The sequence below is a fragment of the Chryseobacterium rhizosphaerae genome, from assembly GCF_003385455.1.
Lineage (GTDB): Bacteria > Bacteroidota > Bacteroidia > Flavobacteriales > Weeksellaceae > Chryseobacterium > Chryseobacterium rhizosphaerae.
In genome coordinates this window covers 1-57,671 of the sequence record NZ_QNUF01000016.1, presented here as the reverse complement: position 1 = coordinate 57,671, position 57,671 = coordinate 1, and the positions used below count along the sequence as shown (strand labels likewise).

At 36.1% G+C, this 57,671-nt stretch carries 44 protein-coding genes (1 of these 44 running past the window's edge); 11 read left to right on the top strand and 33 right to left on the bottom strand.

Annotated elements, in window-relative coordinates:
• From DRF57_RS14180 to DRF57_RS14125, 12 genes are all read right to left on the bottom strand, one after another.
• A protein-coding gene (locus tag DRF57_RS14180) for a hypothetical protein (RefSeq protein ID WP_115919202.1) crosses the window boundary here: on the bottom strand, positions 1-510 show its 5' end (the start). Its footprint begins 6,378 nt before the window's first position; the window shows 510 of its 6,888 coding nt (coding positions 1-510); the start codon lies at positions 508-510; its stop codon lies beyond the left edge, outside the window.
• Positions 511-890: 380 nt separating this feature from the next.
• On the bottom strand, positions 891-1,268 hold the full coding sequence (locus DRF57_RS14175) for a hypothetical protein (RefSeq protein WP_115919200.1): 378 nt from the start codon (positions 1,266-1,268) through the stop codon (positions 891-893).
• Between the two features lie 21 nt (positions 1,269-1,289).
• On the bottom strand, positions 1,290-4,325 hold the full coding sequence (locus DRF57_RS14170) for an EndoU domain-containing protein (protein WP_115919198.1): 3,036 nt from the start codon (positions 4,323-4,325) through the stop codon (positions 1,290-1,292).
• On the bottom strand, positions 4,318-6,495 hold the full coding sequence (locus DRF57_RS14165) for a hypothetical protein (RefSeq protein ID WP_115919196.1): 2,178 nt from the start codon (positions 6,493-6,495) through the stop codon (positions 4,318-4,320). The genes DRF57_RS14170 and DRF57_RS14165 overlap by 8 nt, the downstream gene beginning before the upstream one ends.
• 331 nt (positions 6,496-6,826) lie before the next feature.
• Complete coding sequence (locus tag DRF57_RS14160) at positions 6,827-7,333, bottom strand: M15 family metallopeptidase (RefSeq protein ID WP_047493437.1); 507 nt, start codon at positions 7,331-7,333, stop codon at positions 6,827-6,829.
• Between the two features lie 353 nt (positions 7,334-7,686).
• Positions 7,687-9,144 carry a hypothetical protein gene (locus DRF57_RS14155; protein ID WP_115919194.1) on the bottom strand — a complete coding sequence of 486 codons (1,458 nt, stop codon included), beginning with the start codon at positions 9,142-9,144 and terminating at the stop codon, positions 7,687-7,689.
• 103 nt (positions 9,145-9,247) lie between these two features.
• Positions 9,248-10,009: a LytR/AlgR family response regulator transcription factor gene (locus DRF57_RS14150; RefSeq protein ID WP_115919192.1), complete on the bottom strand. Its 762-nt coding sequence runs from the start codon at positions 10,007-10,009 to the stop codon at positions 9,248-9,250.
• A gap of 75 nt (positions 10,010-10,084) precedes the next feature.
• Complete coding sequence (locus tag DRF57_RS14145) at positions 10,085-11,404, bottom strand: RagB/SusD family nutrient uptake outer membrane protein (RefSeq protein WP_115919190.1); 1,320 nt, start codon at positions 11,402-11,404, stop codon at positions 10,085-10,087.
• Between the two features lie 12 nt (positions 11,405-11,416).
• Entirely contained in the window at positions 11,417-14,755 is a 3,339-nt protein-coding gene (locus DRF57_RS14140; protein WP_115919188.1) for a SusC/RagA family TonB-linked outer membrane protein, read from the bottom strand.
• A gap of 6 nt (positions 14,756-14,761) precedes the next feature.
• Positions 14,762-17,344 carry a zinc-dependent metalloprotease gene (locus tag DRF57_RS14135; RefSeq protein ID WP_174772378.1) on the bottom strand — a complete coding sequence of 861 codons (2,583 nt, stop codon included), beginning with the start codon at positions 17,342-17,344 and terminating at the stop codon, positions 14,762-14,764.
• A 112-nt stretch (positions 17,345-17,456) separates the two neighbouring features.
• Positions 17,457-18,947, bottom strand: a complete 1,491-nt coding sequence (locus DRF57_RS14130) for a histidine kinase (protein ID WP_241508027.1) — start codon at positions 18,945-18,947, stop codon at positions 17,457-17,459.
• 268 nt (positions 18,948-19,215) lie between these two features.
• Complete coding sequence (locus DRF57_RS14125; protein ID WP_115919184.1) at positions 19,216-20,169, bottom strand: alpha/beta hydrolase; 954 nt, start codon at positions 20,167-20,169, stop codon at positions 19,216-19,218.
• A 131-nt stretch (positions 20,170-20,300) separates the two neighbouring features.
• On the opposite strand from DRF57_RS14125, the gene DRF57_RS14120 reads away from it, so the two are divergent.
• The 4 genes from DRF57_RS14120 to DRF57_RS14105 all read left to right on the top strand — a co-directional run bounded on the left by DRF57_RS14120 (position 20,301) and on the right by DRF57_RS14105 (position 22,910).
• Complete coding sequence (locus tag DRF57_RS14120; protein WP_115919182.1) at positions 20,301-20,675, top strand: winged helix-turn-helix transcriptional regulator; 375 nt, start codon at positions 20,301-20,303, stop codon at positions 20,673-20,675.
• A gap of 224 nt (positions 20,676-20,899) precedes the next feature.
• The gene (locus DRF57_RS14115) at positions 20,900-22,075 is read left to right on the top strand and encodes a thioredoxin fold domain-containing protein (protein ID WP_115919180.1); all 1,176 of its coding nucleotides are present in this window, start codon (positions 20,900-20,902) and stop codon (positions 22,073-22,075) included.
• Positions 22,076-22,084: 9 nt separating this feature from the next.
• Positions 22,085-22,699, top strand: a complete 615-nt coding sequence (locus tag DRF57_RS14110) for a DUF3575 domain-containing protein (RefSeq protein WP_115919178.1) — start codon at positions 22,085-22,087, stop codon at positions 22,697-22,699.
• Positions 22,700-22,703: 4 nt separating this feature from the next.
• Positions 22,704-22,910 carry a hypothetical protein gene (locus DRF57_RS14105; protein WP_047495019.1) on the top strand — a complete coding sequence of 69 codons (207 nt, stop codon included), beginning with the start codon at positions 22,704-22,706 and terminating at the stop codon, positions 22,908-22,910.
• On the opposite strand, the gene DRF57_RS14100 is transcribed toward DRF57_RS14105, so the two are convergent.
• Entirely contained in the window at positions 22,911-24,107 is a 1,197-nt protein-coding gene (locus tag DRF57_RS14100; protein WP_047495046.1) for an exo-beta-N-acetylmuramidase NamZ family protein, read from the bottom strand.
• Between the two features lie 4 nt (positions 24,108-24,111).
• Between DRF57_RS14100 and DRF57_RS14095 the strand changes: the two genes are divergently transcribed.
• Both DRF57_RS14095 and DRF57_RS14090 read left to right on the top strand, forming a co-directional pair.
• Positions 24,112-25,341: an ABC transporter permease gene (locus DRF57_RS14095; protein WP_047495016.1), complete on the top strand. Its 1,230-nt coding sequence runs from the start codon at positions 24,112-24,114 to the stop codon at positions 25,339-25,341.
• Between the two features lie 130 nt (positions 25,342-25,471).
• Positions 25,472-26,455, top strand: a complete 984-nt coding sequence (locus DRF57_RS14090; RefSeq protein WP_047495013.1) for a PLP-dependent cysteine synthase family protein — start codon at positions 25,472-25,474, stop codon at positions 26,453-26,455.
• 53 nt (positions 26,456-26,508) lie between these two features.
• On the opposite strand, the gene DRF57_RS14085 is transcribed toward DRF57_RS14090, so the two are convergent.
• The 4 genes from DRF57_RS14085 to DRF57_RS14070 all read right to left on the bottom strand — a co-directional run bounded on the left by DRF57_RS14085 (position 26,509) and on the right by DRF57_RS14070 (position 29,808).
• Positions 26,509-27,039 (bottom strand): hypothetical protein, encoded by a 531-nt coding sequence (locus DRF57_RS14085; RefSeq protein WP_115919176.1) that lies wholly within the window; start codon positions 27,037-27,039, stop codon positions 26,509-26,511.
• Between the two features lie 41 nt (positions 27,040-27,080).
• Complete coding sequence (locus DRF57_RS14080; protein WP_047495005.1) at positions 27,081-27,383, bottom strand: chaperone modulator CbpM; 303 nt, start codon at positions 27,381-27,383, stop codon at positions 27,081-27,083.
• Between the two features lie 3 nt (positions 27,384-27,386).
• Positions 27,387-28,298, bottom strand: coding sequence for a DnaJ C-terminal domain-containing protein (locus DRF57_RS14075; RefSeq protein ID WP_115919174.1), 912 nt, complete (start codon positions 28,296-28,298; stop codon positions 27,387-27,389).
• Positions 28,299-28,446: 148 nt separating this feature from the next.
• Positions 28,447-29,808: a S8 family serine peptidase gene (locus DRF57_RS14070; RefSeq protein WP_115919172.1), complete on the bottom strand. Its 1,362-nt coding sequence runs from the start codon at positions 29,806-29,808 to the stop codon at positions 28,447-28,449.
• Between the two features lie 308 nt (positions 29,809-30,116).
• Between DRF57_RS14070 and DRF57_RS14065 the strand changes: the two genes are divergently transcribed.
• Together DRF57_RS14065 and DRF57_RS14060 are read left to right on the top strand one after the other, a co-directional pair.
• Positions 30,117-31,316, top strand: a complete 1,200-nt coding sequence (locus DRF57_RS14065; protein WP_047495040.1) for a dicarboxylate/amino acid:cation symporter — start codon at positions 30,117-30,119, stop codon at positions 31,314-31,316.
• A gap of 69 nt (positions 31,317-31,385) precedes the next feature.
• Entirely contained in the window at positions 31,386-31,937 is a 552-nt protein-coding gene (locus tag DRF57_RS14060; RefSeq protein WP_115919170.1) for a hypothetical protein, read from the top strand.
• A gap of 8 nt (positions 31,938-31,945) precedes the next feature.
• Here the strand turns inward: DRF57_RS14060 and DRF57_RS14055 are convergent, their stop codons facing one another.
• The 3 genes from DRF57_RS14055 to DRF57_RS14045 form a co-directional block, all read right to left on the bottom strand.
• The gene (locus DRF57_RS14055; RefSeq protein ID WP_047494823.1) at positions 31,946-32,329 is read right to left on the bottom strand and encodes a DUF779 domain-containing protein; all 384 of its coding nucleotides are present in this window, start codon (positions 32,327-32,329) and stop codon (positions 31,946-31,948) included.
• A 67-nt stretch (positions 32,330-32,396) separates the two neighbouring features.
• Positions 32,397-33,431, bottom strand: a complete 1,035-nt coding sequence (gene adhP / locus DRF57_RS14050) for an alcohol dehydrogenase AdhP (protein ID WP_115919168.1) — start codon at positions 33,429-33,431, stop codon at positions 32,397-32,399.
• A gap of 223 nt (positions 33,432-33,654) precedes the next feature.
• Positions 33,655-35,184, bottom strand: coding sequence for an aldehyde dehydrogenase family protein (locus tag DRF57_RS14045; RefSeq protein ID WP_084085861.1), 1,530 nt, complete (start codon positions 35,182-35,184; stop codon positions 33,655-33,657).
• Positions 35,185-35,366: 182 nt separating this feature from the next.
• Between DRF57_RS14045 and DRF57_RS14040 the strand changes: the two genes are divergently transcribed.
• Positions 35,367-36,293: an AraC family transcriptional regulator gene (locus DRF57_RS14040; protein ID WP_115919166.1), complete on the top strand. Its 927-nt coding sequence runs from the start codon at positions 35,367-35,369 to the stop codon at positions 36,291-36,293.
• 107 nt (positions 36,294-36,400) lie between these two features.
• On the opposite strand, the gene DRF57_RS14035 is transcribed toward DRF57_RS14040, so the two are convergent.
• The 13 genes from DRF57_RS14035 to DRF57_RS13975 form a co-directional block, all read right to left on the bottom strand.
• On the bottom strand, positions 36,401-37,801 hold the full coding sequence (locus DRF57_RS14035; RefSeq protein ID WP_115919247.1) for a RagB/SusD family nutrient uptake outer membrane protein: 1,401 nt from the start codon (positions 37,799-37,801) through the stop codon (positions 36,401-36,403).
• Positions 37,802-37,823: 22 nt separating this feature from the next.
• On the bottom strand, positions 37,824-40,736 hold the full coding sequence (locus DRF57_RS14030) for a SusC/RagA family TonB-linked outer membrane protein (protein ID WP_115919164.1): 2,913 nt from the start codon (positions 40,734-40,736) through the stop codon (positions 37,824-37,826).
• Between the two features lie 571 nt (positions 40,737-41,307).
• Positions 41,308-42,636, bottom strand: a complete 1,329-nt coding sequence (locus DRF57_RS14025) for a hydroxymethylglutaryl-CoA synthase family protein (RefSeq protein ID WP_115919158.1) — start codon at positions 42,634-42,636, stop codon at positions 41,308-41,310.
• A gap of 177 nt (positions 42,637-42,813) precedes the next feature.
• Positions 42,814-45,324, bottom strand: a complete 2,511-nt coding sequence (locus DRF57_RS14020; protein ID WP_115919156.1) for a M1 family metallopeptidase — start codon at positions 45,322-45,324, stop codon at positions 42,814-42,816.
• Between the two features lie 27 nt (positions 45,325-45,351).
• On the bottom strand, positions 45,352-45,570 hold the full coding sequence (locus DRF57_RS14015; protein WP_115919154.1) for a hypothetical protein: 219 nt from the start codon (positions 45,568-45,570) through the stop codon (positions 45,352-45,354).
• 195 nt (positions 45,571-45,765) lie between these two features.
• Positions 45,766-46,674, bottom strand: a complete 909-nt coding sequence (locus DRF57_RS14010) for a hypothetical protein (RefSeq protein WP_115919152.1) — start codon at positions 46,672-46,674, stop codon at positions 45,766-45,768.
• Entirely contained in the window at positions 46,674-47,468 is a 795-nt protein-coding gene (locus DRF57_RS14005) for a thymidylate synthase (RefSeq protein ID WP_047494786.1), read from the bottom strand. The genes DRF57_RS14010 and DRF57_RS14005 overlap by 1 nt, the downstream gene beginning before the upstream one ends.
• A gap of 143 nt (positions 47,469-47,611) precedes the next feature.
• Positions 47,612-48,217 (bottom strand): hypothetical protein, encoded by a 606-nt coding sequence (locus DRF57_RS14000; protein ID WP_115919150.1) that lies wholly within the window; start codon positions 48,215-48,217, stop codon positions 47,612-47,614.
• Positions 48,218-48,268: 51 nt separating this feature from the next.
• Positions 48,269-48,709, bottom strand: a complete 441-nt coding sequence (locus tag DRF57_RS13995) for a GreA/GreB family elongation factor (RefSeq protein ID WP_047494780.1) — start codon at positions 48,707-48,709, stop codon at positions 48,269-48,271.
• A gap of 155 nt (positions 48,710-48,864) precedes the next feature.
• Positions 48,865-50,214, bottom strand: a complete 1,350-nt coding sequence (locus DRF57_RS13990; protein ID WP_115919148.1) for an alpha-amylase family glycosyl hydrolase — start codon at positions 50,212-50,214, stop codon at positions 48,865-48,867.
• 235 nt (positions 50,215-50,449) lie between these two features.
• Positions 50,450-51,043, bottom strand: coding sequence for an IS1096 element passenger TnpR family protein (locus DRF57_RS13985; protein ID WP_084085034.1), 594 nt, complete (start codon positions 51,041-51,043; stop codon positions 50,450-50,452).
• Between the two features lie 134 nt (positions 51,044-51,177).
• Positions 51,178-52,209 carry a sensor histidine kinase gene (locus DRF57_RS13980; protein WP_047494772.1) on the bottom strand — a complete coding sequence of 344 codons (1,032 nt, stop codon included), beginning with the start codon at positions 52,207-52,209 and terminating at the stop codon, positions 51,178-51,180.
• A gap of 47 nt (positions 52,210-52,256) precedes the next feature.
• Complete coding sequence (locus tag DRF57_RS13975; RefSeq protein ID WP_047494769.1) at positions 52,257-52,931, bottom strand: response regulator; 675 nt, start codon at positions 52,929-52,931, stop codon at positions 52,257-52,259.
• Positions 52,932-53,246: 315 nt separating this feature from the next.
• Between DRF57_RS13975 and DRF57_RS13970 the strand changes: the two genes are divergently transcribed.
• Both DRF57_RS13970 and DRF57_RS13965 read left to right on the top strand, forming a co-directional pair.
• Positions 53,247-56,036, top strand: a complete 2,790-nt coding sequence (locus DRF57_RS13970) for a TonB-dependent receptor domain-containing protein (protein ID WP_115919145.1) — start codon at positions 53,247-53,249, stop codon at positions 56,034-56,036.
• Positions 56,037-56,075: 39 nt separating this feature from the next.
• Positions 56,076-57,494, top strand: a complete 1,419-nt coding sequence (locus DRF57_RS13965) for a hypothetical protein (protein ID WP_047494764.1) — start codon at positions 56,076-56,078, stop codon at positions 57,492-57,494.
• Positions 57,495-57,671: the final 177 nt, after the last annotated feature.

The window sequence follows — 57,671 nt, the reverse complement described above, 5'->3', positions numbered from 1 at the left end:
CCCTAAACCATGTGCAGCATTAATATCACTGACAAACTGCATCAGAGGTGTCGTATTCTGATTAACAGGTTTGACAAATGTATTCACAAAGTGCGCGATGGCCTGTTCTTCCGTTACATTGAGCACTCTCAGTGCTACCTCGAAGATCTGCTGAGGTTCAAAGGAAAAGTTTCCTAAGCTGAAGTAGTGTAAATACGCCAGAATCTTCCATTGGTATTCAACGGTAATCGGAAATGCGGAGATGGCAGTGTCATCTGTTCCGTTCAGGACTAATGAAATCCCGGTCCCCGGAATTTCAATATCGATTCTCTTGGAAACGACAGATAAGCTGTAAAACGCCGAATCTCCTTTCGGCCCTTTACTATATTGTAAATCTTTATAATAGATTTTATCGAGGAGGTTCGTAATCCCCGGTTTTAAGAATCCCAGAATGTCCGGGATGTCGTCTTGTGTAACCACAGAGGATAACCTCGGGTAATACCTGTGTGTTACCGGTGTTTGATTTGACATAAAAATAATTTTGTGTTTGGGGTGGCCGGAACTTTAAATACAAAGCTCCTAGCGAAAGCAGTTGGATTGCTTTAACTGGCCACAATACTATATTTTCTCTAGAATCTTTTGGTTGCGAAGAACCTTAGAATGGTAGAATTTTTAGTTCTGTAAGAGTGTGAGTATAGAACCTCGAAGAATTTTGGGGAATTCTAATGTTTGTTTTTGTAAAATGTTCAGTTAGTTCATTTTTTAAATTTTTCAATAAAGAGAACAATCTTTATGAGTCTTCCAATAATATATACACTAACTCATCATATTATCATTCCATTCTGCATTATTTAAAAATTAAAAACCTAATAATTAGAATTAATATATAAGAAGTAATATACTCTAAAAGATTATACCTTTGAGCCACCTAAAGGAAGTGTCTTTAAGAAATCTCTCCATCCTGTTACAATTTCCTTAAAGTCTTGTAATGGAATACTATTAACATAACCATTACTATCATCATAAAAATCTACTAAATTATTAAACATTATAATATCTACAGTTGCAGAATCACTATCAACTTCTATATTAGGACTTATCAATGCTTGATTAATATCAGGCAATAATGAATTATTTATTTGTTCAACCGAATTCCAACTAATTAAAAAAGAAGTCAAATATTTATTGTTAGTAGTAATTATTTTATTTATTTCTTTTCCGAATATATCCCAGTTATCAACTCTATTTTGAAAAGATATACTGTATTGATTAATTATATTCTGATTCATATTTTTAATTATTTTTTAAATTTACTTAAAATTTGGATATGCTGATCTGATTACTCCATTATCAATATGAAATCTAACTTTGATACCATTCGACATCTTTCCATCATAAGCATTACCACCCCCAAATTTCTTATTGTTAAAGGCAATTGCTAACTCTTCATGTATTCTCTGCCTTGACCAATTATCTGGAAAAAAGGTACTTAACTCTTTTTTCATTTTCCAGTTTCCTAGATGAGCATTCCAAACTCTTATTTTTGCTTCATAAAATCCTTTTCCTATATAGTTTTCTGTGCCTACAATCTCCCCTAAACTATTTGGATCATTTATTCTTAAACCATCTTTATGGTGAATTCCTTTACCTTTATAACTATAGTCATTCACATTAACTGGATTTGTTATACCTTTTTTTGGTGTTCTTTCAGCTACTCCAACAAAGATCTCGTCATTCAGTTCACTAGAATTTTTCATTAAACTTGTATTTTCCAAAAACCAGATATTTTTTCGGAATGATTTCAATTCAACATTTTTCCATATATCAATAAATTCGGCATCATTATTATTCATTTTGATCCAATTATCTTTACCTTCCAATTTAAAAAAGTCATTATAAAACTGATACCTTTCTGTTCTTGATAAATTAGTTAAATTATACTTATTTACAACACTATTGGCTACCCCATTTAAATCCAACCCTACAATTTTATTATACATCAATGTAATTTTTTGATCAATATTTCCAATTGCTACAATTACATCTATAATATTTGCAGGTAGATTATGATTCACAGGTGGATTAAGATTATTTAGCCGAGCCATTTCTTCTAAGATATCGTCCGCCGCCTTTACTGTTTTTGTTCTTGCAAAGGTAGCTCCTCCCGCTGTTCCTAAAGTTAGAATTAAAAAGAAGTTACTTAACTTCTTATATAGATCTTTTAATGATGGATTGTTATCTACAACCGATTGATAATCAAAATAAGCAGTTAGAACACCCGAGGTAACTCCTACCACTTCAGCCCCCACATCAATGCCACGCCAAAATAAAATAGCGTCTGCTGCTACAGCCCCTTTTCTAAAATTATAAATATACTTTAGATAAGAAAGATGTTTTAAGGCTGATGCGCCACCAGTAAAATAAAACAATGCTAAATCTACAGTTACCTGTATTGTAAAAGAAACAGCTGCATCAAAATCTTTTAACGTATTATAATCTTCAGCGTAATAAAATAAAAAAGCAGGTATTGGCACTAGGCTAGGAACGTCCAAGTCTAAATCTGCTTCATATCCTAATAAAGAAATAGGTTGGTATAAGTGATATCTCCCATATTCTTTTTCTGCTGCTTCAAAGAAAGATGTATAAGTTCCTTGAGAAGTAGGTACTGAAACAAAACCTTTTTCTACATAATTTATTGTAATTATCTCTTTTTCAAATTCTTTTTTTGGTTTATAGGAATTTGAAGAATTAAGTATTTGAAAATAAGAGGAACCTCCTTCATCTACTTTTGATATGGAAAATTCCAATACTGGATTACTTCCTTTTAATAGTTTTCCTGCACTATTAAATTTCGGATAATATTTTTTTCCTTCATTAAGGAAAAAAGAGTTAGGATTTACGCCATCTAAGCTTCCAGAGCCTCCCGTAGAATCATAATACAAATTATACTTTGAAATTTTCCAGATATTATAAACTGTATAAACAAAATATTTTCGATTAGTTGCTTCATTCACAAACCATGATATAATTGGATAACGTTCTAATCTACCATCATCTAATTTATTATATAGAAGTTCAAAATTTGTGTTGGTTTTATTTTCAGTTTCTAATAAAAAATCTAAAAATTGATTGCTCTCAACTGTGTTGACAAATGTATTTATAAGTTTAATAACATTATTTTGACTTACATCGTTAATCGGTTCTTGTTTTATACTACTTTTTCTTATTATCTCCTTTAATAAGTTCAATCGCTGATCATAACTGAATACACCTAGTCCATCTGTCCCAATGTAATTTAAAAGATATAAAATCCTTCTTTCACTATCTTTTTTATCTTTTTCTTCTTGAGAAACATGAATTGTATTTCCATTTTCATCATCTAGCATATCATTTGTAAGATTTTGCCCTTGAAAATTTTTAGGATTTCCATATTGATCATAAGGAAAATATTTAAGTTCACTAGCAGATTTTAATACATTATGAAAGTTTGCCAAAGATTTAAAATAAGAATTAACATATGTGATTGGCTTATTTTCAAATAAATAAGTAGCTTCAACATTTCCAATAAAACCCCAATCTTTTAATAAACCTCCAACTAATACATCGATTTTCTCGAGCTTATTATATAATGTTGGATCATTATTCACATATTTTTGTACAAATGCGTTTTTAATTGCTGCTACAGATTTCATTGCGATAGTCTCTAAAATTTCGCTATTTATAAAAGAGATTCTGAAACAGATGTATGTTAATGTTTTTACATAATCCTCCTTCTCTGAAATATTATTCAGTTGCAATATATTTTTGGTATAAAATTTACCTGAATCTGTATTAAGAAGATTAATAGATTCTTCTAGAGGGATTGTATTAGCTGGAAATTCCAATGGATTTGTAAAATCAATATTCGTATTATCGATATTGAAAGTATATACTTTTTGTCTATAGTATTTATTGGGATTTGAGAAATCCAACATCTCTATGGTTATTAAATCTCCAATTTGAGCTAATTCAAAGTTTGTATCAAACCATCCATCAGCTTGCATAAACTCTTCTAAACTAATAGAATAATTTTTATATTTTGCATATTTTTCATCAGTACAAAAACCACCAAAAGATTTAAATTTATATATTTTCTTATCCCCTTCTAATAAATTCTCATAAGATATATATTGGTATCTTTTTTTTGAGTTTTCAAATGATATATCAAACTCGCTAATCCTTCCTTCATACGTCATTTGGTACTTATTATTCTCTGTAGGTAATAATTCATAAGATTGTCCAAATTTATTTTTTCCCTTTTTTCTGACTACAATACCAGTAGCCAGTAACAATGCTATATCACTCATATATCTTAATATTAACTGGTTGGTTTTCAATAGAATTTAGATAAGGAACCCACTTTGCGTACTCACTGGAAGTAAAAGCTATATGATCTATCGTGGTTACATTAACATTAGTAGTTGGAGAAACAATTTTGAGCTTTCCATTTTGATCCTCTCCTATTATAAATAAATTGTATTTTTTATATTCTTTTCCTTCTAATGATAGATAAGTACTGGATTCAGCACCAAGTTCATTATTAAAATAAAATTTGGGGTTGTTTAATTGATTCTCATTAACAGCCTTAATAAGTTCCTTATTTTCGTCATTAGTAATTCCAAGCAGTTTCTTACTTGGTAATTTACCTTGCTCCAATCCTAATGATAACCCCATATTAGATTTCCCTTCAGGAGTGGTATATTGTTCAGTTTTAAAATAATAAGGTTTCTCAGGCTGATAAAAATTATTATTTTTATTACTATAAGAAATAGTGCCACTATTAGAATTATCCTGATAAGCAATTCTACTTTCATAGTAACTGGTAGTATTCTGTCGGATATTATTCAACAACGTCTCATAAGTAACTCTTGGCAAACTTTCCGTATCATTTTTCATGATCAGATCCTCTACTTTTTTAGTAGTCACTGTTGCAACATCTTTTCCTCCTGCTTTATTTTCAAAATCAATCAACAACAAATTCTGATCAATGACATAGACAAGCTCATTACCTCCTTTAGACTGAACTTTAGGAGTTACATTAATCAATCCAAAGATGTCATCAATGTCTTTCAAATCATAACTTGTAATTATAGCAGGATCACCAGGGTTTGGACCTGGCGTTTCAGAAGTAATTTTCACTGTTTTCCCTTCATAAATCAACTGTACAAACGAAGCAACCGTTTTATTGGCACTTGTTTTATTTAAACTGAAAGTAATAGGCTTCGTAAAGTTGGTATCTACTCCATTTCCTTCTTCCTGCAATAAGTTTTTACCTCTGATAAAATAATCTTCATTGGCTGTATCTGCATGTAAAACACCTTGTTTTACGTACATGGCAGCGGCATCATTGTTATCCGTGGTCAGCTGAACTACCAATGATGGTTGTGCAACCAACTCTTTTACCGGCCAGCCTGCTTCAAACTGCTCTAAGGAAAGGTTGCTAGCCGTTGGTCCGATTTTAATATTGTTGGTACTTCCTTCCAGGTTCTGATTTCCATAGAAATTATAGGATCTCTGTCTGCTGCCCTGGATATACAAATAGGTGGTCTCAGCTGTTTTAAAGCCTGAAATCTGACTGGCAATCTGTTCTACCGTTTGCAGGACAGAATTGTCACTCATATGAATTTTTCCTTTTCCCTGCGTGTGTAAGCCATAAAAGGCTGCAATATCAAGGAACTGGGTGGCTGTTTCCCTGATCAGTTTCTTTTTAAAAGCTGTATTACCAATAGCCTGATCTAAGACGTGGTCAGCGCTTCGGGCAAAAGCCAGATTCAACTGAAATGGGTTCGGATCATTGGCTACTGTATAATCTCCTTCGTTCAGTACAATATCAATTCCTATGCTTCCAGTGACATTTCCAAGATGGGTTCCTCTTGGGATCATAGGCAGTTCAAAAGCTTTTTTAGGTTGTTCAGTAGCAGTACTTCCCGTGACTTCAACTTTAGAAATCTTAAGGAAATAATCATCAATAAGATCATCTACTGACTGAGTAGTTCCTGCCGGAAACCCGATATGCTGAGCGGTAAACGCAGGTGCAGTAATTCCCAACATACTATATAGACCTGTAAACTCTTTTTTGATGATGTCTATAAATCCTGTTGGTGTTCCTGATGTGATCAGATCGCCTTGAAAGAAATCTAACCTGTTCAGGCCTCTGTACACGATATACTTGATCGCAAGTCCTTTAATCGGCTGACTAAAAGGCTTCAGGATCGCATTTACTTTAGTGGAGTCATCTCCACAAGGTTGTAAAAATACCTGCCCTTGGCAAATAGTATATACTTTGCCGGTAAAGCTTACTTTGGAGGTGGTCCTGAATACAGTCCCGTAAGCTCCAAATTTTCCGGCCGGGTCTTGCGAGAAAATCTTTCCTTTCTCCAGAAAGAAGAAAGACTCCGGCAACAGATCTGGCCGTACGTTAAGCCCTTTGCTGTCGGGAGCTGTTGACAAGCTTCCCGATGGAATATTTTGTGGCATTTTTGTGATTTTTGGTGTTAATAAAAGATAAGACGGTGGTAATGATCAGTCTCCTAAAAACTGAAAAGCATTCTGAATGATTAAGGTCAATTAGGGCTTTAAGAATACTAAGCCTGGTTGCTTTTTAAGTAGTGTTTCCTTAAAAAGGCAATATGATTTTTCTTCATGTATCTTAGCTGCTTCAATAATTTTATTATTCAGAATTTTTTCAGATTTTACCTACTGTTCAATAAGAAGAGGTCTATTTTTTTTCCGGTAAAGACAAACCCCTTCCTGTACAATCATTCCGGTTGATTGCATTATTGATTTTCACTGTGAAATAATCCCGGGATTATTTGGTGAAAATTACATATCCGTCTTTATCTTTTGGTAAATTTTGTAAGTTTCTCCAGGATGCTTTGATCTTTCGCTCCCCTTTCCAGATGGAGCTTCGTTCAAAATGTGGCAGGTCTTTAAAGGTTTTCCAGTTTCCGCCCCAGTCCCAGCCGTGTCTTGCAAAGATCTTTACACATTCGTACCAGTCGGCTACGCCATCATTATCCCAGTCTTTCGCAGTGTCCCAGCTTGCTACTTTTCCGTCGATAATCAGGCAGATATCTACCGCTAATCCGTAATTGTGAATACTTTGTCCGGCTTTGGCATTGGTGACTTTTTTTCCGGCTTTTGTTCTTCCCTGCGCATATAATGCATCTTGGTCTTTAAAGGATCTTAACCCCTGGGTAATCCTCACTCTTGCTCTCCCGGTAAGGGCTTCATCACATTCTTTTACAATTTGTGTGACTTCTTGCCTTACCAATGGATGGAGATTTTTTATTCTGTTTTCACTTGGTTTATCCATGGATGATTACTATTTTGTGATTTGGTGTTTGATTCTTAAGCAAAGCTATTTCAGGCTGACGTCAAAACTTGACGTGTTATATTTTGTAATAAAAAAATGTGAAAATTTTACACTCCTTCGTTATGATCTTTGATTTTCGGACATGTGAATATCATTTTCATAAAAAGTGGTATCATCATTATAGCTTGTTGTTTATTTCTGAAACAAAAGTATAGGCCCTCAACGTCAAAACTTGACGCATTAAATTTTTTCTGAAAGAAAATTAAAATCTTATAATTTCCCCTATAAATAATAATCCGGCAATAGAATGAGAGCTCTATTGCCGGATTACGGGTTGTGTATTGATCTGCGATCTACTTCTTACATTTACTGTAGTCAGAAATAATCTGCATCAGGTTTTCTTCGTTTTTAAGATCAAAGCTTTCTTTTTTCAACTGATCAGAAACTGTTTTACAATCTTTGAGATAATCAGCCAGCTTTTCTGAAAGTTTATCGTTTGATCTGTTATCAAGCATCTGCCCTTTGGGCTGAAGGTCTGTTTTGATGACATATTTTTGCAGCTCAACAGGATCCCGGAGCAGCATGATTTTATTTTCCTTCGCTATCAGCCTGTAGAAATAGGAATTGTTACCGTACAGGCTTCCATAGTTCTGCATTTTCTTCATGAACTCCCCTTTTACATCCAATCCGTAATAGCATTCTTCGTTTCCATTGGCAGCCACACAAAAATATACACCGGAGTCTGCATCATAAATTTTGGTGGCCATACTTCTTATTCCCGGCAGTTGTTTCTTTAAAGTAACCCGCTGCCCAAAAAAGTCAGCCCCTCCTTCAGGAAGCTTTTGACCGGTTCTTTCAGTATCCAGCATTTCAAACCAGATAGAGATCGTTCCTTCCGTCTTCTTCCCTGATTTTTCTACCAGATACCCCGGAACATCATATAAATTGATACTGCGGTTGACGGCATCTGTCACTTTTGCATGCTGAAGCTCCTGATTTTTATAATACGCCTGATGTTCCAGTGTATAACCCTGGATAAAAAGGTTGGCTATAAACTCGTTGACAAAAGCATAATCCGACTGGGCGTACGGTCTTGTCGCAGTAAAAGTAAACTCATTATGATCAAAAGTTCTTACTGCATATGTTTTGATCCCCTGTGTCTGGTACATTGAAGCTACCTTAATACCATCCAGATCACTTACTTCCAGACATGAGCCTGCCGTATTAAATCCAGCGCAGCTGTACCCTTTGGCATAGCCGATTATTTTAGCAGGATAATTTCCGTTATTGATCAGAATTTCACCTTTTGATCCCAATCTTGGGTTATAAAGACTTCTGATATTATCAAGTCTGCTCTTTCTTTCATTATCTTCTGCAATGCTGTTGGTTTTTGCGGTAAGGTATTTATCCGCTAAATTTTCTCTCGGTGTTGCAAAGAATTTCTCCACCTCATTTTTATCAAAACCATTTTCACCGAAGAGATGGTATTTTACAGCTAATTGATGGGCAACAATTCTGTCCGGTTTAAAAGAGGTGATTAATACTTCATATGGAATCTGAGTGGTCTTTCCATCTGCCGATTTCATATCCAGGTAATACAGAAACTGGTCCTTTGCCAGGGTAACCCCTTTGAGATCGGCATCAAAAATTTTTTCGTTGGCTAAGGTATAAAACTCAAAGTGATCCCGGTAAGGAGATTTTAGAATTCCGGCTTCTTTTTCATTGACCAGGATCCTGTCTTTCTTCAGCTGTATCTTTTGAGACCATACTAAAGAAGAAAATAATAAAGCAGCTAATAGATATATTTTCATGATTCAATGGTTAATCATTAATTGAAGGATGGAAAATACAAAAAAATAAGACACCTTATTCTGGAAAGGCTCTAAGATAGATGCGGATATTTTACAAAGTATATCAGCTGTTCAGCCAGTTTAAACATTCAGCGATCTGTATTTTGCTGATAAAAACCTCAGTATTCACTTCAGGTTCGGGGGAAAGCTTCAATTCTACTTTCTGGCTTGAATGTTTAATAATTTCAGTGACTGCCGCTTTATTAATGATAAACTTGCGGTTCACTTTAAAGAAAACATTGGGATTTAATTTTTGAATAATATCCTTAATGGTATCATCATAAATATAGGTCTGGTGATCCTTTGTCGTTAAGAAAAGATATTTACCCGATGCAAAGAAATAGGCTGTATGATGCTCGTCTATGGATTTAAGTTTATTTCCTTCTCTTACCATAAAACGTTTCATCATTTCAGAACCTCCCTGATGTAAGGTAGAAATGGATTTTAAGGTCGATTCCGGATCAAAATTGTTCCTGATGGAGATAAATTTCTGTAATGCTTTGTGTAAGTCTTCTTCTTCAAAAGGTTTCAGGAGATAGTCGATGGTAAAATGTCTGAAAACCCGCATCGCATACTCATCAAATGCCGTGATAAAAATAATAGGAGTAAACAGTTCTACCTGCTCAAAGATCTCCAGGCTCATTCCATCGCCAAGATGAATATCCATAAAGATAAGATCTGCGGAATCTTTTTTGAAAAAATCTATTGCCTGCTTTTTGGAACGAAGAATAACAGTCTCTGTAACAGGGACTATGCTTTGATTATCCAAAAGGGTTTTCAGATAATTAACAGCCAGCAATTCATCTTCTATAATGGCAATTTTCATACTATTGGCAAAAGTACAAAAAAACCGCTTAAACAATCAAGTTCAAGCGGTTTCAAAGGGTGTTAATATGAAGTGTTATAAATTCGGATTATTCTTCTTCGCACTCATCGGATATTCTATGGTATATCTCGGATCGTTTTGTTGAAGAATATATTCTTTACCTAGTACGGTATGCGTTATTTTTTTCTGATTTGCTCTTCTCAAATCAAACCATCTGTGACCTTCAAGGGCAAATTCTCTGAATCTTTCATCCAGAATAAAACTCATAAAGTCTGTTGTATTCATCCCGTTGAGTTGATTCTGAACGGAAGTGTATCCGTCTGTTGTATATCTGTTTTTTAAAACCGGAAGCAGTGCTTCTTTAGCTTCATCAAGCCTGTTTAGTTTCAATAATGCTTCAGATTTTATAAAGTATAATTCAGCTGTTCTGAAAGACACTCTGAAATCATTACTACCTCCTTTGATCACTTTATATTTGTTCTTACTTTTCTCAAAATAGATTCCAAATCTTTTGTCTGTAGCGGTATTATATTGTGCAATCAATTCCGGAGACGCAAAAATTACATTTTGCACATTGGTATTCAACGGATTATCTAATGCTAAAATAGATTCCACTGAAGCATAATGGTTAGGGGCGGTATTGCTGGTATTTAAATTACTTAATTCCCCTTTTACAGTCAATAGCTCTTGGGCCTCATGCAGCGCCTTATTCCAGTCTCCCTGATAAAGAGCAACTCTTGCACTGAAAGCCATCAATGCATTTTTGGAAAATTTATAGTTAGCACCGGCAGCCTGCTTCTGTTCTACCATAAGTCCTTTCGCCTTTTCCATATCTTCATGGATCTGGTTGTAGACCTCCTGTACTGAAGAAGGCTTTAACACAGCTTCCATATCAGCTATAAGGCTAATGGGAACTCCCCTGTCTGCAGAGGCTGTAACACCATTATAAGGTTTTGCATATAAATTAATCAAATCAAAATAGGAATAAGCACGCAACGCGTAAGCTTCCGCCAAAATCTGATTTTTTTCGGGAGAGTCTTTCATGGTCTTACTTCCCTCGTTGATAGCCTGGTTCAGGTAGAAGATTACCGTATAAAAATCAGCCCACTGAAATTCTTTTGTTTCAGCATCATAATTGCTATCCTTCCACATTGAAAGTTCACGGTAGTAAGGAAAATCACTGGTATCTTCATCGATCACCATCTCATCTGTACGAAGTGCAGAAAGGGATTTATGAATAGGATATTTGGAATATGCTGATGTAAGTATTTTTCTATAATCTTCAACACTAACCGGGATTACTTTCCCTTCAGGCTGGATGTCCAGAAACCGGTCACATCCTATACTTGTAAAGCTAATGACTGCAAGAGCAATGAATGTAGTTATTTTTCTCATTTTTTTCAAGTTTTAAAAAGAAACATTAAAGCCAATTGTAACTGATTTGGCAATAGGTTGTGCATAAATATTACCATAAGTCTCCGGATCAAAATATCCTTTATATCCGTTACTGAATACAAAAAGGTTACGACCTTCCACACTCAATCTCAGACTGCTGATTCCCATAGGACTCGTAAATTCTTTAGGAAGTGTATATCCTAAACGGATACTACTGATTCTCAGGTAACTGATCTCTTTCGCCCATATATCAAGCAGCCCATATGCATTATTAGGGCTATCGGTAAGCCATTTGTTACCCATCCATCCCGGATTATTTTCCATATTAGGACTTGTTATCGCCGGAAGAGAAACTCCTGCTTCATAAATATCCCTTGTATAATTTCTTCCTCTGTCCAGATCCATTCCTCTGTAAGAAGGCGACCTCATCACAGTCTGTTTAAAGCTGAAAGCTGCTGAAACAGTAAGATCGAAATTATGTACTTTAAAGGTGTTTATAATACCACCGGTAAATTTAGGGTCTCTGTCTCCAATGTAAGTGAACAGACCTCTCATTTCTTCAGCGGTAAGCTTTGTCCCTACCAGCTGACCTGGAAGGAATTCTTCATACACATCATACAGTTTAAAGAAGTCTTCAATTTTCATCTTTTCATTCCCTTTCCAGAACATAGGATTTCCATTCTCATCCATCCCTGCCGTTTTCAAGGCAAATACAGCATTTACAGGAAGGCCTTCTCTTGAAGGAAGCATTGAGTTCTGACGAGGTTGTTCAGTAATAACATTACTCTTATTATGAGCAAAATTAATAGTGGTTGACCATTTGAAATTTTCTTTCTCGATATTTCTGGTTGAAATGGCTACCTCAAAGCCTTTGTTGGTTAAACTTCCCCAGTTCATCATCGTATAATTGAAACCTGTTTCAAGCGGTGTTTCTCTCATACTGATCATATCTGTTCCCTTTCTGTTGTATACATCAGCAGTAAGGTTGATACGGTTTTTAAACAATCCCAGATCAATTCCGAAGTTCACATTGGTTGTTTTTTCCCAACGAAGCTTGTCATTCGGAGAAGTTATTACATTAATAATTTCTTCTTTTTTTCCTGGAAGAATGGTTGCTTCCCCATATTCTCCGATAAAAAACGGTGATGTATTACGGTCAATATTTCCCTGTAAACCATAAGAAGCCCTTAATCTAAGATTAGAAATAAGAGGTACATTCTTCATAAAGTTTTCCTTGGTAACCAACCAGGAACCTGAAGCGGCCCAGATTGGCAGATATTTGTACTTTTTATTGACTCCAAAAAGGTTGGTCCCATCATATCTCACACTTCCGAAAAACGTATATTTCTGGTCATAGGTATAAGAAGCCGTTGCAAACATAGAAGCATAAGCATTCTCTACCGTAGGCATTTCACGGTAGGTTTCGTATTTTTTATCTCCAGCAAAGTCAGAGTTAGGAAATATAATCGGAGTTCCTGTTTTGGTTAGGCTATTAAAACCAAAAGCTCTGGTAACCCTGGTATTATCCTCTGTTTTACGAATTTCAGTTCCAGCCATTAAATCAATCTCATGTACCGAATTGATTCTTGTACTATACAACCCCTGTACTTTCCAGTTGTATTGAAAGAAATCATTATCCCAATTTTGTTTTACTCCTCCTACCGGTAAGAAGTAGCGGGCTGCTCCGTCTTTATAATAACGGGTTCCCTCTCTCATCTTTCTGGTAAAATAGGTATTTTCAGCAGCAAATTTTTCCGTTTTATTGGTATCATACTGCATACCTAACTGTGAGGTAAACTTAAGGCTTTTGGATACCTTGTACTCTAAATCCAATATCCCTTTTAATGAATAATTTTTTAGGGTATAGCTTGTATTCGCTCTTTCTTCCAAAAAGTTGAAAGGAATATAGGCATCTCTTGTACCGTCTATATCCGGATCGTATTTATAGCTTCCATCTGAATTGAAAGGTGTCAGATAAGGATTGGCATTTCTTGAATAATTAATAGGATTAGCTGCAGCATCTGCATCCGTCATGAAAGACTCTTTTTCACTTTGAGTTCCAAAAATAGAGATTCCTGCATTAAATTTATCGCTTATCTTATAATTATTCTTCAAGGTCAGGTTATATCGTTTGAACCCTGTACCTATTGTTGTTCCCTCTTCATCAAAATATCCTAATGAGAAATAGTAATCCGAACGGTCACTCCCTCCAGAAAGACTTAGTCCATACTGTCTGTTGATCGCATTTCTATACAGCAGCTTTCCCCAGTCTGTATTATTACCTCTCAGGCCGTCAATCTGCTGACGGGTCAGTGCATCCAGCCCATCTAAACCTCCGGTTCTGAAAGCGTCCAGCTGCCCGTTTTTGGTTAAAATTCTCATTACCTCCCCCTTATCTGCACGATACGTCAGATCTGCACGCTTGGCAAGCATTAACTCAAGATCTACTTTTTCATTAGAGTTCAAAAGATTAAGCTTGTCAAAATCAGGACGGGATGTAATGAAGGTATCTGCTGAAAAATTCAGTCTCATACTCCCCTTCTTTCCCCTTTTGGTAGTAATGGAAATTACTCCGTTAGCTGCTCTGGCTCCATAAATAGCTGTTGCTGCGGCATCTTTTAAGATGGTGATATCTTCAATATCATTTGGATTCAGCCCTGCAATTGAAAAGTTCTGAAGCTGATCAATATTATCTTTATCACTAAAGTTTGGAATATCATTTCCTTCCAAAGGAAGACCATCTACTACCCATAACGGATCCTGAGGACCGGATAAAGAAGCTGTTCCCCTGATTCTGATCTTGGCAGGCCCTCCCGGAGCTCCTGTTTCAGGAGTAACCACTACCCCGGCAATCTGCCCTGACAACATCTGGTCAACACTGGCAACACCTGCCTGGTTAATATTATCCATCTTAACCGTTGAAACGGCTGAGGTTTGCTTACGTTTTTCAATTTTCTGATATCCTGTAATGATCACTTCCTGGATCTTATTTTTATCAGAAACCTCATCCGAAACAGCCATCAGTTTCACATTATAGTTTGTCTGATCTTCATCCATCTGAATCAGTCTGGATTCATATCCAAGATAACTTACCAATACGGATTTTGTACCTTCAGGAATTTCCAAAACAAATTTCCCGTTCTTATCTGTTACCGTACCTATTGAAACACTTTCAATAATTCCTTCCTGATTGGTTTTTGAAGAAACCGACTGTGTTTCTATTTTTATAGATGCTCCTGCAATGATCTGTGAGGTATTGCCATCCTGGACCTTACCTGTGATTGTTTTCTTTTGTTGAGCCAGCGCAATATTGGCAGCCAAAAGAGGTAAAAGTATTAGAGTTTTTTTCATAGCCGATTATTTATTTAAAGCCTCTTCAATTCGAATAATTAAGTCTGTGTAATGAGCCCTTGAGGCATCATCTCCTTTATATCTGGTTCTGTTCAGTAAATCCAGTACCTTATGCAGTTCTGCCCTTTTATAGGTCGTTACTTCAGATACTCTTTTCATTGAGGAATAATTAATGTTTCTAAGATCCTTATCATCTTCATGGAAATTACAGATCATTGGCATTTTCAGGGTATTGTCTACCTTCAGTGCCTTTACTGCAGTCTTTTCAAATAATTTATTCACCGAAACAATTAAAGCATCCACATAGTTCTTCTGCGTCATCTTTTCAAGAATAGTCAGGCTTCCTTTTTTACTGAAAACAGCAGCTCTTACCTGATCAAATAAATTCTCAACAGTATATATTTCCTCTTTTGATCCTGAAACCTCATGTTTTAACTCGTTCTCCAGGAGTCTCAACAGTCTGTCATCCATCAACAGGGAATAAATATTCGCATATTGCATTCCTCTTGCCAAGGTATACGGAGTCTGTTCAAACGGACCCATGGGAGAATTTTTAACAGGATATGTTTTCTCTGAGATCGGATTAAAAAATAACCATTCCGGAAGGTTGATCGCATTTTTCACAAGATAATCAACCGCTCTTTTCTGGGTCTCTGCAGGTACTGCTTCGTAAGCTTTTTTCTTGTTTCCGAAATTGGTATTGTTCAGATAAATCCCTCCTACATTCGCCATGACATGACCGGTATACAGATCCCATTGTCCAATAGCTCCTAAATACAGTTTACCAGCATCCGTATAATCTTTACCATCCGCATAAGTCCATTTTAAAAGATTATCTACCACAATTCTCAGGTTTTTCATCCCGTACTCACTGGCTTTCATAGCATCGTCACCCAAATCTTCAGATTGTGAACGAGGATCTATGGTTTCCAGATAGCTTTGCTGCTCTCCATAAAAATACAGAGGGTCATCCTCATGTTTTTCTATTAAATTTCTCAGGGCTTTTTTCTCGGAAAATTCTTCAGGATACCAACGGTAGCCCCATTCGATAGCATATTTATCATAAATTCCAATTTTTGGAGTAATAGCTGTAACTCCATCTTCCGGCTGAGCAACATAGTTGTAACGGGCATAATCCATAATGGAAGGTGCGGTCCCCCCCATCTTATCGGTAAACTCTTTGGAACGGAGTGACTCTACAGGAAATGCAAAGGAAGATCCCATATTGTGTTTCAATCCGAAAGTATGTCCTACTTCATGGGACGAAACAAATCGGATAGCCTCTCCCATATATTCATCACTGAATTTATTTCCTCTGGCTTTCGGATCTATAGGCCCGATCTGAATTCTCATCCATTCCTGAAGTGAAGTCATTACATTGTGCCACCAGATGATATCCGCTTCTATAATCTCACCACTTCTCGGATCCACTACGGAAGGTCCCATCGCATTAGACTTAGGGGAAGCCGCATAGGTAATCACCGAATATCTTACATCATCAATATCAAAATCCTCATCTTTCTCATCCGGCATCTTTGCGATAACCGCATTTTTGAAACCTGCCTGCTCAAAAGCCACTTGCCAGTCATGAACTCCTGCTATAATTTTTTCACGCCATTGCTTTGGAGTGGATGGGTCAATATAATATACAATCGGCTTTTTAGGCTCTACCAATTCTCCTTTCAAATACCTTTCTTTATCTTCATCCTTAGGCTCCAAATTCCATTTGGTAATAAAGAATTTCTCATCCATTTTCTGTTGGCCATCGTTAAATGTCCAGTGTTTTTCTGTAAAAAAACCAACTCTTGGATCAGAAACTCTCGGTTTCATTGGAATTTTAGAAAGCAGGACAAGATTAGTGGTTACCCCCAATGTTACCGGCAGATCAACGCCTCCTTCATTCACAGATGTTGACAGCTGGGATTTTACCACAAGGTTTTGAGGGAAGGTCTTCACTCCTTCAATGTAAGAAAGACTAGATTTTACTGATCCTCCCAATCCTACATTAGCCAGAACATCATTAAAGCTTTTCTGATTTCCGTCAAAAATTTTGTTAACCTTAATGGCTACCGCTGTAGAATCAGAATTTTGAGCCTCAATATCAAAAACTTCAATAATAGATTCTGAGAAGTTATCTTTTACCGATTTTGTAATAGCATCATTTTTAGGGGAAGAGACTTTCGCCTCTGAAGTTCTCACCCAAACTTTTTTAGCTACCGTATCGCGGTGAAAAGAAATGATCTTATTTTCATAATTCATTCCTTTATTTAAGCCAGCTTCATTTACCTGCATAGGTACTTGAGAGAGCTTATTAACCACCAAAAACTGACGACCCATCAGGCTGTCAGGGATTTCAAAATAGACATCCGTTTTTACCTGGATCGTATTAAAAAGTCCTTTTTTATAAGTTCCTTTTTTGATCAGGTCTTCAATTTTTTTTGTTTTTTTCGAAGAAACGTCAGCTTTTTCAGTTTTTTCTTTAGTCGTTTTTACAGAATCTTTTTTCTGTGCCAGAACTGCCGGCGAAGCCACAGCAAGTCCTAAATACAGTGCCAGCCTGTAATTCTTCATTAAAATAGTCCGATTCATTCCAAATAGTAAATATCTTAGTTTCAGCGGGCAAAGCTATAGGTAAAGAGAATCATATATATAGTGTTAGGGAGTGAGAGGGGATATTTCGGGAGTGAATGGATTTTTATTTTCACTTCATTAATGGCAAAAAACATATGAAATATTCACCATCTACAGAAATATTAACAAAATTATTCTTAAAATATCCATAAACTTGATTCAAATAATCAATTCCGAACTTCTCTCCCTGAACAGGCTCTGTTTTGAGCTGCCAGGTATTCTTTACAATGATCCCATTTTCTTCAATGGTAATGATAATTTCTAAAGGCTGGTCTATAGTTGCTATATTATGCTTTATAGCATTTTCCGTTACAATCTGAAGGGATAGATAGGGAATTCTTTTTTCTAAACTCTCCTGATGATTAATCACTACTTTAAAATTCAATTCTTCGTCAAACCTGCTTTTCAAAAGCTCCATATACTGCTGTATAAAATTGATCTCCTGGGCAACGGAAACAATATTTTCTTTTGGAGGTACAATAAGATACCGATAGATCTTTGAAAGATTCATGGTAAACTTCTGTGCATTGTCTTTATTAATCCCAATCAGCATGTATAGGGAATTCAGAGAATTGAACAGGAAATGTGGATTGATATTATTTTTAAGCTGCTGAAGCTGGTTAATGACTTCTGCCTTATGCATCTTTTCATTCTCAACCAACAGTAAATTCTTTTCAGACTGTATCTTTTCTTTCTCCTTATAGGCAATATGAGCAGATCTTTGAAACAATATAAAGACCGTTACAATAAGAAACAAGGCTGCCAGAAAAATATAGGTTGTATAGGTTTTTACTTTATATACGTTTTCATCGATAATAAAATTGACGTGGTTAACAACGGTATATCCTTCGAAATTATCCGTTTTCAGAGGTTTTATAAACCGGGTAACTTCAACCCCCAGATACTCAGAAATTGCAATACCTTCGGTATATCCTGATTTTGTCTTACCCGTCAACGTATCTTTGGGCTTAATATCTGTAAAATCAAAAATATTCTTACCTAAATATTTCTTTTCAGGATGGGTGATACAAATACCTTCTTTCGTAAAAACATAGGCGTAGGTATTCGAGCTTTTATCTACATTGATAAAATATTGGTGAAGATCATCCAGACTTACGGCAGAACCGTAATACAGTGTATTCTTATCCGGTAGCAACAAAGAATCATAGCTCACCCAATACAGGCTGTCTTTACGCGTCATTAAAAGATCTTTGAAATGTCCGGCTGCATTATTTTGTAAGGGAACAGACTTTTCTATATTTCCTGTTTTTTTAAAAACCTCGGACAAAGGGCTATTGGTCTCTGTTTTTCCGGAAACTTCATTATAGTAGTAATACCAGCTGTAGGCTAAAAGATTACGTTTTTTGTTGAGGTCATTTAAAACTGAAGAATAGTCTTTATAGTTTTTTAAACCGTCTTTTTGGATCAGTGCACGAAGCAGATATTGATAATCCTCAATATTTCTGAATTCATTTTCAACGGATTCATATTTGCGGACAAAAGTTTTTCTTGCAAAATCTTCAGTATTTTTCTGGCTGTCACGCGTAATTAAAAAGCTCAAAATAGCAAGTGCTACAACTGCAATTAAGCAAACAGATAAAGCAGCTATATAAACGGATTTTTGAGACAGTGCGCGTTTAAAATTAATATTCAATTTTTTCTAAATTCTTGTTTCCTCCTACAGGTAAATTATTCGTTTGCAAAATTATAACAAAGATTTCAGGACCATAAAGTGAATTAAATATATAATCAAAATACGTACAAAAATCATCTCAGAAAAATAAAAACCGTCTTCATGAAGACGGTTTTTAATATTATTTTTTTTCCTTTTATTTGTTTTTACAGAAAAGCCTGTTCATCATAAAATCTTTATACTGATTGCTCATAGGAGAATCAAATAGATCAAAAACATGCAAGGCACCCGGAATAACCCATAATTCAGTCTTGACACCCGCCTTATACAGCAACTGTGCAAATTCAATATCTTCATCCCTTAAAGGATCCAGCTCACAGGCAATAATAGTCGTGGGAGGTAATTGAGCAAAATTATCGTAATGAGTTAAATCTGCGTATCTCATACTCTTATCTACATTCTCTTTCCCCAAAAAATGAAGCCAGGCTGCCTGAGCATATACCCTATTCCATAAAAGAGCATCTGTAAACTCTTTCATCGAAGGAGTGTCTAACCGGTTATGAATTACCGGATACAATAAAAACTGATGCTTTATATTTTCAATATGATGATCTACAGCCATCTGGGTAACCGCTGCTGCCAGATGACCTCCGGCGCTGGCTCCGAAAACCGTAATATGATCCGGATTAATTCCCAACTGAGCTTCCCCTTCGTTAATCACCCATTGTAAAGCATCAAAACCATCCAGAATGGGAATTGGAAACCGATACTGAGGAGATAATCTGTAATCTACAGATATAATAGTTGCATTAAGCTTATCCGAAATTTCAAACATCTGGTCATCCACCTGTTCAGGTAACCCAAATACATATCCTCCTCCATGAAAATAAATGAGTGTTTTATCCCTATTATATTTTTTCGGCTGATAAATGTGTAATCTGATTTCATATCTATCCACAGAACTTTCTATAAAAATATCTTTTGTAAGGATATGATCGGGATTCTTAAAAGGGTGAGCTTCTACAAATTCTTTTCTTTCCCGTTGGATGAGCTCGGGATTATTTAAAAATACTTCTTCGTCAATTTCTAATGAATAAGGAGTATTTTCTATACTTGTTCTTAAATCTTCATCAATTCTGTTAAAGTCCATGCTGTTATATTTTGTATTACAAATGACACCTTCAAACAAGATATTTCCTGTTTTATTTGTAAATTTAACTGATAGGTACTATGCTGTCCAAGTATGCATTAGATTGTATGAAACGAACAAAAATGTAAGTAATGAGTATTAAAGAATCATCCACCAATAATGAAAATAAAAAAACACTGGAACAATGCTGTTCAGAAATATATGCTGTTAATCTGATCAGCGGACGCTGGATCCTCTCCATTTGTTATCATCTTAAACACGGAAAGCTGAGGTTTTACGAATTGAAGAACAGTATTCCCAATATCTCTGAAAGAATGCTTACCCTCCAGCTGAAAAAAATGGAACAGGAAAATTTGATTATAAAAAGTGTTTATGCAGAAGTTCCTCTACGGGTAGAGTATGAATTATCTGAGATTGGTAAAAGATTAATTCCCATCCTGAACCAATTGGAAATCTGGGGTAAAGAGCATAAAAATGCGAAAAAAAATAATAACGAACCATCCTAGTTAAAAAGCAACTATGAAAGTTAAAAATGTTGCGATTAAGGTTAGAAATTAAATTTTGTATTCAGAATACTTAAGTGTTAAATTCCTGCTGTAATTTTTCACAGGGTCTGTCAACCAAAAGCTGCTTTAAATCTTAAAATTAGTTAATATACTCTATCAGGAAGCGGAATCAGCTCTTTATGTTTTGAAAATTAATTATCTTCGCTTACAAATCTAATTTGAAAATGAAGAAGATCATCTCCGGGATATCTATTTTTTGTTCTATCATTATCTCAGCTCAAGAGTCTATTCAATTCCAGGAATTACCATTCAAGGATATTATCGCAAAGGCTAAAAAGGAAAAGAAATTGGTCTTTCTAGATGCCTATGCTTCCTGGTGTGGGCCATGCAAAATGATGGAAAAAAATGTTTTCACCCAAAAATCCGTTGGAGATTACTTTAATGCGAGTTTCATCAATGCAAGATTCGACATGGAAAAAGGAGAAGGACGGGAGATTGCAGCTAAATATGGAGTACGTTCCTATCCTACTTATCTTTTTTTAAATGGTGAAGGAGAACTTGTTTCTCAAAACTCAGGGTATATGGAAGCGGGTATGTTTGTCACTATGGCTCAGGACATCAATTCTCCCGGCAATAAAAAAGGTTCTTTGAAAGAACGTTTTGCTAATGGTGAAAAAGATCCTGAATTTCTGATCAATGTTATGAAACTGAACTCCAGCAGTGATTTTGATTTTGCTAAAAAAGCTTCTGAAAGATATTTTGAAAATAAAAAAAAGACTGAAGAGCTTTCAAAAGAAGAAATCGGTCTCCTCCTTTATTTTGTAAAGTCAACAGAAGACCGCAATTATAGTGTTTTCACTTCAAGAAAAGCTGAGATCATTAAGTTTCTACCAGAAGAAACCTATAAAGAATTTGATGCTCAATTGAAATTATCTAAAATAGTAGAACAGTCCATTGATGAAAAAAACAAAAGAATCAATGAGGATACCTTTATGAAAGCAGCCGAACCTTTAGTAGGAAAAGAAGCAGCTACCACAAAGCTTAATCAGACCAAACTTAGCTACTATGAGCAGAATGCCAATTTTCCTGAATTTGAAAAAGCAGCATTAGACTATTATAAAAACGCTGATGCCTTTGAGCCTAATGAGCTTTTAAGAGCAGCATGGATCTTCAGTGATCATATCAAAACACCAGCCTCATTAAAGAAGGCTACAGAATGGGCAGAAAAATCTGTAATGAGAAGTGAGACCTCTGAAAACACTTATATTCTCGCCAAACTGTATTTCCTGACTGGTAATAAAGAAATGGCAAAAAATTATGCAGAAATGTCTAAAAATATAGCCGTTCAAACCCATAAAGATTCCAAACTGGCTGAAGAGCTATTAAATAAAATACACTAACATATACTGATGAATTATAAATTATTAACAGGCGTTTTAGCTTTCCTGGCAATAGGTACTTTAAACGCTCAGGAACAGGATAAAAGTTTATACATAAAAGGGAATGCTCTTTTTCTACCTATAGGAATCATTAACGCCGGTGTAGAAAAACAGATAAGTCCAAAATATACCATTCAGGGAGATGTTCTTATTTCCCCATGGAAATCTTTTGCCGGACATAAGCTTCAGTATTATTCAGCTTCCGTAGAAGGCAGATATTATTTCAAAGAGGCTTTTAAGCACTGGTATCTGGGAGCGAATCTTGGTTTTGCAGCCTATAATGTTCAAAAATGGAACTATTGGAATGATAAACTACATGTTAACGATGATGGTCAGACTTTCATCAATTCCAATCTTTACCAAAAAGGATTTTCTATTATGCTAGGGCTAACTGCCGGTTATCAGTTTCAGCTATCTGACCGTTGGAATCTTGACATTTATGGTACTGTGGGAACATCCCAGAGTTTTTATAAAGGCTATGACAAAACAACAGGAAAAAGATATGATCAGGCAACCGGTCTTAATAAAAGTGGCGAATTCATCCCCTACAGAGGAGGAGTCATGATCTCTTACAAATTTAAATAATACAATGAAACCATTCGGAAGAAATCATATTATCATTTCAGTGATCACTTTTGTGATCCTTTTTTTAATGAACTACCTTGGGAATGACCTTCCTGATAAACTGCAAAGAGCTCTGCTCACTGCTTTTGCGGGAGTTGTCGGATTAACTGTCGGTTTATTTATCCTTAACAAAGGTAAAAATGACAAAAACCCACCTCAGCATTTTGATTAATTAATTTTCGTACACCACATACCTGGTTCTGATCTTTTCAAAATCGGCCAGGTCTTTTTTCCATGAAGCTTTAATTTCCGGAATCGTTTTACCTGCAATAATTTGCTTTCTGAATTCATCGGTTCCGGATAATGTATCAAACCATAGATTTTTCAGGAAGAAATCCTGCTGTGGATTTTTATAATTTTGATATGCTTTTATAACCCATTCAAGATTCAGTTCTCTCAGATCTTTTGGGTATTTCGAAAGATTTTCACCGTGGCAAAGCTTTCCGTTAAGAAAAGGATCTTTAGCTCCATAACTTGGTTTCGGAGTAAACTCAAAAGGCAGTTTTTCTGTCCATGGGGAACCATAAATCTGGAAAGGCATATCCGTTCCTCTTCCTACTGAAACCTGAGTTCCTTCAAAAAAACATAGGCTGGGATAAAGATTAATGGCTTTATCATTCGGTAAGTTCGGGGAGGGTTTATCTAAAATTGTGTACCGTTGTTTTTTATGGTAATTTTTCATTGGAATAAGGGTATATTTAGCCTGAACTCCATTTTTCAGCCACTTTTCGCCATTTACCATTTTTCCATATTCTCCAATTGTCAGTCCATATACTACAGGAACTTCATGCATACCTACAAAGCTTGCCCATTTTTTCCTTAAAACAGGACCGTCAGTATAACCGTCATGGGGATTGGGGCGATCAAGAACCATGATTTCAACATTATTCTCAGCACCGGCTTCCATCAGATAAGTCAAGGTAGAAATATAAGTATAGAACCTCACCCCTACGTCCTGGATATCAAAAAGAACAATATCAATTCCTTTTAATTGTTCAGGTTTTGGTTTTTTATTATTACCATATAATGAAACAATGGGTATTCCAGTTTTTACATCTACTCCATTTTTCACTTTCGCTCCGGCATCAGCATCTCCCCTGAATCCATGTTCCGGTGCAAAAATAGCTTTAATATTAATCTTATTTTTCACTAAAAAATCCACCAAATGATTCCTGTCACTCATCAGCCCTGTCTGGTTGGTCACAATCCCGATGGTTTTGTTTTTTAACAGGGGTAAATATAATTCAGGCTGATCGGCTCCGGTTTTAAAATCCTGCTGAACTTGAGTCTGAGAATAATATTGGTTGAATACTCCTAAAAAAATTAGGCAAATAAGAAGTAAATTTTTAATTTTGAAATCTAAATTCATAAGCTTGAAATTTCCTTTATATTTCTCTAGAAAAATAGCATTTTCCAAAGATAACAAAAATAACCTTTCAAGAGTTATCATCTTCATTGGCAGACTTTCTGTAGCTTTGGGAATCATTGTTTCCTTAATTACCGTAGCCACCGGCTTCGGTTCTAAAAAAGCTATTAAAGAAAGACTGGCAGATTTCAGCGGACACATTACCGTAAGATCTACCCGATCCAATTCTTCCTATAATACTTCGGTACTTGATAACCAGGGGCTTAATATTCCAAAGATCAAAGAACTTCCCGACGTGGAAAGCATCCAGAAATATGCAACTGTGACCGGAATTATGCGTAATGAGCATAGTTTTGCAGGCATTATATTTAAAGGAGTTGGAAAAGACTTTGACAGCCTTAGGTTTAAGAAATTTTTAATTGCCGGCACCACTCCCAAGGTAACAGAGGTAGGTTTCAACAACGACGTCGCTATTTCACAGAAAACAGCCAACGACTTACACCTGAAGCTCAACGACAGTATTGTTACTGTTTTTTCAAAGGCAGATCAAAAGCCGGTCTATCGTAAGTTCCGTGTACTGGGAATTTACAGAACGGATATTAAGATGATTGATGATCAATTTGTAATTGGAGGAATTAATCATGTAAGAAGAATTCAGGAAATGAAACCTGATGAAGTGGGAGGACTTGATATTTTCCTCAAAAACGTCAACGATATAGATAAAGATTTTCCAGATATTGAAAAGCTGATTGGGTATAAAAATTATGCGGAAAAAGCGACGGAAAAATTTCCGCAAATCAATGACTGGATAAGCATTTTCGATACGAATATTGCTTTAATCATCATTATTATGCTCATTGTAGTGGTTATTAATATTATTATGGTCCTTCTGATCCTTATCATCGAAAGAACCAATTCCATAGGACTTCTTAAAACATTGGGAGCCAGCAATTCCCAGATCCGGGCTACTTTTATCAACTATACACTTATTATTATGATTCCCGGGCTTTTATATGGAAATGCGATTGGATTAGGGCTTATTTTGATTCAAAAATTCTTCGGAGTTATTAAGCTTAATCCTGAAAATTATTATGTAAGTACAGTTCCGGTAGATCTTAACCCTATTGCCATTATTTCTATTTCAGTGGGAATTCTGTTTATTTCAGGGCTTGCTTTAATTATTCCTAGTTATCTGATCAGTAAAATTTCACCGGTAAAAGCAATTAAATATAATTAGTAACGGAAAGGATCGATAAGCTGATCATATTTGGGAGGTAAGTATTCCTGTTACCAACACGTTATCCACATGTTATCCACAATATGAATAATTTTAAAAGCCTTATCTTTGCTCCGCATATAAACCATTTATGAAATACGCAAAAAATATTCTTGAAACTATAGGTAATACACCGCTGGTAAAACTTAACAATGTATTAGGAGAAGACTTTCCAGCATTAGTTTTAGCAAAAGTAGAGACTTTCAATCCCGGAAATTCAGTAAAGGACAGAATGGCTCTTAAAATGATAGAAGATGCCGAAAAAGACGGCAGATTAAAGCCTGGAGGAACCATCATTGAGGGAACTTCAGGAAATACAGGAATGGGATTAGCGCTTGCAGCGATCATCAAAGGTTACAAATGTATCTTTGTAACGAATTCCAAACAATCAAAAGAAAAATGTGATATCCTTCGTGCTGTAGGTGCTGAGGTTATTGTATGCCCTACTGACGTAAAGCCTACTGACCCACGTTCTTATTATTCAGTTTCCAAAAGACTGGCTAAAGAAACGGAGAACGGATGGTATGTAAATCAGTATGATAATTTATCAAACAGAACAGCTCATTATGAGTCTACAGCGCCTGAAATCTGGGAACAGACAGAAGGAAAACTGACTCACTTTGTAGCTGGTGCAGGAACAGGAGGTACGATTACAGGATGTGGAACATTCTTCAAAGAAAAAAATCAGGACATCAAAATAATCGGAGTAGATACTTACGGTTCTATCCTGAAAGAATTCCATGAAACAGGAGAACTTCACTATGACCATGCCTATACTTATATTACAGAAGGGATTGGCGAAGATATCATTCCTGAGAACTATGATATGTCTGTCATTGATCATTTTGAAAAAGTAACAGATAAAGACGGAGCGATCTATGCAAGAAAGCTGGCTAAAGAAGAAGGAATTTTCTGTGGATATTCTGCAGGAAGTGCTATTGCTTCTCTGATCCAGATGAAAGATCAGTTCACGAAAGATGATATCATTGTTGTTTTACTTCATGACCACGGTTCAAGATATGTAGGAAAAATCTACAATGACGAATGGATGAAGGAAATGGGTTGGCTTGATTAATAAGCGGATACTTTACGATAAAATAAAAATCAGAGCAAAATGCTCTGATTTTTTTATTCTTTATTAATATTTTCTTTGAGTGTCTTTTTGAGTAGGCTATACTCCTTTTCACTCATTGCTTTCTTTGGAAACATATAACTGTACTTACCTTCCAGAGTGATGAATTCATTATTACTATCAAAATATTCAAAATCTTTCCATTCGCTGGTTTCTTTCTCTCCGTCAATATTGACCGTAAAAAAAAGAGAATCAAATCTTATTTCGTAGACCTTACACTTTTCAAGCACACCCAGGTAATGATTCACCTGTTTCTTCCATCGGGATACTTTATTAATGCTTACAGACAGAAAAACCGTACAAAGCAGGAATATAAAGCTCAGAAAATATAAGATTCCCACACTGTCTTTGCTCAAACTGTCTTTCAAAAGAAATGCAATAAACAGAATAACAGCAGCCACCATGGTCGTTATGGTTTTACTTCTGGTAGTAGGTGAGAAAAGCAAACTTCCCTGGTTTCCGCTAAAATAGATTTCTTCAAAAGTCTTTCTGTCAGGTCTTAAGACAATCACCTTTTCTTCACTCATAATATAAATATATACTTTGCTTTATAAAGCTGCAAAGCTAGCTAAATATCTTCATATTGATCACTTATAGCAGCAAGTTTGTTCATCAGTTCCCTGTTTCTGTTTTTCAGGGCATTCAGTTTGTTCAGCATATTATGAATCACTTCAAGACCGGGAAGATTGATTTCAAGATCATAATGCCAGTTGGAAAACTTTTCAAGATCCTGCAGATCTTCATACATCAGATAATGAATATCATTTTCAATATGAATGTTTAGCAGACCATACTCTACAAGATCATCAAAAAAAGTGATTTCTATATTATAGATTTTTACGAGTTCTTCCCGTGATATTCTTTCACTCATAGCCTAGGAATTTTTTAGTTGTTCAAAAAGTTCTTTTTGCTTTTCTGTAAGGTTTACCGGCAATTTCACTTCATAGGTTACAAAAAGATCGCCATGCTGTCCTTCTTTTTTATAGATAGGAAAACCTTTTCCTTTAAGCCTTACGGTCATCCCGTTTTGAGTTTCCGGTTTTACTTTAAGATTGACACTGCTATCCAGGGTATTTACTTTTACATCTCCCCCTAAAACAGCAGTATACATATCGATAACGACTTTAGTTTTCAGGTCATCCCCTATTCTTTCAAAATCCGGATCAGCCGGAATATTGAAGGTAATATACAGATCCCCGTGAGGTCCACCGTTAAAACCGGGATTTCCATGTCCTTTCAACTTAATCTGCTGCCCATCATAAACCCCTGCCGGAATAGTAATTCTCACTTTTTTACCATTGATTTCAAAAGTTTGCGGATGAGTGGTAGCAGCATCTCTTAAATTCAGGTTCAGTTCTGCCTGAACATCTTTTCCTTTAAATTTTCCGGAAGCACTTCCCCGTGAACTTTTGCTAAAGCCTCCAGCCCCTCCAAACATACTTTGAAAGAAATCTGAAAAATCTTCCCCTTCACCAAAATCTGCTCCGGAATATCCTCCGTTATAATTCTGCTGCTGTTGATATTGTTTCTGCTGTTGCTGGGCTTTTTCGTATTCTTCGCCATGTTTCCAATGCTCTCCGTACTTATCATATTTTGCACGGTTTTCAGTATTACTGAGCACTTCATTGGCTTCATTCAGTTCTTTGAATTTTTTTTCTGCTTCCTTATCGTCAGGATTAAGGTCAGGATGTAGCTTTCTGGCCAGTTTTCGGTAGGCTTTCTTGATATCATCCTGTGTTGCGTTTTTATCTACGCCTAAAATTTTATAGTAATCTATATAAGCCATAGAAATGATGTTTACTCAAATTTATGAATTTTATCTTTGAAAACCCCATAAGAAAACACTTAAAAACATGAAAAAAAATATTAAAAATTCTGATAGACAAAAAAAGAGATGAGTAATCTCATCCCTTTTTATTAGAATTATAAATAAATTATCTACGAATAATTTTATCTGCCACACCGTCTTTATCATATCGATAATCTGCTAAGGTATAGGTATTTGTAGGTCCATATCTACCAGTATAAATTTTACCAAATGTTCCGTTGCTTAGAAATCCGTATCTGTATTCCCAATAAGCCGGTTTTGGAGTAGCACCATCTGTGTTTGGAGCTCCTAATAAAAGAACTCCGGCAGCATGGGGAGACGCCATGGATGTTCCGCTAATGGTATTGTAACCGCCATTTAACCATGTTGATTTTACCTGGAATCCCGGAGCTGCATAATCTACAGGAGATCCATAATTAGAAAAATAAGCCCAGTAATCTCCTTCAGCCGAAGCGGAAATAGTATAAACATTGGTAGCATTAACAGCAGCCGGTGAATAATAACTGGCATCATCATAAGAATTACCTGCTGCTATTGCTAGTCTAATACCTTTTTCTGCTACTTTTAAAACAGCCTGTTCTGTAGCCGAATCTCTATATCGTGATCTAGGACCTAAGCTCATATTGACAACATCCTCTGCTGAGGCATTTGCATATACGTAATCTAAAGCAGAAACAGTCCATGAAAAATCTCCTGTTCCATCACTCTTTAAAACCTTTAGTGCAACAACTTTAGCTCCGGCAGCAACTCCAACAACTCCAATATTATTGTTAATAGCTGCAATAGTTCCTGCCACATGGGTTCCATGCCCGTTTCCATCATCAGGATTGTTATCTCCGGCAAAGGAAACACTTCTTTGTGTATCTACATTAAGATCCGGATGATCCAAATCAATTCCGGAATCAATAACCCAGGCTGTTTTTCCAGTTCCATCTCCTGCACCTCCAACTCTTGTAATCCCCCAAGGAATCTCCTGTGTTGAAGCAGCTTTAGCAATGATCCCTGTTGTTTTCCCTAATGAAACCTGATAATCCTGTTCAACACTTTTGATTTTAGGATCTTTCCTAAGTGCTTCTACCTCAGCATCAGTAAGATTTTTTGCAACAAAACCTTCAAGGGCATATCCAAAAGCATTAGAAATCTTTTGACTATTAATACCCAAATTCAATCCATTATCTTTGCTTTTTAATTTATCCAACAGTGATCCTGTTTGTCTTAAATAAGCCTCTCTATTCTGGAGTGCACCTTTAGAAACAGCAAGGCCACTTTTATCAAGAACACCATCATTCAAAACAACAATGTACTGTCCAGGAATAGGCTTGGAATCAGCAGAAGCTACCTCATCAGAATTCACAGCAGCATTCGAATTGGGATTAGATTCAGGCGTATCACTGAGTCTATCAGAGTTACAACTTACAGTGATTGCTACAGCAATCAGCAATAACGAAATTTTGTTACTTCTCATCATATTTGTAATGTTTTTTAAATTAAACAGTTTACAAATATATTATAATTATTTAATTTTAAAGCATTTTTCATAATAAAATCAAATAATAATTAATAATAAAATACAATTGAATACAAATTATTGAATTAAATGCAATTTAAATAATTTTATTAAATAGAATATTTGTAGTATAAAATTTCATGATTAACAAGACAAGCAGTTCAATTTCAAATAATATTTCAAAATTGTGTGATAAAATGGATTTTAAAATAATAGATCTATTTTCTGCTTACACTTGGAAAAGGCTTATATTTGAAAAAAAACTTCACATGAAAGAGGTACTAAAAAACTACTCCGGAATTATATTTTTACTCTTAGGAATTAGTGTTGGAAGCATTATAGGAATTACTGCTCCCGGTATTGTAGAGTATATAAAACCTCTGGGAGATATTTTCCTTAATCTTCTTTTTGTAAGTGTGGTACCTTTGGTATTCTTTGCCGTTTCCAATTCTATTGCTTCTCTGGAGCAGCAGTCAAAATTTGGAAAGATTATTCTTATCATGGCTCTTACCTTTTTATTTTTCATCCTGACAGCCGCCATTTTTACGATCTGTGCAGTCTATCTCTTCCCTGTTTCCGGGGTTTCCGGAAGCTCTGAAGCTATTACAGAAGCAGCAAACAATGATACATGGGGTGACAGGATTGTAGGCTTTTTCACCGTAGGAGAATTTACGGCTCTTTTTTCAAGACAGAATATGCTGGCTCTTCTTATATTTGCTTTTATGACGGGTTTTGCTGCCCGAAAAACGGGAGAAAAAGGAGAACCCTTCAGGGTTTTTATTGCCTCAGGTTATGAAGTTATGAAAGAGCTTCTTTTATTGATCATGAATCTGGCTCCTATTGGTCTTGGGGCTTATTTTGCTTTTCAGGTAGCTACTTTAGGACCTCAGCTGTTTGGATTTTACGCTAAACCTTTAGGCTTATATTATATTGCAGGAATTATTTATTTCTTTGTCTTTTTTTCTATTTATGCTTTTATGGCCAATGGTCAAAAAGGAGTGAAAAGTTTCTGGACCAACGCCATTTATCCTAGCCTTACTGCCATAAGTACCTGCAGCAGTTTTGCTACCATGCCTGCCAACTTACAGGCAGCGTCTAAAATTGGAATACCTAATTCTATTGCCAACCTGGTTATTCCTATTGGGACAACCCTCCATAAAAACGGATCTTCTATGTCTTCCATTATAAAAATCTATGTTGCTTTTTTAATTATTGGAAAAGACTTTTTTGATCCCTCGAATCTATTGTTGGCATTGGGAATTACTGTTTTTGTAAGTATTGTAGCCGGAGGGATTCCCAATGGTGGGTATATTGGTGAAATGCTGATGATTTCGGTATATAAATTACCTCAGGAAGCTATCCCTGCTGTAATGATCATCGGAACATTGGTAGACCCGTTAGCCACTGTTCTGAATGCTGTGGGCGACGTCGTTGCCGCAATGTTTGTCAACCGGTTTGTGAAGACCTGATTGTAGAATAATCCCCGGCCAATCTTCCCCATAAAAACGACTATAATAACCGTTTAAGCTTTATTTTACATGAATTCCTTTTGTCAAAGTATTGGTTTATACACGCATAAAAATATTGACATTGACCTCAATACAGCTGAGGTTATAGAAAGGCTAAGGAAAATTACTTATCCAACCCATACTACTTTTATATCCCTGATTTCAGATCCGGCAATTCCCACAAGATTTAAATACAGAGGAATGGTGTATGAAAAAAACTTCACGATTAAGAAAAGAAGGTGTTTTTTTGATATCAACCTGAATTATCCGGTGATTAAGGGAAGTCTGTATGATCAGAATAATAGAACTACTGTTTCCACAGCGTGTATTCCCTCTTTTTTTCAGATTGTCACTCTTGTATTGTTGCTGGGCTTTTTCTTAGTTGCAGTCACTGTCAATATAAAAAATGGGGTTCAGGATTTTTCTTTCATTGCCGTTTCTGCTCTAATGCTGGGAACCCAATATTTTGTTTTAAAAAGAGAGATCATAAAAGGAAAATACGATTTTGAAAGAGAGTTGGACCATATGGTTCAAAAAAGCAGCAATACAGTTCTCCACTATCCCTATTCTGCCAGTCTTTAGACTCTATCCTATTCACTCCTTAGTACGGGTTCCAGGTTTTCATATTCTTCGGGAGTAAAAAGTCTGTACTGAACTTTAAAGGTCTTGCCCAAAGGTGTTTCCAGTGAAAAGCCTCCCGGTCCGAAACCTTCTGCCACATCCAGGGTAAAGTGTGAGTACTTCCAATATTCAAATAAATCCCGGTCTATCCAGAATTCATATCCATGGATGGTTCCGATCATAGCATCATTCATTCTGGGAAAAAAACCTCCTTTCTCAAAACATTGAGGCTGCGTTCCTTCACAGCATCCGCCGGCCTGATAAAACATCAGCGCCCCATATTTATTTTCAAGCTCCCGAATGACCTCAAGTGCCTTTTCCGTTGCTGAAAGCCTTGCTATTTTTCCTTCCATTTTTTTTGCTTTTATATTGAAAAAAGTCCGGCAGATGAATCTGCCGGACATAGGTACTCATTATGGTTTAATTTGAGCCGGCAATGTCTAATACGATTCTGCCATCAATCTGCCCTTTCTTCATTTTATCAAAAACATCATTAATATCTTCGAGCTTTGCGGGGGTTACCGTAGCTTTTACAAGTCCCTCATTGGCAAAATCCAGTGCCTCCTGCATATCCTTTCTTGTTCCCACGATAGAGCCTCTCACAGTTATTCTTTTTAAAACGGTCTCAAAAATCGGCAGTTCAAAAGATCCGGGAGGAAGTCCGTTTAGTGCAATAGTACCTTTTCTTCGTAAAACATCTATTCCCTGTTTGAAAGCAATAGGAGATACTGCTGTAATCAATGCGCCGTGCATTCCGCCAACTTCTTTATGCAAATATGCTCCAGGATCTGTATTTTTTGCATTGACTACCAGGTCTGCTCCTAATTTTTTTGCCAGTTCGAGTTTATCATCAGCAACATCAATGGCGGCAACATGCATTCCCATTGCCTTAGCATACTGAACCGCTACATGTCCCAATCCTCCGATTCCTGAAATGGCTACCCATTCTCCGGGTTTTGTTTCTGTTTCTTTTAATCCTTTATAGACCGTTACTCCAGCACATAAAATAGGGGCTATTTCCAGAAAGTTGACATTGGATTTTAAATGTCCTACATACCTGGAATCGGCAATTACATATTCTGCAAAACCTCCATCTACACTGTATCCTCCGTTTTTCTGAGCTTCACAAAGTGTTTCCCATCCCGTTATACAATAATCACAACAGCCACAGGCATTATACAGCCAGGGAACTCCTACAGCATCTCCTTCTTTTACGAAGGCTTCAGGTCCGCAGGCTACTACAATTCCTACTCCTTCATGTCCCGGAATAAGTGGCATTTTAGGCTTTGCCGGCCAGTCGCCATCTACAGCATGTAAATCTGTATGGCAGACTCCACAGGCGATCACCTTTACCAAAACTTCATACCTTCCGGGTTCTCTTACGGGTACTTCTTCAATTTTCAGTGGCTGTCCATAGCCCTGAACTACTGCGGCTTTCATTGTTTTTGGGATCATATTCTATGTTTTGAGTTGTTTTCTTTGGGTTATTCTATTTCATGAATTAAATAGGCTGCTATCCCGGTACACACGGTATTTCTCCGCGTGAGGGATAGTAAGGGCGGCGAGGTACGAGCCGGTGCGGAATGTAATGGAGCACCGAAACGAAGTGAAGCCCTGAATAGCCCGGCCGTTTTGCCCTGGAATAGCCAAGGCAATCGGGCACGTCCTACATTAAATATTAAAAGAAGCCTAATTTATTTTTGTTATAAGAAATCAGCATGTTTTTGGTCTGACGGTAGTGATCAAGCATCATTTTATGGTTCTCTCTTCCGATTCCCGACTGCTTGTATCCTCCAAAAGGAGCTCCTGCCGGATAGGAATGATATTGGTTTACCCAAACTCTTCCTGCCTCGATCTGACGCGGAATATTGTACAGCTGGTGTGCATCTCTGGTCCAAACTCCGGCTCCAAGACCGTAAATGGTATCATTCGCAATTTTCACTGCTTCTTCCTCATCTTTGAAAGTTGTAAACGCCAGTACCGGACCAAAGATCTCTTCCTGGAATATTCTCATTCTGTTGTTACCTTTGAAAATTGTTGGCTGAATATAGAATCCGTCTTCAAGATCTTCTCCCAAATCATTGACATGACCTCCCACCAGTACTTCTGCTCCTTCTTCTTTTCCGAGTTGGATATAGGAAAGTATTTTATCTTTTTGGATCTGTGATGCCTGAGCTCCCATCATCACGGTTTTATCCAATGGATTTCCAACTTTAATCGCTTTTACCCTCTCGATCACCTTTTCGATAAAAGCATCTGCAATATCTTCCTGAACCAGCAGCCTTGAAGGACATGTACAGATCTCTCCCTGGTTAAGGGCAAAAAGAACAGCTCCTTCAATCGCTTTATCTAAGAATGCATCATCGGCATCCATTACCGAATTGAAGAAAACGTTTGGTGATTTTCCTCCCAACTCCAACGTAACAGGAATAATGTTTTCTGTAGCATACTGCATCACCAGACGTCCTGTAGCTGTAGAACCAGTGAAAGCCGCCTTAGAGACCTTAGGATTGGTTACTAAAGCTCTTCCCAATTCTGCTCCGAATCCATTTACAATATTTATAACACCTGCAGGTAGAAGGTCACCAATAAGCTCCATCAGGACCATAATGGAAACCGGAGTACTTTCCGCAGGTTTTAATACGACACAGTTTCCGGCAGCCAATGCCGGAGCCAGCTTCCATACCGCCATCAGTATAGGAAAGTTCCATGGGATAATCTGTGCAATAACGCCAAGAGGTTCGTGTACAATAAGGGATACGGTGTCTTTATCCAATTCGTTATGAGAACCTTCTTCTGCACGGACTACAGAAGCGAAATATCTGAAGTGATCAATAGCCAGTGGTAAATCTGCCGCCAACGTCTCTCTTACTGCTTTTCCATTATCAACGGTTTCTACAATGGCAAGATATTCCAGGTTTTGCTCTATTCTGTCTGCAATCTTATTCAGGATAATACTTCTTTCTGTAGATGAGGTATTTTTCCAGGTTTGAAATGCTTTGTCTGCAGCATTTACCGCAAGTTCCAGGTCTTCTTTGGAAGAATGGGCTACCTGAGTGAAATTTTTACCGTCTACGGGAGAAACTACATCAAAATACTGCCCGTTAACAGGCGGTGTAAATTTTCCGTCAATATAATTATCATATTTGTTTTTAAATTCAGGACGCTGTAAAAGAGTCGCTGATCTTGGTTCTGTAATAGTGCTCATATTAGTATATTTTACATTTTTCTGTAATGCCAAATTACACGTACACCTCCAAAAACATATAGCACAATCGTATAAAAAAAGTGCAGAATAGTGCAGATGTTCAATTTTTATCATTTTATTAACAGCAACATACAGCCAAATTCTCTATATTTGAGTTACCTGCTTCATAAAAATGTTTAGAAATGAATAACAATAATAAATATTTAATAGATACTCCTGAATTAACGAAGGAAAATCAGCTATTGAACATTGTTGAGAACCAGACAAAATTCAATCTAAACAATTGTGAATTCAGTATCTATGAAACCCATAAAGCGGCTTTTGATGTAAAACTTCACTTCGATAATATAGCATTTACAGCAATGCTGAGAGGCAAAAAACATATGAAACTGGATAATAAGACCAACTATTTTGATTATTTCCCCGGTGAAAGCATTCTGGTGGCTCCGGGAGAAACCATGGTCATTGATTTTCCTGAAGCTGATGAAACTCCTACCCAATGTATTTCTTTGAGCCTAAATCCTGAGTTTATAGAAGACTCCCTGAATTACCTGAATTATAATCTCCCCAAAGTGGATGAAACCTCACAGTGGAATATTCATCTGGATGAGTATTTTCTTTTTAATAATCAGGCTCTAGCCTCTGCAACCAATAATATCATGAGAATTGCTATGGATGATAATTCTCAAAAAGATATCATGGCTGATTTTGCCCTGAAAGAGCTGCTGATCAGGCTAATGCAAACCCAGGCAAGAAGCATGGTGGAAAAAAACATGGTGAAAAATAAATCAAGGATAGGCTTTGTTGTAGATTATATTAAGAAAAACCTTCATCAGAAACTTTCTATTGACAGCATTGCAAGGCTGGCTTATGTAAGCAAATCCAACTTTTTTAGAATGTTCAAGGATGAGCTGGGAACTTCTCCCAATGAATTTATTTTGCAAGAGAGAATCAACAGAGCTAAAGAATTACTGGCAGATCAAAACAGCATTAAAGAAACAGCATTTCAGACCGGCTTTTCAGATACCAATTACTTTACACGGGTATTTAAACAACTTGAAGGCACTACTCCCAAGAATTATCAGAATAAAATTATATTTTCGAGATAAGATGTTCTAATCAATGATTATTTTCTTTTGATTAAAAACTATATTCATTCTAAGAAAATAAAAGAGGCTGCCTTAAAAGCAACCTCTTCAAATTAAATCAAAATTTGTTAATTATCATATCCTGGATTGGATTCTACCAAATTCCCAGCTACATTTGTTTCTGACTGCGGGATAGGGAATGTTAATTTCTGATCCGGAATAGTTTTGTTTCGAGCTGGATCTGGAGTACCTGAAGTATTATAATAAGGTATTGTCTGACCCCATCTCAATAAATCCCAATATCTGAATCCTTCTCCTAATAACTCCTTCGTTCTTTCAGCCTTAACCAAATTAATATCCGTAGATACTAAAGGGGCCTGGCCTCTTGATTGTAAAATCATATTATGGTATTCAAGAGCTGTAGCTGCTGAACCTCCCATCAATTCAGCTTCTGCTCCATTTAACAATACTTCTTCATATCTGACCATTTTGATATTGCCTGCTCCTGTTTTATCAGGGTACTTACCATCCAGATATCTTGCATTAAGTAACTTAAATCTTGGATCGGTAACACTATTATACATGCTTACTACAGCTGGTAATACTCTTATGTTTTTATATCCTCCACTATTTACAAGGTTAGAATAACTGTCAAACGACAGCGCTGAAGCGGTACCTACTGCAATTTCAAAAACACTATTTGTATTCTCATTAGTAGCAAATGATTTTACAAGCGTATTTGCTGGGGTGACTTCATACTTACCTGAAGCCTTTATATCTGCTACATAAGATCTGACTTTAGCATAATCTCCTTTGTATAAATAATACCTTGACATTAATGCTTTTACAGAAATGGGATTGAGTACCGTTGGTTTATCACTTTGTAAAGTGGCATTACTCCCCATATAAAGCAAAGCATTAGCAAAGTCACTTTCGATCTGGGCTTCGGTCTCTGCGATTGTAGCTCTTTTCATCTTTGTTGTAGGATTGTAAACCAAAGGTAAAACAACCCCTAAATTTCCTCCTGAATATTTCTGACCATATAATCTTAATAGATCAAAAAAAGCTTGTGCTCTTACCGCATATGCCTGACCTTTAAGGTATCTTGCTTTTTCTTTAATCACATTAGAATCCACACTTTCGGACCACGTAAGTCCTGCCTCCTGAGTATTGATAACAACATTAGCATTGGCAACTGTCAAATACATATCTCTCCAAGTATTGGTTACATCACCATCTAAAGATGTGAAGGCATAATTTCCCCACGCTACATTACGCCCTGAAGCTCCTGTAGTATATGCTTCATCTGTATGAACTTCCCCATAGGCTATAAAGTTTCTGCCATAATAACTGACTGCCCTCATTCTCCCATAAGTACCATAAACAAAAGAAGTTAATTCTTCAACACTCGTTATAGGAGCTGCTTCTTTTTCCTGATAGAAAGTTGTCTCTACAAAATCATCACTACAAGAGGTAGCAACAAATAGTATAGAAAAGACTAATATGCTAGCTGAAAATATTTTTTTCATTTTTTTTGATTTAAAGTTTACATTAAAAAGATAAATTAACACCTATACTATACGTTTTCAATGCCGGCAAATCCAGATTAGAGGTCCCCCCTAAAGCAGTAGATGATCCTCCCAACTGAAGATCCGGATCATACTGAAGATTCTTATCTGTTACATTGGTCCATATATTATTTCCTAATACATATATTTCTACATTATTCAAGCCTGTCCCTCTTAAAAGATCGCCTTTAAAGTTGTATGCTATTTTTAAAGTTCTCAATCTCCAGTAATCGCCTTTGTACAGGAATCTCGATGATGCTGAATTTGCTCCGGTAGAACCTGTTCCTCTGTTCCCTCCCTCAATAGGTTTTGGATTCATAGCATTAGGATTATCTGGCGTCCAATAATCTAATTGAGCCCTGTATCCTGGATAATTAGATGTATACTGCCCATCGCTGAACAAATAATTGGCCCATGAATCATAGATTTTGTTTCCAAATCCAAAACTTAATTGTGCATCTAGCGTAAACCCTTTGTAGGCTAGCTGAGTATTAGCTCCTCCAAAAAACTTAGGAATTCTGGTACCCTGAACCGCTCTTTGAGCCTGATTATAATTAGAAGTTGTTGCTCCGTCCACTCCATTGATATACCAAAGCGGATTACCATTAGAAGGATCTACCCCTGCCCATTTTCTCATATAGAAAGAATTTACAGCCTCACCAACTCTTAGGATATTAGTTCCTGAGATGACATCAGTCCCGCCATAAAGACTTGTGATTTCGTTTTTATTAAAGGTTCCATTCACTCCTAATTTCCAGCTGAAACCATCACGATTATTAATGATATTGGCATTGATGGTCAATTCAAACCCTTTATTTACCATATCTCCTACATTTTCGATTCTTACACTGGAAGTGGTTGCACCCCCTGGTGATGTTTCAGATATTCCTCCCTGAGACGGGGAAAGCGGCACGAAAGTGGCCAGATCTTTTGTTTTTTTGTGATAGTAAGCAGCACTTAGTGTCAAATTATTGTTCCATAAGCCTACATCCAATCCAACATTAAAAGGATTAACTTTTTCCCAACTTAAATTAGGATTATCTACATTGATAATAGTTGCTGCCGCATTGTTATCATAATTAGTAGAATATCTGTAAAGGGTATAAGGAGACATATAAACAGGTAATTGATTCCCTACCTGTCCATAAGAAATAATAAATTTCATCTGTGAAACTGTTTTAGAGTCTTTCAGGACATCCATTCTGGCCAAATCTACTCCTGCTCCAAGAGACCAGAAAGTACCAGCCTTCTGACCTGGCCAGAAATTAGACAATTTATCTCTTCTTACAGAAGCATCCAATAATAACAATTTATCATAATCGTAGTGCACGGTAGCAGCATATCCTGCTCTGGAATTTTTTGATCTGTTTCCAATCGTTGCAATAGGAATCACAAAGCTGTCTAAAGTCTGTAAAAATGGAGCTCCAACATTACTTGCACCTGCTCCTATAATTCTTTGCTGGCTAGAATATGCTTCCTGGATCAAACTTGCATTGATATTATGCTTATCACCAAAACTTGTGTTATAGGATAAAATATTCTGTATATTAAAGTTGAAATATCTGGTGGTATAGGAATATAGCCTTCCTTTATAATTATATCCATCTCCATGTAGAGGTGTATTATAGGAATCTTCTTCTACATTAATATATTCAGGAGCTGCAACAAATCTATAAGTTAGATTCTTTAAGATTTTATATTCAGCCTGAAGATTAGCAAATACTCTAGCTGTTTTTGCTTTCTGAGAGTTTACATTTTGTAAGTATGCAGAGTTAAATAAGCCGTTAGAAAGACGTCCTTCCACACCTAAGTTATAGCTTCCGTCAGGATTGAAGACAGGGTCAATGGGATAATTAAACAGATAAGCAAGCATAGGGTTTGAAAAAGCCCCACCTGAACTCAAGGTACTTATTTCTGAGTAAGACATCTGAATATCGGTTGCAAGAGTAAACCTATCGGTTGCTTTATATTCTATACGGTTGCTATTGGAAATCCTTTTGAAGTATGAGTTTTTAACAACACTGTTCTGATCATAATATCCTAACGAAGTATAATAAGATATTTTATCATTTCCTCCTGCTATGGAACCATTAAAATTCTGGAAATAGGCACCTCCTTTATTTCGGACCGCATTTAACCAATCCGTATCCTGATTTTGAGAATATATAAATTTATATGTTTCACCTAATTGACCTCCTATAGCCAAAGTAGGAACCATTGCAGCAGTTATTCCCGTATTTGCAGGATTATTGGCAATTTGAACAGCCATTAAATCTTTCCATTCCTGGGCATTTAATCCTTTAGGCATTTTAATGGCCGTAGCTGCTACTCCTTGTTCAAAGTTTAAACTAAACCTTGGTCTTCCTTTCAATCCTTTTTTGGTTGTGATAATAACAACTCCAGCACCGGCATCAGCTCCATAAATTGCCGTAGACACCGCATCTTTTAAAATAGTTACACTCTCAAAGTCTGAGCTATTTAAATTAGCAAGGATATTAGCCGTTGTAGAGTTTTGAGTTAAGTCTCCCTGATTAATTCTAACCCCATCCATAACGATGATTGGGTTATTATTTCCGTTGATAGAACTAACACCCCTTACACGAATTGAGGCAAATCCTCCGGGTTGTCCTGAAGCAGCTCCTGTCTGAACTCCAGCCATAGTCCCTGCTAACGCTTTTTCAATAGAAGCAGAAGAAGAACTTTGAGCTAAAGCCTTTCCTGAAACAGTCCCTACAGCTCCGGTAAGTTCCTTAACTGTCTTTTTCTGGCCAAACCCTACCATAACCACTTCATCAATCTGGGTAGTAGTTGTATCCTTTTTTGCTTTTTGTGCAAAGGAAACCTGTCCCAAGAAGAACAAAGCTCCTGCACTTAATACATGTAGTTTAACATTCATATTTAACACATTTTAATATTTTCAGAAAACAAATATCCCAATAAACATTAATAGTATCAACTTATAAAGTATTGAAAAACAATACGTTATTGCAAAATAATTTCATTACAAATAAATAATAACATTAAAAAAAATAGTGAATTAAAAAAAATGATAAAAAAAATTTAGTTCAAGAATGTATTAACAGAATTTTAACAACCATTAAAAATATTGTTAGCTTACACTTAATTATAAAAAGGAAGAAAAAAAATTAATGTAAAATAATGGTTTAAGTATAAAAAATCCAAAAAATAATTGCAACAGATCCTTATTAAAATCAACAAAACAGTAAAAAACAGATAAAAAGAATTGCTAAAAACTTATAAAAAAGCAAAGCATTCCAATCGATTGGAATGCTTTATATAATATTAAAATACGTTGAGTTTACAATAAGGTATTTTTCCTGAGAACTGGAACATACCCTTGAATGAAGTTAGAAAGAACAGATATTTATAGCTCTTCTTTATTCTTTATTCTTTATTCTTTATTCTTTATTCTTTATTCTTTATTCTTTATTCTTTATTCCAAAATTCTAACTCTGATAGGTATAGTATCTTGCTCCTACAAGAACAGGATTTTCAGATTCGATTGAGGTAAGCCCAAATCCTTTATAATCAGGGTTTATAGATTGATCTACCTGTTTTCTATGCAATTTCTCGTAAGTTTCAAAATCAATAGGAGTTCTATTGTTCAGATTTTCGAATACATTCCATTTTTCCACCACTTGTTTCCAGTTTTCAGAAACTTTACCTGCAAAAACTTTTGATTTTGAACCGCTTCCGTAACCGAAGAAACCGATTTCTGTTCCTGATAATTCTTCATGATCATCAAAGGAAGTCTGTAAAGCAGAAAGAAATGCCATGAAAATAGAAGCGGTATACATATTCCCGATTTCGGAAGAAGCACGCTGTGTTTTCTCTATTTTATCACTGATTAGATTCATATAACTTTCAGATTTAGCCACTGCTTTTTGCTCCTCAGGGCTGGTATAAGCAAGTTCGTTTTCAAGACTGTAGATTTCTGTAAATACTCTTTTCCCATGAAAAGCGTAAGGAAGATGGAAAATAATATATTTCCAGTTTTCATAAGGTTTTTCCTGTCCTGTAACTTCTTTATAATGCTGATAAGCTTCTCTTATTCTGTCCTGATAACACTGATTGGAATACTGACCATCAAAAACAGGTTCATCCGTAAATATTTCAATGGTATCCGGGTACATTTCAGGTGCATTATGTAAATCTTCCTTTTTATACTGTCTCCTTGGTTTAAAAAAGTCAAAAACACTTTCTGATGCTACGCCCCAATGATTTTCTATTTCAAGGAGATCTGGCTTAGAAGAAATCAATAGAGCAACGGCCCCGCCCCCCTGTGTATATTCTCCTGAAGAAGCCAATTCATATTTTGCATAATCGCTGGCAATAACTACAGCCTTTTTATCCGGATTTACCCTTACAAAATCAAGAGCATTATGCAGAGCATCCACCCCTCCCACACATGCAAAGGTCATATCTACAACATCACAGTGTTTAAAAGCTCTTGTTCCGAATTCTTCCTCCAACACTTTTTCTACCATCTGTACAGCATATGACGCAGTAGGTTTTGCAGCATCCAGGGCACTTTCTGTTCCTAAGTAGACTCTTGAAATCTCTCTGGGATCAATTGTATAATCTTTAATAAGTTGTAATAATGCTTCTGCTGCAAATGTTGCTGCATCTTCGTGAACATCGGGAAGCCCCATTTTATGCAGTCCCAATCCTTTCTCCAGTTTTGCAGGTTCAATCCCTCTTTTTTCAGCTAAATCCTTAATTTCCAAATACAAACCAGGTACATAATAGCTCGCCGCCTCAATTCCAAAAGTCATTTTATTCTAATTTTTATACGAATTTAGAAAATGTAGTCTGAATAACCGGTCAATATATCATGACTTTTTAACTATTTGTTCATAATTTAACTTTTTATTTCTGGCTATCAATCACAAAAAAAGCAGCATCACAAAATTGTAATACTGCTTTTTTATTTTTAATCAGATCTGCGAAACCTATTTGAAATTTTCAATAGCTTTATTCAGGGCATCAATCTGTTTATTGATACTTGCTGATTTCTGTGGATTTTGTTTCAGCAATTCCATTTTTTTGCTTAGTCCGTCTTTCAGCATTTGAACAATCATCATCTTAGCCTGTGGGTTATTTCCCATATCACTTTTTGCATAATCCAACATTTTCGTGATATTTTCCACTGCTTTTAGATTGTCAGAACTCATAATCCAGTTATATCCTTCTTCTGCAGTTTTCCCCAATTCCGGATTCTGGAATTTAACAAACGGGTAAAATGCAGCAAGTGGAGCAATATGTTCCATTTGAGAACTTATTTTATTCTTCACAATAACCGGAAGTAAAAGAGCAAGCAATTCATCTGAAGCCCCATCCAGTTCAATTTTATCAGCTAAGGCATTCGCCCGTGACGGATCAATGGTAAGAACAGCACCTAAAGAATTTCCCTTAACCGCATTGGAAACTGCATTCACTCCTTTTTCAAATATTGGAAGGTATTTTTTATCTTTTGTTTTCGCCAAAGCACCAATAGCCGCAGCCTGAGCTAATGTTTTAGGATCATTCGAAGCTATTTTTTCAACTTCTGTTCCCAATGCTTTCATCTGATCGGAATTGGTAAGATCCATTAATTCCAACGCTTTAATTCTTATTCTAAAGAATGGATCTTTTAAAGCAGCCGCCAATAATTTTATAGCAGCAGGACTTTTTCCTGTCTGATCTTTAATTCCAGTTAGAGCTTTATATCTGCTTTTAAATTCTTTAGAATTGGTAAACTGCAGCAGGTTCTGCTCCGGTGTTTTGGTATCCGTGATATCAGCTAGCAATATTCCGTCTGCATTGATATTGACAAGATCCGGTGTTTTGGATACATCAAAATTAAAAGTATTCTTGGTTTCAGCATTCACCCAAACATTATATCTTTTAGGTTTGCCATTATCATATACATCAATAGCTAAAGGAAACTCGAATAATTGATCCTGCGTCTGATTAACTGTTACAGCAATCTGTTTTTTTACGGGTTCAAAAGTAAACGAATAATTCAATTTTGGATTTCCACTTCCAAAATACCATTGGTTAAAGAACCAGTTCAGATCTTTTCCTGAAACTTTTTCAAAAGAAAGTCTCAACTGATGAACTTCAGCGTTTTGATATTCATTGGTTTTCAGATAATCATTCATACCGGCAAAAAAAGCATCATCTCCCAGATAATTTCTTAGCATATGAAGGATTCCTCCTCCTTTCTGATAGGTTACCAGATCAAAAACATCTTCACGGGATTCATAATTGAATCTTACCAGGTTTTTCTTAAAATCCGCAGGGTTATGAATGTACATATTCACATCCTTCATCTGGTGGTAATCTGCCTGATCTTTCCCATACTTGTATTCATTCCAAAGATATTCGGAATAATTGGCAAAGGATTCATTCACGGTAAGGTTGCTCCAGCTTTCTGCGGTCACAAGATCTCCAAACCAATGATGGAATAATTCGTGAGCAATAGTATCTTCCCATTTATTTTCATCAATCAGCTGCCCCGGTTTTTGAAGAATATCACTTCCGTGAAGGGTCGCCGTAGTATTCTCCATAGCCCCACTTACATATTTTCTTCCGGAAATCTGTGCATATTTTGCCCATGGATAATCATAGTTCATCTTTTTGGAGAAAAACTCGATCATTTCAGGAGTGTTTCCATAGATCTGTTTTACATAAGGTTCATATTCTTTCTCGATATAATAATCAACCGCAATATTTTTCCATTTGTCTTTCACTACGGCATATTCTCCTACTCCCATAAAGAAAAGGTAGGTAGAATGTCTTTTATCCATTACCCAATGGTCAGTTCTCAGGTTATTGGATTCTTTCTGAGAATCTTTTAGAATACCATTTGAAAGGGTTACATATTTGTCAGGAACCGTCATATAGATTTCCTGAGTCGTCTTTTGATTGGGTTTATCAATTGTGGGGAACCATGCAGAAGATGATTCGGTTTCACCCTGTGTCCAAATCTGGGTAGGCATATCAGGCTCCGTACCCTGGGCATTAATGAAGTAAAGTCCTTTTGCATCATTAATCGCCATGCTTCCTTTTTGTTTTACCTCATTCGGACGGGCTGTATATTTGATATAAATGGTATAATCCTGATTCTTCTGATACGTTTTATCAAGGGTAACCTTTAGTGTTTCATCTTTATATTGGTACTGCAAAGGAGATTTCCTTCCGTTAGTCTCAAGAGCAACCTCATGAATCAGCATTCCCTTAGCATCCAGAGTCAATTCATTGGTAGGATAAAAATAGGGTGAAGCGGTCAGCCATTCTTCCCCGTTCATCTGTTCTTTCTGATAATCAAAGTTTACTTTCAGCTTGGTATGTTTAAGCTCCGTTACTTTAGTATGAGTGGCTCTGTACACCTTTTCTCTTCCTGAAGTCTCAGTTTGTGCCGATACATTAGCGGAAAATAAAATCCCAAGTATTGCAATGGATAAAATGGCCTTTTTCATTCTTCTATTTTATTATTATTTTTAGAATTATTTTTTTATTATTATTTCAAAAATATCATTAACAAGCGTTTCGTAGTCACCTGTTTTCAACTGTTCTTTTGTTTTGGCAAAAGCTTTTTTCAGTTCGCTTTCCGGATTTTCATCATCGATGATAGCTACGGAAGCCACTCCCTTCAATTGAAGTAATGCATTTTTCAGTACTTCTATATCAGCAGTTTTTTCAAGATCTACTTTTAAATATTTCATGAGAGGTAATTTCCTTTAAAATTACAAATTTCTTTTGGGGCAGCCTACGGACGCTGCATGATAAGTTCATGGGAAGAGGAATTTGTTACAACGATACCTGTATTTATTAATTACAGATGAAGGAAATCTAAGAATGAGATTAAAGATTCCAAAAAAATGAATTGAGTACCTCTTTAAGGATACAACAGAAGATAGTTAATAATCTGTAGGGTAGATTCCGTTATTTTCCAGCTGATGTCTGATTCCACTGTCATCTATTGAAGCACTGTCTTTTTTTATGTAATCAAGAATTACTTTTTTATGATCAGGATTATTAAATGACATCAAGTGATAGAGGTATTTTCTCTTCTGAATTTCATGAATAGTATCATTGGCAAGAAAATGAAGATATTCCTGTTCTAGCCGCAGAGCGTATTCTTTTTTATGCCAATTGCTGAGATAAAGAATTGCCGGACCTCTATGCTCCTGGAATGCCAGTTTTTCGATCTGCTTTTTCAGATGATCAGAATAGGTCCTGTTTCTGAATGCCATTACGAGCATAGGCTCGGAGGAATTTTTAGCAAACAAAAGCATACTGTCCAGTTTTTGCAGACCAGCATCTGATCTCACCTCTTCAGGTTTCAGTGTATTGGAATAGTGTTGATATAAAGGTTCAGCAAGGTATTCATAGCCGATGATGCATCCGTTCTGAGTATGAACCTTCCCTTTTCTATTGAGAATTTTTTGAAAAATGGCTGTAGCATACTGAGGATTTATTTCTAAAAGCCCCACTGCTGCATATAAGGCAACTGCATTATTTCTATTGTCGGTAAGGCTTAGTAATTCCCCTTCTGAGGCCAGATCATACAGTTTTTTTGCATTTTCAAAATTAGGATTTTCAGTAGCACCTTTTGCCAAAGCCTCTGTTTGATACGTATTTAAAGTAGAGATATCCCTTACTATCCTTCTTAAATGATGAGGTACCTGTACAGAATCAAAGACCACATCTTTAGAAAAGTTCAGGTCTTCAACAAGAATATCATATCCCTGTTCTTTATTCTCTTTTTGAGCACAGCTGAAGAGAATCAGTGCCAGGGCAACTACAAAAACACGGGGACATATCATTATACCGCTACAGGAGCTTTGATTCCCGGATGTGGGTCATAATTTTCAAGGGTAAAATCTTCAAAATTAAAATCGAAGATATCTTTGATTTCCGGATTTAGCTTCATAGTCGGAAGAGGTCTTGTTTCCCTTGAAAGCTGTCTGTTTACCTGTTCGAAATGATTGTTATAAATGTGAACATCACCGAAACTGTGTACATAATCTCCTACTTCCAGATCACAAACCTGAGCCACCATCATTAATAAAAGGGCATAGCTGGCAATATTGAAAGGGACCCCAAGAAATACGTCAGCACTTCTCTGGTACAGCTGTAGGGATAATTTGCCATCCGCTACATAAAACTGGAATAAAGCATGGCAGGGAGCCAATGCCATATTAGGAATTTCTGCAACATTCCATGCAGAGACAATCAGTCTTCTGGAATCCGGATTTTTTTTAATCTGATCAATCACTTCTGTGATCTGATCTACAATTTTACCGTCAGCACCATTCCAGCTTCTCCACTGTGCACCATACACCGGCCCAAGGTCACCATTTTCATTGGCCCATTCATCCCAGATGCTCACGCCGTTATCGTTAAGGTACTTCACATTGGTATCTCCTTTCAAAAACCAAAGTAATTCGTAAATTATTGATTTCAAATGCACCTTTTTAGTAGTCACCAAAGGAAAACCTTTTGACAGGTCATATCTTAGCTGATATCCGAATACACTTCTTGTTCCGGTACCTGTTCTATCGGTTTTATCTGTTCCGTTATCTAAGATATGTTGTAAAAGATCTAGGTAGTTTTGCATTTTGAAAGGAATTTTATGGTTCAAATTTACTAAAAATGATCAAAAAAAGCATCCCTTTTTATGAATGCTTTTTATAAGTCAGATACTCAATTTCTATTAAAGGACTGTGTATCTGGTATCTGGAAAATAATTATTTTACGTAACTACAGAATAAAAACACTGACATCATCACTGTTTCCTTTCATTGATTTCAACTGACCGTATTTATTTTTCTCTATGAATTTATCATTCCAGTATTCCAGGCTTACCGGCCCAAATTTTATAAGTTTCCGGTACTTACTTTCATCAATGATATCTTTTATCCCATAATCGACAGAGACATCTCCTACTGATTTCAGTTTTCCCATTCTGCTGTTATCAATGACATCGTTGGGCCAGTAATCGATGGTAAAGTTTCCTATTTTCTTTACTTTGCCCCATTTTTCTTTATTAAAAATCGAGTCGTCCCAATATTCCACATCAATATCTCCTATCTTTTTCAGCTGGCCGTATCTGGCACTGCTTTTATTCAAATCATCCCAATAATCTATTTTGACGTCACCTATGCTTTTAAGCTTGCCATATTTATACTGGTCAAAATAGGGGTCTTCATAATAGGTAAGTTCGCCATTCAGGTCAGGATTGTGAAAATCGGTGATTTTCCCCTGAGCATCAATTGTAATGATAAAGCCGTCCACTTTAAGATTTACAGATTCCAGATCATAGGTTTTCCCTGAGATATTAGCACGGATTTGTGCTTGCAGGGTCATACTACACCATAAGAAAGTAAAGAAAAGTATATATTTAAATTTCATAGTTATTTACCAGATATTTTCAATGGTTTGAGTCATGGTATTGATTGCAAATACATCTCCCGTTTTCTTGCCAAACATTGCTTTTACCAGTGGCGATTCTGCTGAAACAGTCATGATTTTCTGATTTTCAACTATAATTTCCCCTATCGAAGCTGCAATATAAAAAAGCCCTTTATCGGTTTTCACCAAAGCTCCATTCTGAACTTTTTCAGAAGGATCAGAAGTTATTTTCTGCAGGATAGCCTGTTGATTTAACGTCTCGTTAAGCTGTCTCTGAAGGTTATTAATTTCCTGCTGAAGCATTTCACGTCCGGTTTCATATTTATCCCCCATCGAACTTTTTGTATCATTATTGGAAGCCCGGGTTTCTGCAATCAAGGTTTCAAAATTCTTGATCTTTTCGGTAATTTTTGTATTGATTCTATTGAGTATTTCCTGTTTGTTCATTGTTGTAAGTCGGATTATTTTTATGATGGATGAGTAAAACCATCCCGTCAAAATCAAAGATTTTGACACCCCTCCGTCGGAGGGGAATGGAGTACCTTTGAAAACTGATAATTAAGGTTTCACAATTTCAGCCAGTGCTGTAATGGTTTCAGGATTCATTTTTCAAAAACAGCATAGTCTGATATTTTGAAAATAAAATCTTTGCCATTACTGAAATCTCTTTTTGTTTTATCAAAAACATTTTTGAAAGTTCCTGATAAATGATCGTCTTCAATAGTAAAATGTACAGGTTCTTTGGACATATTCAGGACTACCAGCACTTCATCCTTTCCATTTTTTCTTATATAGGCCAGAATTTTATCATTTGCTGTTGTATTCAGAAAATACGTGATCACATTAGCATCACTACCTCTTAAAGCCGGATTGGAAGCTTTTAAATCCAATAATATTTTGTAAAAGTCTGCAACCTGGTAGGTATTGGTCCATTGGATCACATCTTTTTCGAAAAATTCAAGTCTTTTCATATTGGGAAGTTCCTGACCTGAGTATACCAATGGCACCCCGTTCCATGTTGCTGAAAATACGGCCATGGGTTTTGTAATAACACCATATTTTTCATATTCAGTTCCGTTCCAGGAGTTTTCATCATGATTGGAGGTAAACCACGCCCTCATAGACTGGTCTCCTATATTGGAATATTGAATCAATAAATCTTTCAGTTCCTGAAGTGGCTCATTTTTCTTGTAATAATCGGCAGACTTGTGCATCCATTTCCACGAATAGCTGGCATCAAAAACTTTTCCGTATTCGGGACTTTCCAATTCATCAAATTCTCCCAGCCAAAAAAGCGGTTTTACTTTTTCAACTTCAGGACGGGCCTGTTCCCAAAAATCTACTTCTACCCAGGAAGCAAGATCACATCTGAAGCCGTCAATATCTGTTTCCTGTACCCAAAATTTCATAGCTTTGATCATCTCCAGACGCATTTCCTGATTTTTGTAATCCAGTTCGATAATATCATCCATTCCGGAGGCTATATGAAATTTTCCGTCAGGATCTTTTAAATAGAATTCAGGATGCGCTTGGGTCCATACATGATCCCAGCCCGTATGGTTAGCCACCCAGTCTATGATTATTTTAAACCCTAACCTGTGGGCTTCATTCACCATATCTTTAAAATCCTCAAGTGTCCCGAATTCCGGATTCACTGAAGTATAGTCGGCTGCAGCATAAGGGCTACCCAAACTTCCTTTCTTATTCTGCTGTGCAATTGGGGTAACAGGCATTAGCCAAAGTGTTTTTATACCCATTGCTTTCAGACGGGGCATCTCTTTGGCAAAAGCTTTGAAAGTTCCTTCTTTGGTATATTGTCTTATGTTTACTTCGTAGATATTTGTAGTGTATTTCCAATCTTTTGGCAGCTCTGTCATTTTCCGGGTATTTTTCTGAGTGGTACAGGAAACAATTCCCAGACCAATTAAGCTTAATAAAATTAATTTTTTCATTAATCTATTTTTAACAAAAGTAATGATTTTGGGAAGTAAAAGTGGGAAAAGGCAAAATCACGGAAAACTTATCCGGAATATGGCCCCATTATCCTTAACACTCCATTTGCAATGCAAGTGAATTGTGAATACGTGTTAACAATTAAAAGGTGACATATTCCGTATTCTTTCATCTTCTCTTCAATAAAAAAAGCCCCGGATCAAAAATCCGGGGCCTATATTGTATTGTTATCTCTTATCTTTCGTCGTCATTGTCATCTTCGTCATCGAAAGCGTCATCATTGTAGTCATCTTCTTCCTCATCATCAAAGCTGTCATCTTCATCTGAAAAATTTCCACCTGATCCGAAATCATCTTCAAATCCAAAATCATCATCCATTAATGGGGTAGCTGATTTCTTTTTAGATCCCGTGTTTCCACTTTTACTTGGTGCTTTCAATGGAACATTTCCAAATCTATATACAGTAATTGGATAATTAACACCTTTTGTCTCTTCTATGACTTCTATCAGCTCGCAGAAGAATTCCCATAAATCAAGAAGTCCATACTGGAACTGTGCTTTGTCGCCTACATTTTCAAAAGCTTCATCAATGTATACGTCTGACATAATCTCACCATCACCATCATCACTCATATCTTCTAATGGGACACTTTTTACTATTGTTCCGTCATTTTCCAACAGATTAAAAGTAGAAAGCTCGTCACCCTGCAGACTGAATGCACTTTTAATACCTAAATGTAAGTTCCATAACGTTTGTTTTCCCTTAACTTCAATATCTCGGAAAATATCCTCTTTCGCATCTAATATTACGCGGATTTTGTAAACCATATCAGTTTCTTAAATTACTTTTTTGCCTTTATAATTATGATAAATCTCTGGTGCAAATATATAATAAATGAGAGGTGACAAAAAAATATTTCAGGATTTTTTAAAATATTTTTTTTTCTTACATTTTGCCAAAGTTATTTACTTTTTTCCAGCATAAAACTGAATTTCGTCCCTTCAAGGTATACGCTTTCTACGGTAATGTTTTCGTTATGAGCTTCAAGGATATGTTTTACGATGGCCAATCCTAATCCGGATCCGCCCTCTCTTCTGCTTCTGCTGGTTTCTACACGGTAGAAACGTTCAAAGATTCTTGGAAGAATTTCAGATTTTATTCCCATTCCATTATCTATAACTTCTATCAGCACTTTGTTTTTTAAGACACTTGTTTTTACAATTACTTTTGCTTCCTGCCTGTTTGCATAGTGGATAGCATTCGAAATAAGATTAATAAAAACCTGTGAAATCTTCTGTTTATCGGCATCCACAAAAATTTGTGGATGAAGGGTCTGGATTTGTAATGTCGTATTTCTTTTTTCTGCCTCAAGATCAAGGAGGTCAAAAATTTCTTTGATCAGAAGGTTAACATCAAATTTCGAAATATTAAGGTTAATTTCACCTGCCTCGAGCCTGTTGATCATATCAAGATCTGTAACAATGGCTATAAGTCTTTCAACAGATTTATCTATTCTTTCAAGGTATTTGTCCCGAATGATAAGATCTTCCACCCCACCTTCTCTTAGGGTTTCTACATAGCCCTGAATAGAAAACAGCGGAGTTTTAAGCTCATGGGAAACATTTCCGATATATTCTTTACGGTAACTTTCCATTTCCTTCATCATGTCAATTTCTGTTACCTTTTGCTGATTAAGATCCGAAAAACGTTCTCCTAATTCTTTAATGGTAATATTTTCGTCATGATCATGAACAATTTCCTGTGGAAGAAGCTGAGAAAGCCCTCTCACCTGTTTTCTTCCATAATAGCTGAAAAGAAGCTCTAATACAACATAGTTGATAATAAAGATCATGACTACACAAACAAAAACCCCCGCTTTGAATAAAGGGGTTTCATAATAGATATCTTTTAGTGAGTCGAAAACAACTACTAAGAAAAGCATTACCAGTGTCAGCAGACAGGAAGCAACGAAGGTAAGTCTGTAAAATTTCAATTTTACAAAGTTTTAGGATTGAACGTAAAGGTAGGTTTTTTAAGTGATTAAACGATCAGTTTATAGCCTATCCCTTTTAATGTCTGAATGGTATTGATTCCCAGTTTCTCTCTTAATCTTCGGATATGAACATCAATGGTTCTTTCTCCTACAATTACATCATTACCCCATACTTTTTCCAGAATTTCTTCTCTTTTGAAAACTTTCTCGGTATTGGAGGCAAGCAGATAAAGCAGATCAAATTCTTTTTTAGGAAGCAAAAACTGCTGTCCGCTTTTGGAAACCCTGAAGTTATCTTTATCAATAATAAGGTCTCCAATTTCAATAAGTTTAGCATTATCTGAAACCTGAGAAGTCAGTTGTAACAGAGCATTTACTTTAGAAATAAGGATTTTCGGTTTGATTAGTTTTACGATATAATCATTAGCACCTGCCTGAAACCCGGCCAACTGTGAAAACTCTTCGCTTCTTGCTGAAAGGAAAACGATAAGAGTTTTTTGTAGTTCTTTCACTTTACGAAGCTCCTGACAGGTTTCAATGCCATCTTTCTCAGGCATCATTACATCCAGCAAAATAAGGTCCGGAATAATTTCCTTTGCTTTTTCTATACCTTCATTACCGTTAGTAGCAGTATAGATACTATAACCTTCTTTTTCCAAGTTGTAAGACAGAATCTCTAAAATGTCCAGTTCATCGTCTATTAAAAGAATTTTTTTACTCATCTTCTAGTTTAAGAATTCCCACAAAATTAATTATTTTCATTGATTTTATCTATCCGGGCAATGTTAACTAATTATTAAAAAACAGATATAGCAATTTGAATTAGAAAATCATTAATAAAACAGATAAATAAATACATAATAAACAAATATACAAAAGAATAATTGAAATAAATCAAAAAAATGTAAATATAAAAAACAAACATTCATAGTGCATGATTGATCAATTTTATTAATACAAACTTCACAATTAATTAAAATTCTCCTAAACGTTTAGTGAAAACTTAGCCCTTATTTTGCCCCTGAAAAAGAAGTAAAATGAAAAAACAACTCCACAAGAGCATTATGCTACTTGCTTTGTTTTCTGCCGGCTACGCATTTGCACAAAGTCAGATCTTAGAAGGTAGAGTACTGGATGAGAAAGACAACACACCTATTGAGGGGGTAAAGGTAAAGGTAAATGACCAAGAGGTCGTAACTGATATTGCCGGATACTACTCTATCAATCTTTCTCCTGGAACCAACTACATTATCACGGTAAGTTCTAACGGATATAACAAAAAAGAGATCAGTGAAGTTATTGTAAAAAATGACGCCAACACTCGCCTTGATATTGTTCTGGAAAAGCCATCCGCTAAGGAAAAGGAAATTGAAGGAGTTGTTATCAAATCCAATGCAAGAAAAGAAACGATAGCTTCTACTATCGGTTTACAGAAGAATGCAGGTGTGGTTTCACAGGTTATAGGTGTTGAAGCTATTAAAAGAAGTCCGGATAGAAACACAGGAGAGGTTCTGAAAAGAGTATCCGGTGTGAGTTTATTTGACGGAAAATATATTGTTGTAAGAGGTTTATCTGACCGTTATAACCAGGCTATGTTAAATGGGATTCAACTTTCCAGTACTGAGCCTGACCGAAAAACTTTTTCTTTTGACCTTTTTCCTGCCAGCGTTATTGAGACCCTGGTAATCAATAAGACTTTTATTCCTGAATACAGTGGTGAATGGGCCGGAGGATTGATTCAGGTAAATACTAAAGATATTCCCAATAAAAACTTCTTCAATTTACAAGTAGGTGTAGGAGGAAATTCTATTACAATGAATAAAGAATTTCTTATGCAGAAAGGAGGAAAATGGGATTTCCTGGGTATTGATGACGGATACAGAAAGATCCCTACAAATATGCCTGCTAAAAATGCTTTCAGTATTCTGAATGAAGCTCAGAAAACAGATATTGGTAAGGGATTCACAAAAAACTTCGGATACAACAGCGTTGGTTATCCTGAAAACATAAGTTTACAGCTTGACGGAGGTTTTAATACCAAAATTTTCGGAAAAGATTTAGGGGTTATTGCTGTTCTTAACTACAGCAACAACAAAAGAAGAACAGAATCTAAAAACCGTTTCTTTACGATTAATGACCAGCTTGCTGACACCAACTTTGATTACTACACTGAAAAATACACAAATGATGTTATTTTAGGAGGGTTATTAAACCTTACTTTAAAACTCAATAGCAATAACAAAATTTCCCTGAAAAACATTATCACGAACAACACAGTGAACCATATGTCTTTCAGAACAGGAAAGGATTTTGAATTTGATCCTATCAACGGAACCAACATTATCGCAAGAGAGATAGGATTTAAGCAAACTACATTCTATAATTCAACCCTTAACGGAACTCATAAGATAGATGCTCTTGGTGGTCTTACCGTAAACTGGTATGGAAGCTTTGGAATCCTTGATCAGTATATTCCATTATTGCAACGTTTACAATACAACCAATATACAAATCTTGACGGAAGTCCTTATTTAGCTCTGATCTCTAATGGTCTTTCTCAAAAATCAGGAAGTGTTTTCTATTCTACATTGAGCGATTATCTGTATAATGCAGGTGGAGATGTATCAAAGACTTTTACCATGTTTGGACAAAAGCAAACCGTTAAAGGGGGTTACTTATTCCAGGTAAAAGACAGGATCTACAACTCAAGACCATTCTCTGTAAGGCTTGAAAAATACAACCAGGGATTACTTTCCCAACCTTTTGAAAGTATCTTCAATTCTGAGAATTTCGGAACAGATGGTAAGTTTACATTTGATGAAATTGCCGGAAATCAGTACAGATATATTGCCAATACAATCCTTAATGCAGGATATTTACAGTTTGACAACAACTTTGCACCATGGTTAAGAGCTGTTTGGGGATTAAGAGTTGAAAACTTTGATCAATTGGTAGGAAGTACAAAAAGAAGTGATGACCGTTTTGTTAATACTCGTGTAACAGACTTTTTACCAGCTGTTAACTTAACCTTCAAGGTAAACCCTAAAATGAACGTCCGTCTTGCAGGTTCTCAAACTGTTGTAAGACCTGAATTCAGAGAGGTTTCACCTTTAGCTTATTATGACTTCGATTTGGGAGCTACTGTAATCGGTAACAAATTCATTGAAAGAACAAAAATTACCAACGTAGACCTTCGTTGGGAATATTATCCAAGAAACGGAGAGATTCTTTCCGTAGCAGGTTTCTATAAGAATTTCAAAAATCCAATCGAATTGTACTTCAATCAATCCGGAGTAGGAACCAGTAATACCTTCAACTATCTTAATGTAGATAAAGCCGATGCTTATGGAGTTGAGTTGGAATTCAGAAAAAAACTTGATTTCGCAAGCGCTCTTAAAAACTTTACGTTAGGTGGAAACTTCGCTTACATCAAAAATAAAGTAACGGATGAAGCTACGAATATTGACAGACCAATGCAGGGACAGTCTCCTTACACCATTAACTTAAGTCTTCAGTATGATGCTGAAAAAACAGGATGGTCTTCTACAGTACTTTTCAATATGATCGGAAGAAGAATTCTTTATGTAGGTAATGATCAGGTGCCACCAATCTGGGAAGCTCCGAGACCTCTTTTAGATTTCCAGATTGCTAAGAAGATCTGGCAAAACAAAGGAGAAATCAAATTAAATGTTTCTGATATCCTTAACCGTCGTGCAAGATTTTATCATGACCTTAACGGAAACAAGAAATATGACAACTCTGATGCTCTTGCTATTGAAAGAGTAACAGGAACCAATATCAGTTTAACACTGGGATACAATTTTTAACACATTCAATATTTAATAAATAATTTAATTCTTTATAACATGAAAAAATTCGTTTTATATTCTTTAATGCTTGGCGCTCTTGCTACAACTACTGCATGTAGAAATATAGAAGAAGACGGGCAAACCATCGTTCAGGGTGGTTCCGGAAATGGAGAAACTGACAACCTTATTCTCTCAGGAAAGATCACATCCAATGTTACGCTTAAAGCTAATAAAATTTATAAGTTAAGAGGATTAGTATATGTAACAAACGGAGCAACTTTAACCATTGAGCCAGGAACGAAGATTGTAGGTGAAGCTGATAAAAATGGTGCTTTGATTATCACAAGAGGAAGTAAAATCATGGCAGAAGGTACGGCTGCCAACCCTATTATCTTTACTTCTGAAAAACCAAGCCCAAAAAGAGGGGACTGGGCAGGTGTTGTCATCCTAGGAAATGCTCCTACGAATGCTTCTTTCAACAACCAACAAGGAGTTGGAGAGATTGAAGGAGGTATCAACAATACAGAAGGACATGGTCTTTACGGAGGAAATAATGCTGCTGACAACAGTGGTATCTTAAAATATGTAAGAATTGAATATGCAGGATATGCATTCTTACCGGACAAGGAGATCAACGGACTTACGTTCGGAGGTGTAGGTAGCGGAACTACTGTAGATTATGTAGAAGTTGCTTACGCTAATGACGACAGTTTTGAGTGGTTCGGAGGAACAGTAAACTGCTCTCACCTTATTTCTTATAAAGGTCTTGATGATGACTTTGATACAGATAACGGTTATTCAGGAAAAGTACAGTTCGGTATTGCGGTAAGAGATGCTCAGGTAGCTGACGTTTCAGGTTCTAACGGATTTGAATCTGATAATGATGCCAACGGTTCTGCTTTAACGCCTCAGAGCTCTGCTACATTCTCAAATATGACGATTATCGGGCCAATCAACTCTTCAAGCACAAGTACCAATGTAGGTTCAATCAACTCATTGTTCCAAAATGGTTTACAGATCAGAAGAAATTCTTCTATCTCAGTATTTAACTCTGTTTTCACTGGTTTCCCGGTTGGTTTATTCGTTGATGCTACCAAAGGAACGCCTACAGATAAAAACATCACTAGTGGAAGTCTTGCTTTCGAAAATAATATTTTGGCAGGAAGTGTAACTCCTTTAAAATACGGAGCTTCTACTTCTTCTCCAACAGGATATTCTATCACTGATCTTACGACTTTCTTTAATGCTAAAGGAAATACAAGCCTTACCTATACAGCTGATGTAAAATTCACCAATGCATGGGCTCCTGCAGGAACGACTCCTAACTTCTCCCCTGCTGCCGGGTCACCATTATTGACTGGAGGTGTATTCACCCATACTAAATTATCATCTTGGTTCACGCCTGTAACGTACAGAGGAGCTGTAAAAGACACTAATGATACTTGGTATGCTGGTTGGACTAACTATAACTTATAATTTATTTATTAGCAGTTAATATCATATCAAATTATTAAAAAAAGCCTTCAGAAAATTCTGAAGGCTTTTTTTAATGCTTTGTCCCGTCCTGAAATAAGTTGACAATTACTCAACTTATATTATGAAAGATCAAGAATTAAAAAAGGAAAAGCGTACTCAAAGAGATTACAGTATTGG

Excerpts from the sequence above, each read along its gene's own strand:
- DRF57_RS14105 (WP_047495019.1), top strand. The coding sequence starts at position 22,704 with ATGAAACCATTCGGAAGAAATCATATTATCATTTCAGTGATCACTTTT.
- DRF57_RS14005 (WP_047494786.1), bottom strand. The coding sequence starts at position 47,468 with ATGCAAAACTACCTAGATCTTTTACAACATATCTTAGATAACGGAACA.
- DRF57_RS14145 (WP_115919190.1), bottom strand. The coding sequence starts at position 11,404 with ATGAGAAAAATAACTACATTCATTGCTCTTGCAGTCATTAGCTTTACA.
- DRF57_RS14155 (WP_115919194.1), bottom strand. The coding sequence starts at position 9,144 with ATGAAAATATATCTATTAGCTGCTTTATTATTTTCTTCTTTAGTATGG.
- DRF57_RS14140 (WP_115919188.1), bottom strand. The coding sequence starts at position 14,755 with ATGAAAAAAACTCTAATACTTTTACCTCTTTTGGCTGCCAATATTGCG.
- DRF57_RS13965 (WP_047494764.1), top strand. The coding sequence starts at position 56,076 with ATGAAAAAATTCGTTTTATATTCTTTAATGCTTGGCGCTCTTGCTACA.
- DRF57_RS14085 (WP_115919176.1), bottom strand. The coding sequence starts at position 27,039 with ATGAGTGAAGAAAAGGTGATTGTCTTAAGACCTGACAGAAAGACTTTT.
- DRF57_RS14080 (WP_047495005.1), bottom strand. The coding sequence starts at position 27,383 with ATGAGTGAAAGAATATCACGGGAAGAACTCGTAAAAATCTATAATATA.
- DRF57_RS14030 (WP_115919164.1), bottom strand. The coding sequence starts at position 40,736 with ATGAATGTTAAACTACATGTATTAAGTGCAGGAGCTTTGTTCTTCTTG.
- DRF57_RS14015 (WP_115919154.1), bottom strand. The coding sequence starts at position 45,570 with ATGAAATATTTAAAAGTAGATCTTGAAAAAACTGCTGATATAGAAGTA.
- DRF57_RS14110 (WP_115919178.1), top strand. The coding sequence starts at position 22,085 with ATGAATTATAAATTATTAACAGGCGTTTTAGCTTTCCTGGCAATAGGT.
- DRF57_RS14055 (WP_047494823.1), bottom strand. The coding sequence starts at position 32,329 with ATGGAAGGAAAAATAGCAAGGCTTTCAGCAACGGAAAAGGCACTTGAG.
- DRF57_RS14100 (WP_047495046.1), bottom strand. The coding sequence starts at position 24,107 with ATGAATTTAGATTTCAAAATTAAAAATTTACTTCTTATTTGCCTAATT.
- DRF57_RS13970 (WP_115919145.1), top strand. The coding sequence starts at position 53,247 with ATGAAAAAACAACTCCACAAGAGCATTATGCTACTTGCTTTGTTTTCT.
- DRF57_RS13975 (WP_047494769.1), bottom strand. The coding sequence starts at position 52,931 with ATGAGTAAAAAAATTCTTTTAATAGACGATGAACTGGACATTTTAGAG.
- DRF57_RS14175 (WP_115919200.1), bottom strand. The coding sequence starts at position 1,268 with ATGAATCAGAATATAATTAATCAATACAGTATATCTTTTCAAAATAGA.
- DRF57_RS14150 (WP_115919192.1), bottom strand. The coding sequence starts at position 10,009 with ATGAAAATTGCCATTATAGAAGATGAATTGCTGGCTGTTAATTATCTG.
- DRF57_RS14035 (WP_115919247.1), bottom strand. The coding sequence starts at position 37,801 with ATGAAAAAAATATTTTCAGCTAGCATATTAGTCTTTTCTATACTATTT.
- DRF57_RS14060 (WP_115919170.1), top strand. The coding sequence starts at position 31,386 with ATGAATTCCTTTTGTCAAAGTATTGGTTTATACACGCATAAAAATATT.
- DRF57_RS13990 (WP_115919148.1), bottom strand. The coding sequence starts at position 50,214 with ATGAAAAAATTAATTTTATTAAGCTTAATTGGTCTGGGAATTGTTTCC.
- DRF57_RS14020 (WP_115919156.1), bottom strand. The coding sequence starts at position 45,324 with ATGAAAAAGGCCATTTTATCCATTGCAATACTTGGGATTTTATTTTCC.
- DRF57_RS13995 (WP_047494780.1), bottom strand. The coding sequence starts at position 48,709 with ATGAACAAACAGGAAATACTCAATAGAATCAATACAAAAATTACCGAA.
- DRF57_RS13985 (WP_084085034.1), bottom strand. The coding sequence starts at position 51,043 with ATGGTTTACAAAATCCGCGTAATATTAGATGCGAAAGAGGATATTTTC.
- DRF57_RS14170 (WP_115919198.1), bottom strand. The coding sequence starts at position 4,325 with ATGAGTGATATAGCATTGTTACTGGCTACTGGTATTGTAGTCAGAAAA.
- adhP (WP_115919168.1), bottom strand. The coding sequence starts at position 33,431 with ATGATCCCAAAAACAATGAAAGCCGCAGTAGTTCAGGGCTATGGACAG.
- DRF57_RS14115 (WP_115919180.1), top strand. The coding sequence starts at position 20,900 with ATGAAGAAGATCATCTCCGGGATATCTATTTTTTGTTCTATCATTATC.
- DRF57_RS14165 (WP_115919196.1), bottom strand. The coding sequence starts at position 6,495 with ATGCCACAAAATATTCCATCGGGAAGCTTGTCAACAGCTCCCGACAGC.
- DRF57_RS14065 (WP_047495040.1), top strand. The coding sequence starts at position 30,117 with ATGAAAGAGGTACTAAAAAACTACTCCGGAATTATATTTTTACTCTTA.
- DRF57_RS14070 (WP_115919172.1), bottom strand. The coding sequence starts at position 29,808 with ATGATGAGAAGTAACAAAATTTCGTTATTGCTGATTGCTGTAGCAATC.
- DRF57_RS14025 (WP_115919158.1), bottom strand. The coding sequence starts at position 42,636 with ATGACTTTTGGAATTGAGGCGGCGAGCTATTATGTACCTGGTTTGTAT.
- DRF57_RS14045 (WP_084085861.1), bottom strand. The coding sequence starts at position 35,184 with ATGAGCACTATTACAGAACCAAGATCAGCGACTCTTTTACAGCGTCCT.
- DRF57_RS14090 (WP_047495013.1), top strand. The coding sequence starts at position 25,472 with ATGAAATACGCAAAAAATATTCTTGAAACTATAGGTAATACACCGCTG.
- DRF57_RS14160 (WP_047493437.1), bottom strand. The coding sequence starts at position 7,333 with ATGGATAAACCAAGTGAAAACAGAATAAAAAATCTCCATCCATTGGTA.
- DRF57_RS14000 (WP_115919150.1), bottom strand. The coding sequence starts at position 48,217 with ATGACCCTGCAAGCACAAATCCGTGCTAATATCTCAGGGAAAACCTAT.
- DRF57_RS14040 (WP_115919166.1), top strand. The coding sequence starts at position 35,367 with ATGAATAACAATAATAAATATTTAATAGATACTCCTGAATTAACGAAG.
- DRF57_RS14135 (WP_174772378.1), bottom strand. The coding sequence starts at position 17,344 with ATGAATCGGACTATTTTAATGAAGAATTACAGGCTGGCACTGTATTTA.
- DRF57_RS14120 (WP_115919182.1), top strand. The coding sequence starts at position 20,301 with ATGAGTATTAAAGAATCATCCACCAATAATGAAAATAAAAAAACACTG.
- DRF57_RS14010 (WP_115919152.1), bottom strand. The coding sequence starts at position 46,674 with ATGATATGTCCCCGTGTTTTTGTAGTTGCCCTGGCACTGATTCTCTTC.
- DRF57_RS14075 (WP_115919174.1), bottom strand. The coding sequence starts at position 28,298 with ATGGCTTATATAGATTACTATAAAATTTTAGGCGTAGATAAAAACGCA.
- DRF57_RS14125 (WP_115919184.1), bottom strand. The coding sequence starts at position 20,169 with ATGGACTTTAACAGAATTGATGAAGATTTAAGAACAAGTATAGAAAAT.